The 40623-nt window shown below is 39.9% G+C and carries 26 protein-coding genes, 21 tRNA genes, 1 rRNA gene and 7 pseudogenes; 6 read left to right on the plus strand and 49 right to left on the minus strand.

Features of this window, described 5'->3' with window-relative positions:
• Positions 1 to 30: 30 nt before the first annotated feature.
• The 13 genes from RGF10_RS23340 to RGF10_RS23400 all read right to left on the minus strand — a co-directional run bounded on the left by RGF10_RS23340 (position 31) and on the right by RGF10_RS23400 (position 3430).
• A 16S ribosomal RNA gene (locus tag RGF10_RS23340) occupies positions 31 to 1581 on the minus strand.
• Positions 1582 to 1695: 114 nt separating this feature from the next.
• Positions 1696 to 1769 (minus strand) — tRNA-Gly (locus RGF10_RS23345).
• A 17-nt stretch (positions 1770 to 1786) separates the two neighbouring features.
• Positions 1787 to 1863: transfer RNA gene (locus RGF10_RS23350), tRNA-Pro, on the minus strand.
• 6 nt (positions 1864 to 1869) lie between these two features.
• Positions 1870 to 1946 (minus strand) — tRNA-Arg (locus RGF10_RS23355).
• 74 nt (positions 1947 to 2020) lie between these two features.
• A tRNA-Leu gene (locus RGF10_RS23360) sits at positions 2021 to 2106 on the minus strand.
• A gap of 64 nt (positions 2107 to 2170) precedes the next feature.
• A tRNA-Leu gene (locus tag RGF10_RS23365) sits at positions 2171 to 2255 on the minus strand.
• Positions 2256 to 2270: 15 nt separating this feature from the next.
• Positions 2271 to 2346 (minus strand) — tRNA-Lys (locus tag RGF10_RS23370).
• Between the two features lie 8 nt (positions 2347 to 2354).
• A tRNA-Gln gene (locus tag RGF10_RS23375) sits at positions 2355 to 2429 on the minus strand.
• Between the two features lie 19 nt (positions 2430 to 2448).
• Positions 2449 to 2526, minus strand: a tRNA-Asp gene (locus RGF10_RS23380).
• 12 nt (positions 2527 to 2538) lie between these two features.
• Positions 2539 to 2610: transfer RNA gene (locus RGF10_RS23385), tRNA-Glu, on the minus strand.
• 12 nt (positions 2611 to 2622) lie between these two features.
• Positions 2623 to 2713: transfer RNA gene (locus RGF10_RS23390), tRNA-Ser, on the minus strand.
• 7 nt (positions 2714 to 2720) lie between these two features.
• Positions 2721 to 2795: transfer RNA gene (locus RGF10_RS23395), tRNA-Asn, on the minus strand.
• Positions 2796 to 2956: 161 nt separating this feature from the next.
• Complete coding sequence (locus tag RGF10_RS23400) at positions 2957 to 3430, minus strand: SprT family protein (protein ID WP_318506167.1); 474 nt, start codon at positions 3428 to 3430, stop codon at positions 2957 to 2959.
• Positions 3431 to 3516: 86 nt separating this feature from the next.
• Here RGF10_RS23400 and cmpA point away from each other — a divergent pair, with 86 nt between their 5' ends.
• The gene (cmpA, locus tag RGF10_RS23405; RefSeq protein WP_318506169.1) at positions 3517 to 3630 is read left to right on the plus strand and encodes a cortex morphogenetic protein CmpA; all 114 of its coding nucleotides are present in this window, start codon (positions 3517 to 3519) and stop codon (positions 3628 to 3630) included.
• Positions 3631 to 3653: 23 nt separating this feature from the next.
• On the opposite strand, the gene RGF10_RS23410 is transcribed toward cmpA, so the two are convergent.
• The 6 genes from RGF10_RS23410 to acpS all read right to left on the minus strand — a co-directional run bounded on the left by RGF10_RS23410 (position 3654) and on the right by acpS (position 9822).
• Positions 3654 to 5831 carry a Tex family protein gene (locus RGF10_RS23410; protein WP_318506171.1) on the minus strand — a complete coding sequence of 726 codons (2178 nt, stop codon included), beginning with the start codon at positions 5829 to 5831 and terminating at the stop codon, positions 3654 to 3656.
• Between the two features lie 258 nt (positions 5832 to 6089).
• Positions 6090 to 6440, minus strand: coding sequence for a type II toxin-antitoxin system endoribonuclease NdoA (ndoA, locus tag RGF10_RS23415; protein WP_147535908.1), 351 nt, complete (start codon positions 6438 to 6440; stop codon positions 6090 to 6092).
• A 4-nt stretch (positions 6441 to 6444) separates the two neighbouring features.
• Complete coding sequence (locus tag RGF10_RS23420; RefSeq protein ID WP_066060032.1) at positions 6445 to 6726, minus strand: CopG family ribbon-helix-helix protein; 282 nt, start codon at positions 6724 to 6726, stop codon at positions 6445 to 6447.
• Positions 6727 to 6893: 167 nt separating this feature from the next.
• Positions 6894 to 8063, minus strand: coding sequence for an alanine racemase (gene alr / locus RGF10_RS23425; protein WP_318506176.1), 1170 nt, complete (start codon positions 8061 to 8063; stop codon positions 6894 to 6896).
• Positions 8064 to 8268: 205 nt separating this feature from the next.
• The gene (locus RGF10_RS23430) at positions 8269 to 9282 is read right to left on the minus strand and encodes a LolA family protein (protein ID WP_318506178.1); all 1014 of its coding nucleotides are present in this window, start codon (positions 9280 to 9282) and stop codon (positions 8269 to 8271) included.
• A gap of 174 nt (positions 9283 to 9456) precedes the next feature.
• The gene (acpS, locus tag RGF10_RS23435) at positions 9457 to 9822 is read right to left on the minus strand and encodes a holo-ACP synthase (RefSeq protein WP_318506180.1); all 366 of its coding nucleotides are present in this window, start codon (positions 9820 to 9822) and stop codon (positions 9457 to 9459) included.
• 175 nt (positions 9823 to 9997) lie between these two features.
• Between acpS and RGF10_RS23440 the strand changes: the two genes are divergently transcribed.
• Positions 9998 to 10732: a rhomboid family intramembrane serine protease gene (locus RGF10_RS23440; RefSeq protein ID WP_318506182.1), complete on the plus strand. Its 735-nt coding sequence runs from the start codon at positions 9998 to 10000 to the stop codon at positions 10730 to 10732.
• Between the two features lie 60 nt (positions 10733 to 10792).
• Here the strand turns inward: RGF10_RS23440 and RGF10_RS23445 are convergent.
• From RGF10_RS23445 to RGF10_RS23470, 6 genes and pseudogenes are all read right to left on the minus strand, one after another.
• Positions 10793 to 12257, minus strand: a pseudogene (locus RGF10_RS23445) (DEAD/DEAH box helicase).
• A gap of 334 nt (positions 12258 to 12591) precedes the next feature.
• Positions 12592 to 13279: pseudogene (locus tag RGF10_RS23450) on the minus strand (alpha/beta hydrolase).
• Between the two features lie 164 nt (positions 13280 to 13443).
• Entirely contained in the window at positions 13444 to 14856 is a 1413-nt protein-coding gene (gene hemY / locus RGF10_RS23455; RefSeq protein ID WP_318506184.1) for a protoporphyrinogen oxidase, read from the minus strand.
• Between the two features lie 152 nt (positions 14857 to 15008).
• Positions 15009 to 16378, minus strand: a pseudogene (locus tag RGF10_RS23460) (UDP-N-acetylmuramoyl-tripeptide--D-alanyl-D-alanine ligase).
• Between the two features lie 62 nt (positions 16379 to 16440).
• Entirely contained in the window at positions 16441 to 17523 is a 1083-nt protein-coding gene (locus RGF10_RS23465; protein WP_318506186.1) for a D-alanine--D-alanine ligase, read from the minus strand.
• 361 nt (positions 17524 to 17884) lie between these two features.
• Positions 17885 to 18661, minus strand: a complete 777-nt coding sequence (locus tag RGF10_RS23470) for a hypothetical protein (RefSeq protein ID WP_318506188.1) — start codon at positions 18659 to 18661, stop codon at positions 17885 to 17887.
• A 222-nt stretch (positions 18662 to 18883) separates the two neighbouring features.
• On the opposite strand from RGF10_RS23470, the gene mgtE reads away from it, so the two are divergent.
• Positions 18884 to 20242, plus strand: a complete 1359-nt coding sequence (gene mgtE, locus RGF10_RS23475; RefSeq protein ID WP_318506190.1) for a magnesium transporter — start codon at positions 18884 to 18886, stop codon at positions 20240 to 20242.
• An 80-nt stretch (positions 20243 to 20322) separates the two neighbouring features.
• On the opposite strand, the gene RGF10_RS23480 is transcribed toward mgtE, so the two are convergent.
• A complete protein-coding gene (locus RGF10_RS23480) occupies positions 20323 to 21654 on the minus strand; it encodes a hemolysin family protein (RefSeq protein ID WP_318506192.1) in 1332 nt (443 codons plus the stop codon).
• A gap of 289 nt (positions 21655 to 21943) precedes the next feature.
• Between RGF10_RS23480 and RGF10_RS23485 the strand changes: the two genes are divergently transcribed.
• From RGF10_RS23485 to RGF10_RS23495, 3 genes are all read left to right on the plus strand, one after another.
• A complete protein-coding gene (locus RGF10_RS23485; RefSeq protein ID WP_318506194.1) occupies positions 21944 to 22810 on the plus strand; it encodes an SPFH domain-containing protein in 867 nt (288 codons plus the stop codon).
• A gap of 12 nt (positions 22811 to 22822) precedes the next feature.
• Positions 22823 to 22981: a type II toxin-antitoxin system antitoxin gene (locus RGF10_RS23490; protein WP_318506196.1), complete on the plus strand. Its 159-nt coding sequence runs from the start codon at positions 22823 to 22825 to the stop codon at positions 22979 to 22981.
• Positions 22982 to 23177: 196 nt separating this feature from the next.
• Complete coding sequence (locus RGF10_RS23495) at positions 23178 to 24029, plus strand: undecaprenyl-diphosphate phosphatase (protein ID WP_318506198.1); 852 nt, start codon at positions 23178 to 23180, stop codon at positions 24027 to 24029.
• A 48-nt stretch (positions 24030 to 24077) separates the two neighbouring features.
• Here the strand turns inward: RGF10_RS23495 and RGF10_RS23500 are convergent, their stop codons facing one another.
• The 23 genes and pseudogenes from RGF10_RS23500 to RGF10_RS23610 all read right to left on the minus strand — a co-directional run bounded on the left by RGF10_RS23500 (position 24078) and on the right by RGF10_RS23610 (position 40596).
• Positions 24078 to 25229: a mannitol-1-phosphate 5-dehydrogenase gene (locus tag RGF10_RS23500; protein WP_318506200.1), complete on the minus strand. Its 1152-nt coding sequence runs from the start codon at positions 25227 to 25229 to the stop codon at positions 24078 to 24080.
• A 1-nt stretch (position 25230) separates the two neighbouring features.
• Complete coding sequence (locus RGF10_RS23505) at positions 25231 to 25668, minus strand: PTS mannitol transporter subunit IIA (RefSeq protein ID WP_318509678.1); 438 nt, start codon at positions 25666 to 25668, stop codon at positions 25231 to 25233.
• Between the two features lie 2 nt (positions 25669 to 25670).
• A complete protein-coding gene (locus RGF10_RS23510; protein ID WP_318506202.1) occupies positions 25671 to 27794 on the minus strand; it encodes a BglG family transcription antiterminator in 2124 nt (707 codons plus the stop codon).
• 240 nt (positions 27795 to 28034) lie between these two features.
• Positions 28035 to 29454 (minus strand): annotated as a pseudogene (locus RGF10_RS23515) (PTS mannitol transporter subunit IICB).
• Positions 29455 to 29723: 269 nt separating this feature from the next.
• Positions 29724 to 30582 (minus strand): annotated as a pseudogene (locus RGF10_RS23520) (MBL fold metallo-hydrolase).
• A 529-nt stretch (positions 30583 to 31111) separates the two neighbouring features.
• On the minus strand, positions 31112 to 32914 hold the full coding sequence (gene glmS / locus RGF10_RS23525) for a glutamine--fructose-6-phosphate transaminase (isomerizing) (protein ID WP_318506204.1): 1803 nt from the start codon (positions 32912 to 32914) through the stop codon (positions 31112 to 31114).
• Positions 32915 to 33379: 465 nt separating this feature from the next.
• Positions 33380 to 34733, minus strand: a pseudogene (gene glmM, locus RGF10_RS23530) (phosphoglucosamine mutase).
• Between the two features lie 33 nt (positions 34734 to 34766).
• Positions 34767 to 35102 carry a YbbR-like domain-containing protein gene (locus RGF10_RS23535; RefSeq protein WP_318506206.1) on the minus strand — a complete coding sequence of 112 codons (336 nt, stop codon included), beginning with the start codon at positions 35100 to 35102 and terminating at the stop codon, positions 34767 to 34769.
• Positions 35068 to 36003, minus strand: a complete 936-nt coding sequence (locus RGF10_RS23540) for a CdaR family protein (protein WP_318506208.1) — start codon at positions 36001 to 36003, stop codon at positions 35068 to 35070. Before RGF10_RS23540 ends, RGF10_RS23535 begins: the two co-directional genes overlap by 35 nt.
• Positions 35996 to 36823, minus strand: coding sequence for a diadenylate cyclase CdaA (cdaA, locus tag RGF10_RS23545; protein WP_318506210.1), 828 nt, complete (start codon positions 36821 to 36823; stop codon positions 35996 to 35998). The genes RGF10_RS23540 and cdaA overlap by 8 nt, the downstream gene beginning before the upstream one ends.
• Positions 36824 to 37057: 234 nt before the next feature.
• Positions 37058 to 37681, minus strand: a complete 624-nt coding sequence (locus tag RGF10_RS23550; RefSeq protein ID WP_412176764.1) for a zf-HC2 domain-containing protein — start codon at positions 37679 to 37681, stop codon at positions 37058 to 37060.
• Positions 37682 to 37694: 13 nt separating this feature from the next.
• Positions 37695 to 38262, minus strand: a pseudogene (gene sigW, locus RGF10_RS23555) (RNA polymerase sigma factor SigW).
• A 222-nt stretch (positions 38263 to 38484) separates the two neighbouring features.
• Positions 38485 to 39381, minus strand: a complete 897-nt coding sequence (rocF, locus tag RGF10_RS23560) for an arginase (RefSeq protein ID WP_318506215.1) — start codon at positions 39379 to 39381, stop codon at positions 38485 to 38487.
• Positions 39382 to 39646: 265 nt separating this feature from the next.
• Positions 39647 to 39722, minus strand: a tRNA-Ala gene (locus RGF10_RS23565).
• A gap of 10 nt (positions 39723 to 39732) precedes the next feature.
• A tRNA-Glu gene (locus RGF10_RS23570) sits at positions 39733 to 39796 on the minus strand.
• A 15-nt stretch (positions 39797 to 39811) separates the two neighbouring features.
• Positions 39812 to 39884, minus strand: a tRNA-Lys gene (locus RGF10_RS23575).
• Between the two features lie 9 nt (positions 39885 to 39893).
• Positions 39894 to 39968: transfer RNA gene (locus RGF10_RS23580), tRNA-Gln, on the minus strand.
• A 93-nt stretch (positions 39969 to 40061) separates the two neighbouring features.
• Positions 40062 to 40146: transfer RNA gene (locus RGF10_RS23585), tRNA-Tyr, on the minus strand.
• Positions 40147 to 40154: 8 nt separating this feature from the next.
• Positions 40155 to 40230, minus strand: a tRNA-Thr gene (locus tag RGF10_RS23590).
• Between the two features lie 5 nt (positions 40231 to 40235).
• Positions 40236 to 40311, minus strand: a tRNA-Val gene (locus RGF10_RS23595).
• Positions 40312 to 40315: 4 nt separating this feature from the next.
• Positions 40316 to 40390 (minus strand) — tRNA-Glu (locus RGF10_RS23600).
• Between the two features lie 18 nt (positions 40391 to 40408).
• Positions 40409 to 40481: transfer RNA gene (locus RGF10_RS23605), tRNA-Thr, on the minus strand.
• A 40-nt stretch (positions 40482 to 40521) separates the two neighbouring features.
• Positions 40522 to 40596 (minus strand) — tRNA-Asn (locus tag RGF10_RS23610).
• Positions 40597 to 40623: the final 27 nt, after the last annotated feature.

Genomic DNA, 40623 nt, shown 5'->3' on the forward strand with positions numbered 1-40623 from the left:
TTCCGATTGTCTTTACGACAATATCCTTAGAAAGGAGGTGATCCAGCCGCACCTTCCGATACGGCTACCTTGTTACGACTTCACCCCAATCATCTGTCCCACCTTAGGCGGCTGGCTCCTTACGGTTACCCCACCGACTTCGGGTGTTACAAACTCTCGTGGTGTGACGGGCGGTGTGTACAAGGCCCGGGAACGTATTCACCGCGGCATGCTGATCCGCGATTACTAGCGATTCCAGCTTCATGTAGGCGAGTTGCAGCCTACAATCCGAACTGAGAATGGTTTTATGGGATTGGCTCGACCTCGCGGTTTCGCGACCCTTTGTACCATCCATTGTAGCACGTGTGTAGCCCAGGTCATAAGGGGCATGATGATTTGACGTCATCCCCACCTTCCTCCGGTTTGTCACCGGCAGTCACCTTAGAGTGCCCAACTAAATGCTGGCAACTAAGATCAAGGGTTGCGCTCGTTGCGGGACTTAACCCAACATCTCACGACACGAGCTGACGACAACCATGCACCACCTGTCACTCTGTCCCCCGAAGGGGAACGTCCTATCTCTAGGAGTGTCAGAGGATGTCAAGACCTGGTAAGGTTCTTCGCGTTGCTTCGAATTAAACCACATGCTCCACCGCTTGTGCGGGCCCCCGTCAATTCCTTTGAGTTTCAGCCTTGCGGCCGTACTCCCCAGGCGGAGTGCTTAATGCGTTTGCTGCAGCACTAAAGGGCGGAAACCCTCTAACACTTAGCACTCATCGTTTACGGCGTGGACTACCAGGGTATCTAATCCTGTTCGCTCCCCACGCTTTCGCGCCTCAGCGTCAGTTACAGACCAAAGAGCCGCCTTCGCCACTGGTGTTCCTCCACATCTCTACGCATTTCACCGCTACACGTGGAATTCCGCTCTTCTCTTCTGCACTCAAGTTCCCCAGTTTCCAATGACCCTCCCAGGTCGAGCCTGGGGCTTTCACATCAGACTTAAGGAACCGCCTGCGCGCGCTTTACGCCCAATAATTCCGGACAACGCTTGCCACCTACGTATTACCGCGGCTGCTGGCACGTAGTTAGCCGTGGCTTTCTGGTTAGGTACCGTCAAGGTACCGGCAGTTACTCCGATACTTGTTCTTCCCTAACAACAGAGCTTTACGACCCGAAGGCCTTCTTCGCTCACGCGGCGTTGCTCCGTCAGACTTTCGTCCATTGCGGAAGATTCCCTACTGCTGCCTCCCGTAGGAGTCTGGGCCGTGTCTCAGTCCCAGTGTGGCCGATCACCCTCTCAGGTCGGCTACGCATCGTCGCCTTGGTGAGCCGTTACCTCACCAACTAGCTAATGCGCCGCGGGCCCATCTGTAAGTGACAGCCGAAACCGTCTTTCAGCTTTCCCTCATGAGAGGGAAAGGATTATCCGGGTATTAGCTCCGGCTTCCCGAAGTTATCCCAGTCTTACAGGCAGGTTGCCCACGTGTTACTCACCCGTCCGCCGCTGATATCAGGGAGCAAGCTCCCATCAATCCGCTCGACTTGCATGTATTAGGCACGCCGCCAGCGTTCGTCCTGAGCCAGGATCAAACTCTCCAAGAAAGTTGATTTAGCTCAAAAATGTTACGTTGGCTAGTGTGTTATAACCGAAGTTATAAGCACTAAAATTTATTATTGTTGACGTTTGTTTGTTTAGTTTTCAAAGAACAATAAAATTGGAGCGGGTGATGGGAATCGAACCCACAACAACAGCTTGGAAGGCTGTGGTTTTACCACTAAACTACACCCGCATATTAAAATGAATAAATGGTCGGGAAGACAGGATTCGAACCTGCGACCCCTTGGTCCCAAACCAAGTGCTCTACCAAGCTGAGCTACTTCCCGATATAATGGCGCGCCCGAAAGGAGTCGAACCCATAACCTTCTGATCCGTAGTCAGACGCTCTATCCAATTGAGCTACGGGCGCATTTTATTAATTTTGACAGCTTATTAAGTTTATCAAAACACTTAATTGTTGTCAATAGTTTTTTGAAATTCTTTTGGTGCGGCCGAGAGGACTTGAACCTCCACGGGGTTGCCCCCACTAGGCCCTCAACCTAGCGCGTCTGCCATTCCGCCACGACCGCGTTTTTTAAAAACGCGACATATAACATCATACCATTATGACAAATTAATGCAATAGGTAATTAATGGTGCGGGTGAAGGGAGTCGAACCCCCACGCCTTGCGGCGCTAGATCCTAAGTCTAGTGCGTCTGCCAATTCCGCCACACCCGCATATATCCATATAAATGGTGAGCCATGAAGGACTCGAACCTTCGACCCTCTGATTAAAAGTCAGATGCTCTACCAACTGAGCTAATGGCTCGAAAAAAATGGCTGGGCTAGCAGGGATCGAACCTACGAATGACGGAGTCAAAGTCCGTTGCCTTACCGCTTGGCTATAGCCCAATATCTTTTATAATAAAAATGGCGGTCCTGGACGGGACTCGAACCCGCGACCTCCTGCGTGACAGGCAGGCATTCTAACCAACTGAACTACCGGACCATTATTTAAAAGTGACCCCTACGGGATTCGAACCCGTGTTACCGCCGTGAAAGGGCGGTGTCTTAACCGCTTGACCAAGGGGCCGATATATTAAACTGGCGGAGAAGGAGGGATTTGAACCCTCGCGCCGGTTACCCGACCTACACCCTTAGCAGGGGCGCCTCTTCAGCCTCTTGAGTACTTCCCCAAACAAATGGCTCCGCAGGTAGGACTCGAACCTACGACCGATCGGTTAACAGCCGATTGCTCTACCACTGAGCTACTGCGGAACAGTATAACTAGGAATTTAACAATGTGCTTACTAGTCATTAAGAAGACATATCATCTTATCGACTTTTTTTATTATAAGAACTCTTCAATCATTTGTCAACACTTTTTCAAGAACCAAATTCTCAATATCGTGGTGACAGGAAATTAATATATCACTTATCTATCCCTCTGTCAACACTTTCACCCTTTTTAATTTCCCTTTACATACCCCACAAACATATTTATCAGTGTTAATCGCTCTTTTCCGCTTATAAACTTGCGAACAGTTATGACAAGCGTACACAATAATTTTTTTGATTGTTTTCTTTTTCTTTTGATTAGGTAAAGGAGTGCAGAAGCGCGGAGCATCTACTTTTTTTAACAACTGTTTAAAGTCTGAATCCCGATGCAGATACCCTTTACCTTCTATATGAAGATGATAGTGGCAAAGTTCATGCTTGATGATCCCGATTATTTCTTTCTCACCAAATAACTCATAGTATTTTTTATTGACTTCAATATTATGACTGCCCAGAAGATATCGTCCTCCAGTTGAACGTAATCTTGGATTGAACATGGCTTGATGCTTGAAAGGTTTCTGAAAGAATGTTATCGATATGGTTTCCACTAATTCTTGCAGCTTGATATTATCCAAACATACACCCTCCTTCACCCTTGAACATGACAAACTATTATAACATATATTATCTAGAAGAAATATGATTCGGGAGGGTGTTATACATGCCGACCTGGTTTCAAAAACAAATGCAAAGAGCATTTTACGAAAAGAATAGTTACCAAATAAAATTATTAAACCAATGTTGGTTTTTATACAGAAAAAAACACCGCTCATAACAAGCAGTGTTTTTCTTTTACATTTATTTATTAGGTGGAAGCATCGACAATGACACTCTTCCTTTTTTGGCATCGACTCCATCCACCCAGACTGTAACGACGTCACCGACAGAGACGATATCGAGCGGATGCTTAACAAAACGATTGCTTAATTTTGATATATGGACTAACCCGTCTTGTTTAACCCCTATGTCAACAAATGCTCCAAAATCTACTACATTTCGAACTGTTCCTTGAAGTTCCATTCCTGTTTGCAAATCCTCTAGCTGAAGGACATCTTTTTTCAACAGTGGTTTTGGTAATTCATCACGAGGGTCCCGCTCAGGTCGCATAATTGCATCAACAATATCACGTAAAGTGAATTCACCGATTTGAAGTTCCTCTGCTGTTCTTTTAATATCTAGCCCTGATATTGCTGCTTTTAAACTTTCATTACCAAGATCAGATGTTTTAAAACCTAATTTTTGTAACAACTGCTTTACCTCTTTATAGCTTTCCGGATGAATCCCTGTACGATCTAGCGGTTCGTTGCCATCGATGACTCTAAGGAATCCGATCGCTTGCTCGTACGTTTTTGCTCCTAGGCGTGGAATTTTCTTCAACTGAGTACGATTTGTAAATTTCCCTTCTTCTTCTCGCTTCTTAATTATATTGTTCGCCACCGTCTTTGAAAGCCCAGCAACATACTGGAGGAGTGAGGATGATGCCGTATTTACATTGACTCCCACTTGGTTTACTGCGGTTTCAACAACGAATGTTAACGAGTCCGATAATTTTTTCTGAGATACGTCATGCTGATACTGACCAACACCTACAGATTTAGGGTCTATTTTTACTAATTCTGCAAGTGGATCCTGTAAGCGACGGGCAATGGAGACGGCACTTCTTTCTTCAACCTTGAAATCCGGAAATTCTTCTCGGGCCAAGTCTGATGCAGAATAGACACTTGCGCCTGCCTCATTCACAATCAAATAAAAGATTTCTTCCTTAGCTTCCTTTAGAATATCAACTACAAATTGCTCAGTTTCACGAGAGGCTGTACCATTTCCGATCGCGACCATCTCGATATTATAAGTTTCTAAAATTCCTTGGAATTTTGCTTTTGCCTCTTTTTGCTTTGATACTGGTGGATGTGGGTAGATGACGTCTATCGTTAAGACTTTTCCCGTTTCATCGACAACGGCAAGCTTACAGCCTGTGCGGTAGGCAGGGTCTACTCCGAGCACAACCTTCCCTTTTAATGGTGGCTGCAGCAAAAGCTTACGTAAGTTTTCTGAGAAAATATGAATGGCTTGCTCCTCTGCTTTTTCTGTGAGCTCACTTCGAATTTCTCGTTCAATTGATGGCTGGATTAATCGCTTGTAACCATCCTCAACAGCCTCCGTTACAATCTTGGCCGTGATTGCACGCGGGTTTTCTATCCATTTCTTATTTAAATAATCAAGCACAGCCTCATTATTTGGTTTGATTGAAACACGGAGAATATCCTCTTTTTCACCACGATTTAGCGCTAATACACGATGTGGAACGATTTTATTAATAGGTTCTTCATATTGATAGTACATTTCGTATATGTTTTTTTCGTCTTTTTCCTTGTCTTTAACAGTGGCATCAATGATTCCAACTTTAAAGGTTTGATGGCGAATCCATTTTCGTCCTTCAGGATCATCAGAGACCCATTCTGCTATTATATCTTTCGCTCCAGCAACAGCATCTTCAACTGCAATTACTTCCTTTTCATCAGACAGGAATTCTTTCGCCTTCTCTTCAATGTCTCCGGTGGTTGGAAAAGTCATCATCCACTCTGCAAATGGCTCAAGTCCCTTATCTTTTGCTATCGTAGCTTTTGTGCGGCGTTTTTGTTTATACGGACGGTATAAGTCTTCAACCTCTTGAAGCTTCGTCGCCTTTTCTATTTGTACCTGGAGCTCTGGAGTCAGCTTTCCTTGTTCGTCGATTAAACGAACCACTTCGCCTTTTCGCTGCTCTAGATTTTGAATATACTGCCATCTTTCAATTATGTCGCGAATTTGGACCTCATCTAACGATCCGGTCATTTCCTTTCGATATCGAGCCATGAACGGAACGGTATTGCCTTCACTAAATAAGTTAATGACACTTCGAACCTGATTTAGCTTTAATGACTGCTCTGTCGCAATCATCTTTATGTATTGTTCTTGTCTATCAATCGTTTGTACCAATCGTTCGTCCTCCAACTCTATAAATTTCCATATAGTTATTGTAACAAATTAACCACTCTATTACACTTTCCACTCTTGGTAAAGTAAGAACCCCGTTTGTTCCACTACAGAATAATAAAAGGCAAGCCCTTAATGAGGCTTGCCTTAATAATTGGAATTAAAATATGTAAAAGAAACAGACAAACTAGGTTGCCGTTCCTTGTAAAAAACGATAAAAATAAAGATTATGACAGTAAATCTGTTATGCAGTGAAATGGGCTAAAATTCAATGAGCCCCAAACTTACCTGTAAAGCATCATCCACTTTATCCATCATTTCATCATCGAGATGGGTAATTTTATCGGTTAAACGTTGTTTATCAATTGTACGAATCTGTTCCAATAATATGACCGAGTCTCGTTCAAAACCGTAACGCTTCGCGTCAATCTCAACATGGGTAGGCAGCTTTGCTTTTTGTATTTGAGCGGTGATTGCTGCAACAATGACTGTGGGACTAAACCGATTCCCGATGTCGTTTTGAATGACAAGCACAGGACGTACGCCGCCTTGTTCTGAACCAACAACTGGGGAAAGGTCTGCAAAATAAACGTCACCACGTTTGACAATCAAAGGATTACCCTCCGCTTACTAGGCGTTCTACTGTGTGTTCTGCCTCATATTCTGCTTGAAACGCTTCCGAAGCAATCGTTAGATTAATCTTGGCCATTTCCATATAGCCGCGTCTCATCGACTCACGAATCTGCCTTTTTTTCCGTTCGCGAAGGTACATTTTCGTTGCTTGATAAATAAATTCACTACGATTTACGTTTTCCTGTTTGACAAAACCATCCAACTCGGTTAAAAGATGTTGCGGTAATTTTACCATTATCTCAGTTGTTGCGCTGGATTCAGACACAAACATACACCTCCACCATCACTACACACCATTTTATCTCTATCCTTTTTTATATTACCACTATTTATCAAGAAAGCAAAGGCAATTTGCGTTTCTGTCTTAATACACGAACCAAAAATTAGCTTTTCTTTCACTACGCATATCATTATTACCTAATTAAATGCATTTTAGTCTTTTGTAATTTTATTATTTACTTCGATAACTTTACCATTTTGCTTATAAAGGCGTGGAACACGAATGCTAATGATACACGGGATCTCATAATTGATTGTTTCGGCCCGCTTGGCGATTTCATTAATCGAAATGACATCGTCCCCTTGTTCTCCAATTAAAGTAACATGCGTTCCAATTGGTAATTCCTCTGACAGTTTAATCATGCATTGATCCATGCAAATTCGACCCACAAGGGGCATTCTGACGCCATTTATCAGTACCTCTTGACCATGAAGCTTGCGAATCCAGCCGTCAGCATAGCCAATTGGAATGGTCCCGATCCATTCTTCTTCTTTCGCTTCATAGGTAGCACCATAGCTTACTTTATCGCCCTTTTGCAGTTTTTTTACATGTACTAGTTTAGAGTGTAATGAAAAGGCTTCTTTTAATGGATATGGCAGTAACGACTCCATCTCTAGTGATGGGGTTAACCCATACATGGAGATCCCCATACGTACAGCATTAAAATTTGCTTCTTTAAATCTAAAGGATGCCGCACTATTACTTGTGTGGACATATTTTGGTCGTTCTTTTAGCAATGATAACATCTCTTGAAATCTTGCTAACTGCTGATAAAAATAGCTTGTATCCAATTCGTCTGCTGTTGAAAAGTGTGTAAATACCCCTTCTAAAATAAACCTTGGATCATTGTTAATCATTTTTTCTAGCGTGATAAGTTCATGATCTTCACGAAGGCCAATTCTTCCCATACCAGTATCAAACTTCATATGGACCTTTAAGGTCTGATTTTTACTTAAATACCCTTGAGCTTCTTTAAACCAATCTAATTGAAAGATCGTTAACGTTAGATTATGGTCTGAAGCTACAGCCACATCTTGCGGTCTGCTTGCACCTAGCACCAGAATCGGAGCTGTAATCCCTTTTTTCCTTAAGGAAAGTGCTTCATCTATAAAGGCAACAGCCAAATAACTAGCACCCGCCTTTAATGCCGTATTGGCTATTTGCACATCACCATGACCATAGGCATTTGCCTTTACGACAGCAATGATTTCTACTTCACCTGGCAAATGATCTTTTAACCCACTTACATTGTAAGAAACTCGGTCCAGGTCGATCTCAACCCAAGTATCCCGGTAAAAAGTTCCTTGCTCTTCCACTTCCATCCACTTCCTCTTTCTTCTACACGGGACTTTGCCCCTTTAAAGCACTGGGGGACAGTCCCCCGTCGCTTTAGCGCGTTAAATATTCTATTGTAGATTAGAACTCCTTAATTTTATTGTCAAATCTTTTTTTGCTTTTTTGATGATTTTCATTTTGCGGATAAAAAAACAGGCCCGAAAATGCGAGCCTGTTCATAAGATCGTTTTATTATTTTACTGCTTCACCTTGGACGGAACGGGCAATACTTGCCATTTCAACATCTGTTAGGTCTTTAGAGGAAATGGAATAATCTACCCCTTCATATGTCCAGCTTATTCGATTATCTGACAGGGCTCCGATTGTAAATCCTAAATCCACCGGCTCGCCCATCATCGAGGAAGAGGATGATGTTGCTGGCATGATTTCTGCCTTTTCCTGTACCAATGTATAGGACTTCTCACCATCATAGGTTAAGACAATTCTTTTTCCGTTCTCTGTTTTTATTTCCTTCTCACTCACTAAACTAACTCCAGGAAGTTCTGTTTCTGGATATTTTACCGCGAATCCCTTTTCTTTCACATCGCCCATAACCGGAACCTCTAATTGAGCTCCTGTCATATTCTTTTCCATATCAAAATCTTTCTTTTCAAGGTTCGGATCAAATTTTACAGAAGTGAATTTAACCGTCACTAGTGCATTCCGATCCGAGTCCATGACCTTGACACTAACTGGGGACAAGTCTTTTTTATTAAGAGTAATTTCTTGAAGTGGCAGCATTTTGTTATTCTGATATCGAGTTTTCGTTTCGAAAACATAATTGTTTTTTGTTGTTGAGAACTTCGATTGTTTATCCTCGAGTATATCTTTAATCAAAGATTCATATAAATAGGCCTGGCTACTGTTTTGCGGCCAGTCACTTTGGAATTTAAAGCTTTTATTTAGAGCCAGTGTCAAGACGAATACCCCTTCATCATTGCGCAGAATCATTTGACTTTGGTCTTTTTTAGCATTTTTTAAATTCACTCTGTAAAAAGAAGGGTCTTTGTGCCAAATCTCTACTTCATAGGTTTGTGGCTCGGTACCCATTTGCAGTGTCATTTCCGCATCTGCTTTATAGGCAGCTAGTTTTCCCAGTTTTCCATCTAAATCCTTGACCACATCTTCCTTTGTTTTTTGACCACAAGCAGACAATACCAAAACCATTAAAAGCCCAGCGAGAAGCACCAACCAGCTTTTCCTCATCTCTTCAACCCCTTCAGTCTCATTTCTTCATAGAAATAGAGAGCAAGCTCGGAATTAAACCATGACGTATGCATCTAGAGCTAACACCATCGTTCCCGCCGCAAGCCTTGTCTCCCCTATCGCACTATGAATATATGAGACAACCTAAAGGAATATGCAGCGCATGTGACAGGCTTAATAATTTTCCTTCCTTTTTTCGATAACAACCTGTGCCACCGCATAATGCTCACTATGGGAAATGGAAAGATGAACCCCTTCTGAAAAAGGTTTGATGATTACTGGTTTCCCTAGCCCATCTGAATGGATTTCAATATCAAGAAAGGAAAGATTCTTTCCGATCCCTGTACCACAGGCTTTTGAAAAGGCTTCTTTTGCCGCAAAACGGCCAGCTAAATATTCGATTTTTCGTTTTTCTGACAGAGTAACAAATTTATCCTTTTCAGCCGGAGTCAACACACGATCAATAATTTTCTTTTGCCGTTCAATCAGTTCTCCGATCCGATCTAGTTCCACAATATCAATTCCAATACCTTCGATCATTGTTTCTCTTCCTTCTATAATATTTTGTTCTAGCATAAATTAGAGTACAAGTATGCGTCTTTCTATAGAAAACAGGTTATAAATGATATGATGTACAATAAACACCCACTTGAAATTATTAGCCTTCTACTAGAAAAAACTAAGCTAATTTATCATTTCATAAAGGAGGAACTTTATGTTCTCGCGAACGGAAAGCTTTCAACAATTTATCCGTTATTACCCTATTGTCTCTGCTATTATACTCATACATGTTTTATTATATCTAGTTACCCTCATCCCATTTTTTCCATCCCGTTCCATTTTCGAAACGTTAGCAGGCGTCAATTTATTTGTTGCCGAAGGAGAAATATGGCGATTGGTTACACCCATTTTTTTGCATAGCGGCTTTGCTCATATGCTTTTTAATAGTTTTTCGCTTGTATTATTTGGACCAGCATTAGAGAGATTGCTCGGTAAAACAAAGTTTATTCTGCTATATCTTAGTGGTGGAACCTTAGCAAATGTTGCTACATTCTTATTCTATCCATTGACCTACTCACATGTTGGCTCGAGTGGTGCGATTTTTTCATTATTTGGCTTCTATATTGCCATTATCATCTTTAAAAGGCAGCTTTTATCCCAACAAAATTCGCAAATCATTTTATCGATTACAGCGATTAGTTTGATCATGACTTTCCTTCAACCAAACATCAATATTGTCGCCCATCTATTTGGATTATTATCGGGTTTCGTAATCGGAGGCATTGTTTATTATGATCGTAGTGTCTCCATTAAGCGGGGAAGAATCGGGAATTACACGATTCCAAAATCTTATCTTTCCCGTTTCAACCTTCGCTCTGTTTCACCATTGAAGCTCATCATATGGGGCATCATTGCTGCGCTTGCATTCCTAGGTCTGTTAACAAGATAATAACGAAAAAGGCTGTTGAGCATCTCAACAGCCTTTTTCATTCGAGTATTTGTTTATAGATTAGCGAAACGTCTTTGATGGCTTTGAATCTCTGTGGTGGCTGCGCTTAGCACCTGTTCGATGATTCGTCGCCCCTTTTTTACGGTTGTAATCATTTCCACCACGACGCTGGTCGCGATCAAACTGTTTTCTCTCGCGCTTTTGTGGAAGCGGAGATTCTTCGGTCAATCTAACTGGAGTCGTATCCGGCTCTTTTGTTAACATTTTTAACACAGCCGCAACAACAGTACTAGCATCCTGTTGATCTAATAGCTCATCAGCTGCTTGCTTGTAATATTGTAAATTATTCGCTTCAATGGTTTGCAGGATTTTTTCAACCACTGCTTTTTGTTGACCTTCAAGCGCTTGGTCCAAGGTTGGTGGAACCAATTTTTCCATTTTCCGCTTGGTCGTTCTTTCAACAACACCCAGATAGGATTTTTCACGATGAGTTACGAAGGTCAATGCCATCCCCGTCTTTCCAGCACGTCCAGGTACGACCGATGCGGTGGACATAGCTTTCTGGATCTTGAGGAATATCAAAGTTATACACATGAGTTACACCTGAAATATCAAGACCACGAGCTGCAACGTCTGTCGCAACAAGCACGTCAATGTTGCCTTCTTTAAATTTCTTTAATACGGAAAGGCGTTTGGCCTGACTTAAATCACCGTGTATCCCTTCAGCCATGTATCCTCTTAGATTAAGGGCTTCCGACAATTCATCAACGCGACGCTTTGTTCTGCCAAATACGATGGCAAGCTCTGGTGATTGAATATCTAGTAATCTTGTCAGTACATCAAACTTATTGCGCTCTTGTACCTCGACATAAAATTGTTCAATAGACGAAACGGTTACTTCCTTTGTCTTTACCCGAACTATTTGTGGGTCTTTCATGAATGTTTCTGCAATCTTTTGGATAGGTGCTGGCATGGTTGCCGAGAATAACAGCGTTTGACGCTCTGTTGGAATTTGCGCTAAAATGGCTTCAATATCTTCGATAAAGCCCATATTAAGCATTTCATCCGCTTCATCTAGGATTGCTGTATGTACGTTGTCAAGGCGCAGTGTTTTCCGATTAATATGGTCTATTAGACGACCTGGTGTTCCCACAATAATATGAGGATTTTTTTTCAATGCACGAATCTGGCGATTAATATCCTGACCACCATAAATAGGAAGAACTCGTACTCTTTTTCCATAGCCAATCTTATATAATTCTTCCGATACCTGAATAGCAAGCTCACGTGTTGGTGCAACTACGATTCCTTGAATCGCGTCCATATCCTTATCTACCTTTTCGATAAGGGGAATACCAAATGCAGCTGTTTTCCCTGTACCTGTTTGCGCTTGACCGATTAAGTCTTTGTTTTCCAAACTCAATGGAATTGTTTGTGCTTGAATCGGTGTCGCTTCCTCAAAACCCATTTTCTTTATCGATTTCATCATTGCCGGGCTAAGGCCCAAATCTTGAAACATCGTCAATTTTTTCAATCTCCTTTTATTACATTAAACAAGTATAGTTTTTATCTTTTTTACGTTATGTAAAAAGCTAATTTATGAAGGGTTGTGTTTTTCTCAAAAAAGACATTCTCCGATTGGATCATGTCTGGTTGTTAGCACTGTTTGCCCTTGTACTTTGATGTAATCTTATCACTTTAACGTACTAAATGCAATTAATTGGATTGGCAACCAAATGGGTTTTTTCATGATTATTACAGAAGAAACGCGACTGATTTCGCAATAAATGACGTTCAGACAGCCGTTCTTGCCAATATTTATCTTAATCATCGGAAAATTTTTAATTTTTCCATAAAACCTATTTCTGCAAAAAATGAAAGACTTCATTAAATAATTTTTCTCGTTCTACACTATGACAAATTAGATGTTTTGAATTTTGGTAGTATATCAGCTTTTTTTGTTTGGCACCGATCTGTTGATATAGGTAACGTGCGCTTTTTGGTGGGACGATTCCGTCACATTCACCTTGAGCAATAAAGGTAGGCGTAGTAATTTCACCTAGTAATGGTCTTACCTGTGTGACTAAGGTCCGGAATTGCAGTGTAGCCGTTAATGGAGTTTCTTTTATTTTCCGCTTGTACCCGGATAAACAGTTCATTGCTCGTGAGCTTCCCTTTTACCGAGTCCTTCATCATTTCGACTATATCTACTGCAAGCTGTTTTGGATTGACATAGAAAGCAGCAGCACTCAATAACACAAGCTTATCAACATGATAGTGTGCCGCCAAGTAGCTTGCTATTAAACCACCCATGGAAAATCCAATCACATAAATCGTATCACACATCTTCATTAAATTTAGAAAAGCTTGTTCAGCATGGTTAATCCAATCAAGATAACGGACGCCTTTTAGGGCTAAAGATTCTCCATGCCCAGGAAGGGTTGGTACAACAAAATGCCAATCCGTCTTCGCTTGTAAATATTGTACAAGTGGGGCCACTTCAAATGGAGCACCTGTAAATCCATGAATACATAAGCATCCGATCATCTGACCACCACCTTTCCATCCGTTTTTCAAAGTGAATACATTCTATGCTAAAGTAATTTTATCACAACCCAACTCTTTTGGGATTTATTAGGCATTGTATAAAATGAAAAAGGATGAGCATAAAGGGACACTGGTCCCTTATGCACGATCCTCATCATTCTTACCTATTTTGTGATGTACTCTAGCGATTTTTTCATTGCGTTAATGCCTTGAGTAATGCAATCTGGAATCCCTACCCCTTCAAATGATCCTCCAGCTAAATATACTCCTGGGAGCTCCTCGTTCAGCGCAGCTTTCACCTGTTCCATTCTCTCTTTATGACCCACCGTATATTGCGGCATGGCTTTTTTCCATCTTGTAACCACATGGAACAATGGTTTTTCGGTAATATTCATGGTTTTATTAAGATCGTTAAGGACGATTTCAATGATTTCATCATCAGAAAGGTTAACCGCTTCTTGGTCATTTGGTTTCCCAACATAACAGCGCAAGAGAGCCATTCCTTCCGGCGTAGAGCCTGGCCATTTTTTATGTGTCCACGTACATGCCGTAATACGAAAATCACTGTTGCGCGAAACAACAAAACCGGAGCCATCGATGTCTTGCTTAATTGCTGATTTTGGGAATGCCATCGCGACATTCGCAACAGATGTAGATGGCATGTCTTTAAAGCAATCCATAAACGAAAACTCTGCAAGCATTTTCTGGGCATGAAAATGGTCGGTCGCAATAATGACGCTATCAGCCTTTTCACTCGTACCATTGGCAAGGGTTACTTCGTAGCCATCAGATTGTCGTGTCACTTTTGTAACAGCGGTTCCTTTTAATACGGATTCACCAAGTCTTTTTTCAAGTTGGATAACGATTTCCTCAAGCCCCGTTGTAAGTGAAATAAACATCCCTTTTCTGGCTGGCTGTTTTTTGGAGGCTGGCTGTTTTGGTGGTTCTGGCATCGTCTTCTTTAAACCAAGGACAAGGCTTCGATGCTCTTGTTCCATTTGATAAAAAGTCGGAAACAGTGACATTAAACTAAGCTTGTCGATATCTCCTGCATAAATACCGGCTAAAAGCGGCTCAATTAAATTCTCGACAACTTCATTTCCTAAACGTCTTCTAAAAAATTTCCCTAATGATTGGTCTTTTTGCGGCTTCCCCTTTGGCAGCACAAAATCTGCCGCAGCTCGCAGCTTCCCAACTGGAGAAAATAAACCAGATACCGCAAACGGCGTTACCCTTGTCGGAATCCCCATGAATGAGCCCTCTGGCATTGTATGTAATTTACCTTTAACAAGGATATAAGATTTTCCTGCTGTATTAGAGATGACTTTATCTTTAAGTCCAAGTTCTTCAATTAGATTGATTCCACTTGTCTTTCTGGCGATGATGGAATCTGGGCCTTTTTCAATGACGAAGCCATCCTTCTTAACCGTTTGAATGACACCACCAAGACGAGTGCTTGCTTCAATTAATTTAATTTCAATCGGTAACGATTTTTGTTGAGCTTCTTTTTGTAGGTAATAAGCAGCAGCTAAACCCGTTATGCCGCCTCCAACAATGATTACTTTCTTTTTATCCACCGTTTTTGTCTCCTACCATTCGTTTTTCTATATTTTAACCTATGTTTGAATGAAAAATATCCTAATAGGCCATTTGTTGAAAAATTGTTTAGTTTTTTACAAATACCATCCTAAATTTGTACAAAAAAACACTGGGGTCAGTCCCCAGTGCTTTAACGAAGTGCGGTAACGATTTCTTCCATTCTCATTCCCCGAGATGCTTTGACGAGGATAAGTGTTTCGGAATTTGTATGTCTTTTCAATTCTGTGATCAGGGTACTTTTATCACTAAATGAATATACTCGATCTGCTGGAAGAACAGCCCTTGCTCCCTTAGCAATAAATTGACCTAATTGTCCATAAGTAAAGACGAAATCTATTTTTTCAGGTTGAACGGACTCTCCAATTTTTTGGTGAAAAGCTTCTTCCTCGGGCCCTAGTTCTAGCATATCTCCAAGGACAAGAATTTTTTGCTTATATCCCTCTAGATTCGTGATTAACTCTATCGCCGCATTCATGGAAGTTGGACTTGCATTATAGGCATCATTGATGATTTTTTCACCCTTTGCTCCTGGGACAAGTTCCATTCTCATATTCGTTAATTTTAAGCTGGCAAAACCTGCATTCATTTTTTCGTATGGTACTCCAAAATGATGGGCAACCAACATGGAAGCCAGCGCATTTAAGACATTATGCGTTCCTAATACCGGTAACATAAATGATTCACTATGGCTATTAATCGAAAAAATGCTTCCAGGTTTCTGTGCCTGTGATATGAACTGGATAAAGGTCATTGTTTTCACCGCGACCAAAGGTTTGAACGTTCCCATCATAGTTCACTAAGCGCTCACGTAGTAGTGGCTCATCTCCGAGATAGACGAGTAAGCCGTTTTCTTGTAAACCTGCAATAATTTCAAGCTTAGCCTCAGCAATTCCTTCCCTAGAGCCAAGATCCAGAAGGTGAGATTCGCCAATATTGGTGATGATCACAGCATTCGGTCTAGCTAATTCCGTTAAAAATTGAATTTCGCCTCGCGCACTCATCCCCATTTCTAGAATCGCGATATCAGTGTCCTCATCTAGGCCTAGCACTGTCAACGGCAATCCAATATGATTGTTATAATTCCCCTCTGTCTTTTGCACTTTATATACTTGACCTAATAAATTAGCGGTCATATCCTTCGTCGTCGTTTTGCCATTACTCCCAGGTAATTCCAATTACATTAAGATCCAATTGATTTCGGTAGTTTCTCGCTAATTCCTGAAGTGCGACTAACGTATCCTCAACAATCAAAATGGGTAAATCCAAAGGAGGATTCGGCACATCTTTTTGCCACAGAGCAGCTGCTGCACCTTGCTTAAGGGCCTCCTCTACAAACTTGTGGCCATCAGCTTTTTCTCCTTTAAATGGAATAAATAAATTACCTGAGATAATCTTGCGAGTATCAATACAAACTCCTTTAATTTCAAGATCACGAAAAGCAGGAAGATCATTTTCGATCGTAATCATATCCTGTAATTGTGCCAATGTTCTATGAATCATCCGCTACGCTACCTCCTACAATAAATGATAGACACGGCCAATCAGCCGTGCCATCAATGATGTTACATTGTAAATTTAATTCGTTGCTTTTCTGTGTGTCTCTCTTGAGCCAATTCGACTAATTTTTCAATAAGGTGTGGGTAGTCTACACCTGTTTCATTCCATAAAAGCGGGAACATACTTACAGGGGTAAAGCCTGGCATTGTGTTGACTTCATTAATTAACCAGGTTCCATCTTGAGTCAGGAAAAAGTCAGCACGGACAAGCCCTGAGCAATCAAGTGATTTAAATGATCTTATTGCTAGTTCCTTCATTTCTGTATATTGTGCTTCTGAGATGTCAGCCGGAATAATTAAGCCAGTACTGTTATCCTCATATTTTGCTTCATAGTCATAAAAGGACGCCTTAGGAACAATTTCCCCAGCAACAGAACAAGCAGGCTCATCATTTCCAAGTACAGCAATTTCAATTTCACGTGCTGTTACTCCCTGTTCTACAATAATTTTTCGGTCAAATTGGAACGCATCCTGGAATGCTGTTTCAAGCTCTTCGCGATTCGTACACTTGCTAATTCCAACACTGGAACCAAGATTCGCCGGCTTAACAAAACATGGATAGCCCAGAGTTTTCTCCACTTTTTTATAAGCCATTTCCTTACTTTCTTCCCATTCCTTGCGAATAAACCAAACATAATCAACTTGCGCTAAACCAGCTTGTGCAAAGATATTTTTCATAACTACTTTATCCATTCCAGCTGAAGATGCCAGAACCCCATTTCCAACATAAGGTAAGTTGAGTAGTTCAAGTAATCCTTGTACTGTTCCATCCTCACCGTTTGGTCCGTGCAATAACGGGAAGATTACATCAAGTTGAGCTTTATCACCGTCGATTTCTGCAGTAAATAGATCAGGAGATAATACTCCTGCACCGTTTTCTACAGTTTGTGAAAATGCCAATTCATCAACGCTTTCAACTGGTGCCAATAGCTGTTGCCCCTTTATCCATTGACCCTGCTCTGTTATGTATATAGGAAAAATATCAAATTTTGATAAGTCCAAGGCTTTGATTACGGCCATGGCTGTTCGCATTGATACTTTATGCTCTGCAGATTTACCACCGTATAATAATCCCAGTTTTGTTTTCATCACTAAACCTCCATTTTTTCAATCACTCCATTTATTTTACCACTTTATAAATAAAGGTGTTTATAGTTTTTCCATTTCTATAATAGTATGAATCCATTGGCTTGGTTCAAACCTCCCATAAAAAAATAAAAGGCTGATTGTCGTTCTCTCTATGTTGATTTCCGCTCCAGGCACTTCGCTTTCCGCGGGGCTAGTTGGAAGCCTCCTCGGCGCTTTCGCGCCTGTGGGGTCTCCCATACCAGCTACTCCCGCAGGAGTCTTCGTGCCTTCCACTCCAATCAACTTGCGAAAAATCAACAATAACCTTTAACATAGCCTTTAATAAAGTTATATATTAAAAAAGCAGCTGCCATGCAACTGCTTATTGGGCAACAAGCGACCATTCTCGCGTTCTTTTTTCAAACACAAGCTTCGCATCACATTTATCCTGTTTCATCTGGGCAAATTCTTCAAACATATCATCCATATTGTCAAAATCACCAATGACCCAAATCGGAATTTCAATCCTAGTTCTGTTCTGATAAGCGTTCCTTAATGAAAAAACAGTCCCTTCCCGCATGAATTTAGTAAGCGATAATATGATATCTAAATGCACAGGTGGATAAGATTTTTTCTTGCGAAGCCCCATCAATGTTTTTTCAAGTTTTAATTCACCCATCTTAAGGGCAATGACCTCACCGAGCATCCGATAAAAATCATTCATATGACGAAAATAGGTTTTCGTAAACCAGCCATCATCACGAGACAAGTACACATAACGATTTCCCAGTTTATTATAGAAAGGCATCTTTAAATGCTGTTTTAAATGTCCTAAATATAGTAATTCGGCAATTTCGACCCCTGACAATTCATCTAGTCCATCTTTTTCTTCAAAATCAATCCAACAAAAATCCCCATACCCATAAATGTTTTCCTGAGCAAGTTTTTGAACCTTTTCTTTTGTTACAAAATCAAACGAAGTATGACGATTATAATCCCCATCATCATACCGATGCTTTAATAACAAAAGATGATTAAGCGAACGCGGCAAAGAATGGGCAAACTCAGCAAATTCAACTCCATAGGAAATGACATATTGACCATTTTCATTCAAATGAACATAAACTAAATCGAGCATTTCTTGATGATTTCTCTTCAATGTTCTCCCCCTAACCGTAGCTCGTTCACTTTTAAAAGAAAAGACAGTCCGTAATGTAACTGTCTAAATCCCTCGAACAATATTATCTTTATATATTTTAGCAAAAACAGTGAAAAATATCTTATATTGATGATAAAATCTTCATTTAAATTTGTTCCTTTCTTATTATTATTTTTTTATAATAAGCACAGCAAGCACCAACGCGGAAGGAGTGGGCACAACATGATTATGATGATGACAGATGATCAAATCACTTTGCAATTAATCAACTCATTAACAGAAGGAAATAAACAGGTCTTTGAGGCGATTGTTGATGAACTCCAACCGTATGATATTGCGCAGGTCTATGAGGAATTGCCAGACGAGCACAAAACCCGCTTTCTTCTCTTTTTAAATATCGAGATTTTGGCCGATATCATTCAAGAGCTAGATAAAGAACAGCAAATCGAGATTTTAAATAAATTAGGACTCGAAAAAAAGGGTAAAGTCCTTGATGAAATGGACAATGATGACTTAGCTTCCCTTCTTGAAGGACTCTCACCAGAAAAAATGAGCTCCCTTCTTTCGGGAATGAAAATTGAGGAGTCCAAGGCCGTCCAAAATATCATGAACTATCCGGCCGAAACCGCAGGCCGACTCATGACAAACCGCTTTGTGTGGATTCGTAATTATTTTTCAGTCCGTGAAGCTGTCGATAAGTTGAAATCATTTGCCGAGTTTGCAGAAACATTAAACTACCTTTATGTGATTGATCAGGAACGAAAGCTTGTTGGTGTCGTTTCTTATCGTGATTTATTAATTGCTGAACCAAATGAATTAATCCGTGATATCATGTTCGAGCGTGTCATCTCGGTATTGGTGACAATAGACCAAGAAGAAGTCGCAACGATGATTGAACGTTATGACTTTCTGGCAATCCCTGTCGTTGATGGAGAAAATACTCTGCTCGGAATTGTAACCGTGGATGATATTATTGATGTCGTGATTAAAGAGGCCAATGAAGATATTGAAAAACTATCGGCTTCAGGTAAATCGATTGATTTTGATACGAAGGCTGTTACCGCTGCTTCACGGCGATTACCATGGCTGATATTGCTACTATTTATTGGCGTTGTATCAGGAAAAATCATAAGCGGCTATGAGGAAACTCTGCAAAAAGTGGTCGCATTATCCTTTTTTATGCCGATGATAACCGGCATGACTGGAAATACTGGAACCCAATCCCTGGCCGTAGTGGTCCGTGGACTTGTTTCAAAGGATATCGATAAAAATGTCGTCATAAAGTTAATTCTTCGTGAGTTGATGGTCGGGATTATGATCGGAATCATTTGTGGGATCCTGATTACGCTTATTGCTTACTTTTGGCAAGGGAATCCGATTTTGGGGGTCGTCGTTGGTTCTTCCCTGTTGTTGGCGCTCATTATTGGGACACTGGCAGGAACAATTATTCCTTTAATCCTTTACAGATTTAATATTGACCCAGCAGTTGCTTCTGGTCCTCTTATTACCACATTAAATGACATCTTTTCACTGATCACATACTTCGGAATTGCCACAATGTTCATCAATCATTTGATGTAAAGAACAAAAGCGGAAGGCGGCCTCTAATTGGCTTGTGACCTCGAGCCGATGGCACCTGGAGCTGAAAAAAGCCGGCAAGATTATTCCTCACCGGTTTTTACAGGTTCTAACTCAATTGCAGGCTTTATTTTTTGCACTTCAACATAAAGAATATGATGGCCATCCAATTCTTTCACGTTAAACATAAAGCCTTCAAATTCAACTGTATCCTGGAGTTTAACATCATATTTTTGTGTTAAAATCCAGCCCCCTAACGTATCGACATCATCGTCAGGGATATGTGTTGCGAGCAAGTCGTTTACATCTTCAATTAAGATTTTTGCATCAAATATATAATGGTTGGCATTCACTTTTCTAATTAACGGAATCTCATCCTGATCGAATTCATCACGGATTTCACCAACAATTTCCTCCAATATATCCTCAACCGTTACTAAACCAGCCGTTCCTCCATACTCATCAAGCAAAACCGCCATATGATTACGCTCTTTTTGCATTTTAACAAGCAGGTCATGAATCGGTATTGTTTCAATTACGCGGATGACAGGATTGATAAATTGTTCAATTGTGAAATCTTCTGAATTGACATTTAAGCTCGCGGTTAAAAGTTCTTTAATGTTTATCATACCGATAATGTTATCCTTGTCACCATCGACAACGGGATAGCGTGTGAATTTTTCCTCACTAATAACAACGAACATTTCTTCGAGTGAAGAGCTTTTATCAAGAGCGATAATTTCCGTTCGTGGAACCATAATTTCTTTTGCAATCCGATTATCAAATTCAAATATATTATTCACATAGCTATATTCCGATTGATTTATTTCCCCTTGCTCATAGCTCTCAGACAAAATAATCCGTAGTTCTTCTTCACTGTGAGCCAGTTCATGCTCGGATGCAGGCTTGAGGCCAAATAGGCCGGTAAAAAGCCGCGCCGAGGTATTCAAAGTCCAGATAAACGGAAATAAAATTTTATAAAACAAAATTAACGGTTTTGAAAAGGCCAATGCAATTTCTTCTGCTTTTTGAATTGCAAAGGTTTTCGGCGATAATTCGCCAATGACGACATGCAAAAAGGTCACGATAGCAAAGGCGAATCCAAAGGACAACACATGAACGATGGAATCATTAAATGCTATTTTTTCAAAAATCGGTCGCAAAATGACTTCAAAGGTAGGTTCTCCAAGCCAACCAAGACCTAGCGCTGTTATCGTAATCCCTAATTGACAGGCCGATAAATATTCATCTAAATGAGTAATAACCTTCTTTGCGGATAAGGCACTTTTATTTCCTTCTGCAACCAACTGGTCAATTCTGCTTGAACGAACTTTTACAATGGCAAACTCTGATGCCACAAAGAATGCGGTTAGTGCAATTAACAATGCAATAAGGGTAAGGTTTATAAGTTCCAATGATGAGTCCTACTTCCAAAAGTAAGACACTCACCTCCTATAATGAAGAAGCTTTTCGTAATTCCATTATACTCTAATCCAATCGATTTTGATGAAATTACACCATCTTATCTTCATTATTTCCATAAAAGCAAAAAAAATAGGAGATAAGCTTTCCCCACTTAATGAATATGATAACTAACTTCGCGAAACTTCCACCATTAATTGGTAATATTGATTCCATTTCCAATATCAATGTGATATCATATTAGTATCAAAACAATTCATTTTGAAATGGAGTGTGATTCATATGCAAGAAAAAGATATCTTCAAGTTGAATGGATTTGTTGGAGTTACTATTTTTTTATTGTTTGCCGCTTGTAGTGTCTACTTGTTTAGTCAAGTTATCCTTTCTGAATCTCCAGCCTCTTTTGTTGGTTTTATCATTTTGGCGGTAATTACCGTTACCCTCTTAACTGGATTTACTGTCATTCAGCCTAATCAAGCTAAGGTGTTTACTCTATTTGGATCTTATTTGGGCGTTATTAAAAAAGAAGGCTTCTGGTTTTCAATTCCGCTAACATTACGAAAAAATGTATCCTTAAGAGTACTAAATTTTAATAGCGATAAACTAAAGGTAAATGACCTTGAGGGAAATCCAATTGAAATTGCGGCTGTCGTGGTCTACAAGGTTGTCGACTCCGCTAAAGCTGTGTTTGATGTCGAGGATTACCGAGGCTTTGTTCATACCCAGTCCGAAACAGGCTTACGTCATATCGCTAGCCAATATCCATACGATAATTTCAATAACGATTATGAAATCTCTTTACGTCAGCATTCAGATGAGGTTGGCGATGAATTGACACGGGATCTGCAAAAACGTTTAAAGGTCGCAGGCGTGGAAATTATTGAAGCGCGCATTATGCATCTTGCCTATTCAAGTGAAATTGCCTCCTCGATGCTACAGCGCCAGCAAGCAAAGGCTGTTCTTGCTGCAAGAAAGGTAATTGTCGATGGTGCCGTTTCAATGGTAAAATCAGCAATAGAGCAATTGAGCAGCGAGGGAGTCGTCGATTTAGATGAAGAAAAGAAAGCACAAATGGTGAATAATTTAATGGTTGCACTTGTTTCCGATAAAGGGAATCAGCCGATTGTCAATACAGGTAGTATTTATTAAGGTTGTGATGAAGTGGCTGAAAAAAAGAAGTTTTTGCTTCGTATTGACCAGAAGACTTATGATGCCCTTGAAAAATGGGCCAGTGATGAGCTGCGCAGTGTTAATGCCCAAATCGAGATTTTGCTAAAGAAAGCCATCAAAGAGTCTGGCAGAACTAAAAATAATGACTAATACTTTTATTAATGAGGTGACTGTGCGGATACAGTCATCTTTTTTGTTTTTTGTCTTATCAATTTTCTAACAAAGGGTTCTTCTCACTATACAAATTAAGGTATAATCATTACTAGTTGAAAAAAATAAACCATATCCTAATCAAACGTTTGATTGAAATTAGTTTGAATAAAGGTAAAGGAGAAAAAATACAAACATGGATTTCTTTATAATATTGAAAGCTATTATTCTTGGATTAGTAGAAGGACTCACTGAGTTTGCCCCTGTTTCCTCAACCGGACATATGATCATTGTCGATGATATGTGGTTAAAGTCAGTTGAATTTTTAGAATCAAAATATGTGGCCAACACATTTAAAGTTGTCGTCCAGCTTGGTTCCATCATGGCCAGTGTAATCTACTTTAAAGACCGCTTCATCGAAATGCTTGGCTTAGAGCGATGGCTCAATAAAAAAGCTTATCAGCAACATAAAGCTCAAGGCAGTCGCTTAAAGCTGACTCAAGTAATTGTTGGGCTAATTCCTGCTGGTGTTCTTGGGGTATTATTTGAGGACTATATTGATGAACATTTATTCTCTACTGAGACAGTATTAATTGGGCTTGTCCTTGGTGCGGTCTTGATGATTATTGCCGATAAATTTGGCGGAAAACGCCCTACCGTCAACACAGTTGATCAAATTACGTATAAACAAGCCTTTTCAGTCGGCTTAGTTCAATGCTTCTCCTTGTGGCCAGGGTTTTCGCGCTCCGGAGCGACCATTTCAGGCGGTGTATTATTAGGACTTAGTCACCGTGCTGCGGCAGACTTCACGTTTATCATGGCGGTCCCAATTATGGCGGGCGCTAGTTTTATTTCACTACTGAATAACTGGGAATACATTACCTTAGATGCACTTCCATTTTTCTTAGCTGGCTTTATTAGTGCCTTTGTGTTTGCCTATATCTCAATTAAATTCTTCTTAAAGCTCATTAACAAAGTAAAGCTTGTCCCGTTTGCGATTTACCGCATCGTGTTGGCAGCCATCATTTACTTTTTCTTTTTAACGTAACAGAAAAGACTGAGATGCACGCATCTCAGTCTTTTTTTATTGGTACCATTATTTTTTTAACGCCTGGTATTGCTCTACAATTCCTTTAAACAATGGCGAAGTAGCATCAAGCTTTGTATACTCTGTGATTGCCGCTTCAAGCCCTTGATTCTTAATCGTAGTTTGAACCTGAATCGCCTCTTCATCCCCTTGAAAATTATACATAAGGGCGGCTGCAATTCCTTTTAACAAATAGGTTGGCTCGGCGCCAACTACTTCATTATATTGTCTTGCTGGACTTACTAGGCGGTCATTTGGTCCAAGCTTGCGAATAGGTGAACGCCCAACTCGTGTTACCTCATCCGTAATATAAGAGTTAGCAAAACGGCCGATTATTTTATTAATATACTTATAATGAGCTTCAGCATCAAAATCATATTTCTTAATTAGAAAGTCTCCGCTTTCCTTTAATGCGCCTTCGACTAACTGACGAACTTCACCATTCTCCATCGCTTCGTTAATCGTTTCAATTCCATAATAATGACCAAAATAAGCAGCAAGGGCATGTCCAGTATTAACCGTAAACAATTTTCTTTCGATATACGGCACTAATTCCTCTACGTAAGTAATTCCGGCTATTTCTGGCTTCACTCCGACAAGCTTCGTCTCTTCTACCACCCACTCATAGAAAGGTTCAACCTTTACCATTAGCTTGTCTTCGTTCGTTTGATTTGGAACGATTCGGTCAACAGCAGAATCAGGGAATCCAAAGCGCTCATCAAAAATAGCTTGTTCCTCAACGGTGATTTTCTCATAAACCTTTTCTTTTAATAAGCTGCTGCCGCCAATCATATTTTCACAAGCAATTATATTTAATGGCTGATTATTTTGTTCAACCCGTTTTCGTAAGCCCTCAGCCACCAAGCCAGCAATCAACGGAAGGATGTTTGGACCAATCGCAGTTGTCACTAAATCTGCTTTGGCAATTGCCTCAATGACTAGTTCCGGATTTGACGCACTGTTCAAAGCTTTAACATTTTTGACGACGATTTCTTCCTGTGAAGGGTCAGCTAGGACGACACGATATTCCTGTTTCTCATTGAGCAAATTGACAATTTCACTATTAACATCAACAAAACATGTTTCATAACCAGAATGATATAAAAGATTCCCAATAAATCCTCGGCCGATATTTCCTGCTCCAAAATGTACAGCTAGCAAATTAATTCACTCCTTCGAAGATCTCTAAAATTTCTTCTGCTGTTTTCGCATTCACAAGCTTTTCAATATTTTCTTCTTCAGAGCAAACAATGGCAATATTAGATAAGATGTCTAGATGTTCATTATTTTTACCGGCAATACCAATCAATAATTTCACAATATTTCCCGCTCCAAAATCAACTCCATCTGGAACTTGGATAAAGGAAATACCTGATTCTTTTACAAAATCCTTTGAATCCTCCGTACCGTGCGGAATGGCAACAAAATTACCCATGTAAGTAGAAGTCAATTCTTCTCGCTCAAGCATTTTTTCAATATAATCAGCTTCAACATAGCCTTTTTCAACTAAGATGTTGCCTGTCATACGAATGGCTTCTTCCTTAGAACCTACTGACATATTTAAACGAATATTTTCTTTAGTTAAGATTGAGTTAGACATCATTATACGCTCCTTAAATGTTGTAATTTTTCCGTAAAAAATTGATCAAATCTGGCTGTTAATAAATCTGAAATCGTAGCTTGCTGTTTGCTTTCAAAAATCGCAATGCTTTCAGCGCTTTCAATCAGTAATGAACTTAAATAACTTAAAAGCTCTAAGGTCCATTCTGATGATTCTAATGGAGTGAGAAGTAACAAGAGCTGCTTCATCTCCATTGGATCATCATCCATTCCCTTTATAACAAGCGGATGCTTGAGGGAATAGATCAAAAAAGATGGAGCTACTACAAATTCTGATCTTGTATGATAAAGAGCCAGTTTCGTATCGGGAATTCCCAAACCACCGAGCTTTTCTCGTTCGCGAATCGCGTCAACCACCTTGGTGCTATCTTTAATGCTCCCCCTCTCCTGTAATTCTTTACATGCTGCCTGCAAGATTTCTTCGATTGTTTGCGGGTCGAATACTTCCTTCAATTCAAAGCTTTGCAAGATTACGGATATGGTTCGAGCATATTCTTCAATGATCATCATTTCTTTTATAAATGTTTTAACATTTTTCTTACTGCGTTTTATTGGTAAAGATGAATCTAGCTTCTTCTCCGTTCTCTCCATATGAGAACGTTCATGGATATAAGCTTTCACCTTCACCATTTCATCCTTTGTTAAGATTGGACTGACTAAAATATAATCATGCTGAAAATCCGGAAGTGGAATCGTCGAGATAATCACTTGATAATCCATACTGCTCAACTTGTTAAGCTCTAATGCAGAGGCACTGCGAATTTCCTGTAATTCTGGAAATTCCTTTTGCAATCGGGTGACAAGCATCTTTGAAGTTCCAATTCCACTCGAACAGATGACTAACGTTTTTAAGTTCCTTATCTCTCTGTTTACGAGGACAGCTGAACCGAAATGCATGGCGAGGTAACCGGTTTCCTCTTCGGGGACATTAAATTCATGAAAAACCTCATCCACTGCCGCTTTAACAATCGCAAACAGCTCAGGATAATCTCGCTTAATTCTGTCCAGCAACGGATTGCTGATACCCATATTTTGCTTTAGGCGGAAAAGCGCCGGTTTTAAATGCATGGCCAAGCCTTCAAAAAGCGAAACATTATGGGTTAGATCTCTCCCTAAACGACTGCCGACATTTTTTATTAACTGATTGGTTTTCATCGCTACTTGTAAACTGGAATCCTCAATCACATATTCTTTATCATGGCGCATTTTTGCACCCTTTAAATGCATCGTAATATAACCAATCTCCGCTTCAGGAATGTTAATCCGAAACACCTTTTCTAGCTCATTAACTAATTTTTCGGCAAATTTATATTCTTTTGTCGGTTTTTGGTTTTCAAGATAGGTTGCATCAATCGAAATGCCTTCACCTTTTTGGATCCGCTCGACTGCCAGTGCCAAATGCACAATCAATCCTATATAAGCACTATCCGCCATCGTATAAGGTAACTCTTCACTGATTGATTCAAATACTTTTTCAACAATCATTAGCTTGTTCTTTTCGACCAAACCGAGTAATCGTTCTGATATCGTATTAATTTGCTGAGTCGACTTTTTTTGAATATTCTCTCTCGCAAGTGAAAGTATTTCTGATTCGTCGAGATGTTCAGAAATAATATTCCGCATCGCTCTTCGTTTTGAGCTCTCAGTTCCTTCTATTTCAACGCCATAACCTCTTCTGCGAATGAGCGCTAAATCAAAGGTCCTCAATCGTTCCTCTAATCTCGTTAAGTCACTACTGACCGTTGCAATCGTCACATTTAAGTCGTTGGCAAGTGCCACCAATTTAACTGGACCGTTTGATTCAAGCAAAGCACACAAAATAATGGTTTGCCGTTCGTCCGGTGTGAACTCTGTATGATTTAAATTAAACAGAAATAATTCAAGTTCACGGATCCTATTCTTTTCACCCACAATTTGAACGCCTACACCGGATTTCTTTTGTAGCGAAAGATCGTATTCTAATAAAATATCCTCTACATTTTTTAAATCTCGATGGATTGTACGGCCGCTCACGCCAATTTGATCAGCGAGATCCTTAACCGTCAGTTCATTTGTTTCCGAAAGTAAAATTTCGAGAATTTGTCTTTCTCTTGCGGAAATATACATCGCGCTCACTCCGTGAAAGAAGTATTTCGAATTCTTTTCTCTACCTATTATGATGTTGCCAAAATTTAAGTTTCATACTTATATCTTTATCTTAAATGGAATAAACCTTAGAAACAACAAGTTCAAAATTGGAATTAGTCAAAGAAGTTGTTGCCAAAATTAAATTTTATCCTTCAATCACTCGCTATAAGAAAAAAGAGCCTAGCATCTATTTCCTGCTAGGCCCTTGTTTGCACATTATTATTTTAAACTATTAATTAATTCATCGTATTTAGGACTATTTAAGAAGTTTTCAACTGAAATATGGACTGCATTAGGAAGTTTTGCCTTTGCTCGATCCGTTAAATCCTTGTGCGTTACAACAACATCAGCATCTGCCAGGTAAGTTATTGATAGCAGTATTAATGACTTCGATGTCAAGCTCTGCTTTTTTCACTTTATTGCGTAAGATCGAAGCACCCATAGCACTTGAACCCATTCCGGCATCACAAGCAAACACAATTTTGTTTACTTTATCTGCAGAGATTGCTGTTACTGTATCATTAGTTAATACTGAAGAAACGGAGCTTTTCTTTCCTTTCATTTCTTCCATTTTAGCTGTTGCTTCTGACAAATCTTCTTCTGTTTCTTTACTTGTTTTTAAAATTAATGCTGCTACTGCAAATGAAACGGCTGTTGCCACTAATACACCTGCAATGACACCAACATAATTACCTTTTGGAGTCATAGCCAGTAATGCGAAAATACTACCTGGTGATGGCGCTGCTACTAAACCTGCACCGAAAATGTTGAATGTGAATACTCCACTTACACCACCTGCAATCGCTGCAAGCAATAACATAGGCTTCATAAGGATATATGGGAAGTAAATTTCGTGAATCCCACCTAAGAAGTGGATAATCGCTGCACCTGGAGCTGTTTGTTTTGCTGTTCCTTTACCAAATAACATGAAAGCAAGTAGAATACCAAATCCTGGTCCTGGGTTTGTTTCTAACAAGAACATAATTGATTTTCCAGCACTTGCAGCTTGATCTATTCCGATTGGGCTTAAAATCCCGTGGTTGATTGCATTGTTAAGGAATAAAATTTTTGCAGGTTCAATAATAATATTTGCTAACGGTAAAAGGTTGGCATCAACAATCGCTTCAACCCCAGAAGCTAATATTTTACTTAACCCTTGTACAACCGGTCCAATTCCTTTATAAGCAATTAGTGTTAAAGCACCACCAATAATACCTGCTGAGAAGTTATTAACGAGCATTTCGAAGCCTGATTTAACTTTTCCGTGAATCGCTTGGTCAAACTTCTTGATTAGATATCCACCGAGTGGCCCCATAATCATGGCACCCAAGAACATTGGAATTTCTGATCCAACGATAACACCCATTGTTGCAGTCGCACCCACAACTCCTCCACGGACGTCATGAATCATCTTACCGCCGGTATAACCGATTAATAATGGCAATAAATAAGTAATCATTGGGCCAACTAGCTTAGCAAGATCTTCATTTGGCCACCAGCCTGTTGGAATGAAAAATGCAGTAATAAGTCCCCATGCAATAATTGCACCAATGTTTGGCATAACCATGCCACTTAAATAACTACCAAACTTTTGGATTTTTACTTTTACATCTGATTTATTTTGACCCGTTTGGTTCATTTTGTGTAAATCCCCCTTCAAAGATTATATATTATCTTTCTACCCTTATACTAAAGCGTTTACATCCTTATATCCATCTATTCAAAATGGCATTTTGTCATTGTCATTGTTGCCAACATTAAAGATTTCGACATAAACTGAGTGTTTTCGCGGTGTTGCGCGCGATAGATCCGTACCCACTAAAGAAAAAAACCGAAGAATTATTAGGCTTGCGCCTAACTATTCTTCAGTTCTTTCAATTGATTTCAGTGAAATATTAGTTAATCAATTTAATGAAATCTACCATCAACGTATTTCCCATGCTCCAGGTAACGCAATATAATCAAAATCACGAACCAACTGTTCTAGGCCGCTCGTTAATAACTCCCCAGCCATATACACCCCATGTCCCGTTACCGCAACCTCTGGCTTCAAAGCAGCAAGTTTAACAACTGAATCCCTTGCAGAACTCCAATCCGGTGTAAAATATCTAGGCGGACCGCTTATTTCTTGTTCTTGTGTATAAACCTTATAAAGGTATTCCTGCTTTACCGTAACAAAGGCATCTCCAACAATTAAGGCTCGATCTCGCTCTCTAAATAATGAAATATGGCCAGGTGTATGTCCTGGTGAATGAATCCAACGAAACTCAGGCATATATGGAACACTTCCATCTTGAGGGAGGATTTGAACATGATCGCCAAGATCAATTGGCTCATTCGGGAAAAAGGGCGACAACTTTGCCACCAAACCACCTTCAACGGAATTATCAGCCTCTGGGTACCTTTTTTTCCCTGTTAAGTAAGGAAGCTCTAGTTCATGGGCATATACCGGCACGTTCCAATGCTTTATTAACTCAATAATCGCTCCGACATGATCAAAATGCCCGTGAGTTAAAATAATGGCCTTTGGACGGCACCCTACACCAAATCGTTCCTCTGTAACTGAAATGATTTCTTCCGCAGAATTAGGCATTCCTGCATCCACTAAAACAAAATGGTCACTGTCTGGATTTCCGACAAAAATAATATTGACAATTTGAATCGTATAACAAAAGATATCTCGTACTACTTCAACCCCAACCCCATTCGCAATCGAAGTGGCCGGTATGAATTTATAATCACTTCCATAATGCATTTCTTGATCCATAACCATCCTCCTTTAACACTAAACACCTACTTCTATTGTTCCTCTTAAAAAACAAACTATGATGGTTTGTTGAGATTCAAGACTTGTGTTTATCAGGGCTTAATTAAGAAACTGAATTGATCGATCAAGAATGGTGAAGAATAATTATCCTTTACGGATTTATACTAATCCTAGTGTTATGTTAGTAACACTAGACTTCAATGCGGAGGGATAACAATGGATATTCTTTTCAGCTTATTATCCAATTTTTATATTTGGTTAATTAAAGTTTCATTCTTCATGAATAAGCTAACATATCAATTAAGCTCTAAACTAAGAATGGCAACTTTATCGTAAGCAACAAGAATTCCCATTCATCTCACGGTCCCATTGTGGTAAAAAAGAGGCGAGCACCAGGGCTATGGCTGCTAGCCTCTTTTTGTTACAAAGAAATGAAATTCCATCGTTAGAAAACAAAAAAACAGTTTGTGATGGAATCATCAGCAAACTGTTTTTGTTAGTTTTCTATAAATAAACCCTTCAGTAACCCTTACTCAACTGTTACGCTCTTTGCCAAGTTTCTTGGCTTATCGACGTCACAATCGCGGTGTAGGGCTGCATAATAAGCAAGCAATTGTAAAGGTACTACAGAGACAAGAGGTGTTAATAATTCATTTACTTCTGGAAGTACGAAACGGTCGCCTTCCGCTTCTAAGCCCTTCATCGAAATAATGCAAGTATGGGCGCCACGTGCAGCAACCTCTTTCACATTACCACGAATATTTAAGCTAACAAGTTCTTGTGTTACTAATGCTATTACAGGTGTGCCTTCTTCAATCAATGCAATCGTACCGTGTTTTAATTCACCGCCAGCAAAGCCTTCAGCTTGAATATAAGAAATTTCCTTTAGCTTTAAAGAGCCTTCTAGGCAGACATAGTAATCGGCGCCACGACCGATGAAGAATGCATTACGAGTGGTTGTCATGTATTCCCAAGCCATTGCTTCAAATACATCTTTTGAGTCCACTAGCCCTTCCATGACATTGGCAATAATTCCAAGCTCTTTTACTAAATTAAAGTCAGTTTCATAACCACGATTACGTCCAACTACCTCTGAAAGAATCGCTAAAACAGCAATTTGCGCAGTGTAAGCTTTTGTAGATGCAACTGCAATTTCAGGACCAGCATGAAGGAGCAAAGTGTAGTCTGCTTCCCTTGATAGAGTAGATCCAGGTACGTTCGTAACCGTCAATGCTTTGTGTCCTAATTCCTTAATTTGAACTAGTACTGCACGACTATCTGCTGTTTCTCCACTTTGGGAAATGAAAATAAACAACGGCTTTTCAGAAAGAAGCGGGATGTTATAGCCAAATTCACTAGCAATATGAACCTCAACAGGTATTTTCGCTAACTTTTCGATTAATTGTTTGCCAACTAAGCCAGCATTATAGGATGTACCCGCTGCAATGATATAAATTCGATCAGATTCAGTAACCGCATCAACGATTTCCTTATCGATTATTAATTCGCCCTGATCGTTTTGATAGGTTTGGATGATTTTGCGCATTACAGTCGGCTGTTCATCAATTTCTTTTAGCATATAGTGAGGATAAGTACCCTTCTCAATGTCACTAGCATCAAGCTCAGCAGTATATGGATTACGGCTCATCACTTCACCGTTCAAGTTTTTAATCGTTACATTATCTTTTGTCACGATTACCATTTCTTTATCCATTAGCTCAACATACTGATTTGTTACTTGGAGCATTGCCATCGCATCGCTCGCTACGACATTGAAATCTTCACCAAGCCCGACTAATAATGGACTCTTATTTTTGGCAACAAAAATCGTTTCTTTATTTTGTTTGTCTAAAAGTGCAAGTGCATAAGATCCCTTTAAAAGTGTTAACGTTTTGCGGAACGCATCCTCAACCGATAACCCTTCACGAACAAACAGTTCAATCAGTTGCACAATAACTTCTGTATCGGTATCACTTTTTAAAGTAACATCTTGCAAATACTCGCGCTTTAAGATGTCATAGTTTTCAATAACCCCATTATGAACTAGAGTGAAGCGCTCGGTTGTGCTTTGATGAGGATGGGCATTTACCTGGCTTGGAGCTCCATGTGTTGCCCAGCGTGTGTGACCAATTCCTGTATTAGCTGAAACTTTTAAATCTACTACATCACGAAGATCAGCAATACGTCCTTTTTCCTTGAAAACATGGACACCGTCATCATTTATAACAGCAATACCAGCTGAATCATACCCTCGATACTCTAGCTTTTCTAAGCCCTTTAATAGGATTTCTTTTGAATCTTGAATTCCAATATATCCAACAATACCGCACATTTGAATAGTTCCTCCTTGGTAACAAGGGGGCAAGCTGCCAAGGGGGCAAGCTTGCCCCCTTATCTCTGTGATTTATTTTATTAGGTCGGAGTATTCCAACCATTCCTGCGCATTTTCCTTCCTTTTGTCCATTCGGTTACCCCAATGTTTTAGAGAAGAGAATTTTCGGTTGTGCGTCAGCAACCGGGAGGCATCCGCCGAAACTTCGATAAACCTCCTCCTCGTCAACTAACCAAGCCTAGGCTAGTTCAGGCGCTTAAAAATATACTCAAAACGCCCCTCCTTTTCCTAATATTTTTTAAAGCAAAAAATCAGGTTAATCATATAACAGTTTCCCCTATTAGTCAATTGTTGAACAAGCACAAATATCGGCAAGTATATCCAACATCTAGAGCTTTTAATTATTAGTCTATAATAAAAAATATGCATAAGAGACACGAAAGGTGCTCTTATGCATATCAAATCCTATTCCTCTTTTAAGCCCATTTCTGCCTGTACTACTTCTGCTATGCTGTTAACATAAGCCTGGCAGCTCTCTGCCGTTGGAGCTTCCACCATTACCCGAACTAATGGCTCTGTTCCAGAAGGTCGAACAAGCACTCGCCCGTTTCCATTCATTTCAGCCTCAACAGCTTCAATGACCTGCTTAACCTTTTCATTTTCCGTTACATGATATTTATCTGATACTCTAATATTGACTAATACTTGTGGGAATTTTTTCATTTCCGCCGCAAGTTCTGAAAGCGGCTTTTCCGTTACCTTCATGATGTTTACAAGCTGCAAGCCTGTAAGTAGTCCATCACCAGTAGTATTGTAATCAAGAAAAATAATGTGACCTGACTGTTCTCCACCGAGGTTATATCCGCTTTTCTTCATTTCCTCTACTACATAACGATCTCCTACAGCTGTTTGAACACTTTGAATGCCTTGAGCTTCTAAAGCTTTATAATAACCTAAATTACTCATCACAGTAGAAACGACCGTTCCATGCTTTAGGCGCCCTTGCTCTTTTAGGTATTTTCCACAAATATACATAATTTGATCGCCGTCAACGATTTGGCCGTTTTCATCAATCGCAATTAAACGATCCCCATCTCCATCAAAAGCAAGGCCAATATCAGCACCCTTTTCCTTCAAAAATTGTGCTAACGCTTCTGGATGGGTTGAACCTACACCGTCATTGATATTTAATCCATTTGGTGATGCTCCCATCGTCGAGATATTTGCATCTAAATCAGCAAATAAATAGGTAGCCAATGATGATGTAGCACCATGTGCACAATCTAGAGCAACATGTATACCTGAAAAATCTTCATCCACCGTTTGCTTCAAGTATTGAAGATATTTTTGACCACCTTCAAAGTAGTCATTAACTTGTCCAAGATTTGCACCTACCAGGTCTAGGTAATTGGTCTTCTTCCAAATCTAATAGTTGTTCGATTTCAGCTTCTTGGTCATCTGAGAGCTTAAAACCATCAGGTCCAAAAAATTTAATTCCATTATCAGCCACAGGGTTATGAGAGGCTGAGATCATGACCCCTGCTTGTGCTCCTAATGCCTTTGTTAAATAGGATACCCCAGGGGTGGAGATGACACCTAATCGCATAACTTCCGCACCAATCGATAGTAACCCCGCTACAAGTGCACCTTCTAACATATGACCAGAAATACGTGTATCTCTACCTATTAATACCTTTGGACGGTCTTTATCCTTTGTTAAGACATATCCTCCAAATCGCCCTAATTTAAACGCTAATTCCGGTGTCAATTCGCTGTTTGCAACTCCGCGAACACCATCGGTACCGAAATATTTTCCCATTATAAAAATCGCTCCTTCATCTAATTCCTTTTGTTATACTTCGTCTTTTTTTGTGATCGAAACTAATACTCGATCCTGCTCCAACTTCATCTTGACATTACTGGGCCCACTGGAAATAATTTGCACCTCATGGTCCCCTTCATTTAAATCGGTCAGGTTCACAGAAAGATTAAAATCAGCTGCGGTTAATGGACTTATTTCTTCAGCTGTACCTTGGACAGATATAGAAATCTTTCCATTAGATGGATTCTTAAAAACGAGATCATATAGGTCAGCTAATCCTTCTGTTTTTATCGAGACATTCGATATGGTTTTCTGTTCCTGCTTACTAACCTTAACCGTTGCCTTTACCACATTCCGGCGTGACACTCGTAATCCCATCCGGAATGATGACAGGAAGCGTTAATTCAGTTTCTTCCGTAATATTGGAGATATCCACCTCAACTCGTACACTTTCTGTAGCTTTCACAACATCTTCTTTTCCGTTAATTTTTGCCTCTTTCGTATCCAAACTAATACTATCTATTACAATTCCAGCTTGTGCAGTTCCTTTTTGTACTACATTAATTGGAACAGTTTTACTTGTGTTTTTAATCGGAATGGTCACTTTCACAGTTTCAGGAGCAATTGTTACATCCAATTTATTCATTTGCTGATCAAATGCCACCACCTTGGCATTTTTCGTAAATGTTTCCTCGATTGGACCTTCCACATCCACTGTAGCTTTTACAAAGCTTATTTTCTCAATCTCACTTTTTGCTCCAGTAATTTTGACCTTTTTTGGTTCCACAACAGGGTCGCCACTGATATAACCATCTTCAAGCAGGTTCTGATTAAATTCTGCATCAACTTTGAATTCTTTCGTTATTTTCTCTTGGACTGTCACTTTGGCAGTCGATGGTTTAATCGTCACTTTTAATTTATCCGATATGTCTTTAACCTCAATTTTTACGGTTTGAGTACCGATTTTAGCATCAGTCAAATCCATATACACTTCAAAGTTTTTTAATGAAACAGTTGATTGGACGATACTTTTTGGCCCCTCAATCGTTACATCAACTGATTCAGGTACTCCAGACACTACAAAGTTTTCTGTATCAAAATAGGAATTCACTGGTATGTTCTTGATTGTTTCCACTTGTTGATTGGCAGGAACATATTCCTCCTTTGACTGGTTTCCATCACTATTTGAAACAGTTGAAAAGAGGAGAATGGCTAGAATGAGCGCCACACCCTTTAAAAACCATGGATTATCCATAAATTTATCCATTTCTTTTTCCCCTCCAATTCCAACGAGCGGAGGAAGTTGGCTTTACTTTATTTCTTGTGACCAATTCATTCTCCAACAAACTCTTAAATGCATCTAGTGTTAATCCGCGATGTAGTTCTCCATTTTTTGTTAACGATATATTTCCTGTTTCTTCAGATACTATGACTGTAATACTGTCTGTTACTTCACTTATACCTAGTGCTGCACGATGTCTAGTCCCCAACTCTTTCGAAATAAACGGACTTTCAGATAGCGGTAAATAACAGGCTGCAGCTGCAACTAGATTCTTTTGGATAATGACAGCCCCATCATGCAACGGAGTATTAGGTATAAAAATATTAATAAGTAACTCTGATGATATCTTTGAATCTAAGGCAATTCCGGTTTCAATGTAATCACTCATCCCCGTTTCTCTTTCGATAGAGATAAGTGCTCCAATCCGGCGTTTCGCCATATAATCCGTTGCCTTTACAATTGCCTCAATAAATTTTTCTGATTCATCTTCCTCTTGAGTCCCACTTCTTGAAAAGAACTTTCCTCTTCCCAATTGTTCAAGTGCACGTCGAAGCTCAGGCTGAAAGATGATAATGATAGCTAAAAATCCCCAAGTGATTACATTACCCATGATCCAGCTCAACGTGTTGAAGCCAAGATAATCACTTATAATTTTTACTAGCAATATCACAAAAATCCCTTTTAACAATTGAACTGCTTTCGTCCCTTTAATCAAATTGATGATCTTGTATATGACGTACCAAACAAGGAGAATGTCTACGATATCAGCTAGAGAACCCCATAAATTAAAATTTGCAATCGACATGGTATTTCCCCCAACGGTTTAGTGAAAAGAAAAAAACAACCTCGTATAGCATAACTTTTTTGTACAATCTCCCTTATGCCCCTTTAAAAAAGAAAACTTATGTAACTTTTATATTATACCATGAGTCTCTCTATAGCTAAAGCCACGGTAAAGAAACGACTGTACATTTACACTTCCTTTTATTAATTATTGTACTTCCTAAGAAAAGCAGCTACTCATTATGAGTAACTGCTTTTACTGTTCGTCACTACTAAAAACAGTTGTGATTTTTTTCGCAGTATCTTTCATTTCGTACCAGAGCCAATCAAATACCTTGTTTACCTCTTCAATCTCACCAGTAACGTGTCCTGCTGAGGCAACATAATGATCACCATTGATGACGGTGACATCCCCCTGCACTTCGCCTTCAATTCTTAATTCACCATTCCTTACAATCACATCGCCCTTTACTACTTCTCCCTTTGGTACAATCACATTGTTATTTTGAACGACTAAATTAGATTGATTTGTAACAGAAAATTCCTGATCATTTTGCCAGGTGGAAAATAAACTTCCTGTCATTAACACAACAAACAAAGATGCTGCGGTTAGAAACGGATGATATTTTACCCATCTTTTAAAGCCCTTCTTTGTTTCAAGTTTGGGCAACTGAGCCATCACGTTAGCTGTAAAATTTTCTGGTGCTTTCATTTGAGAAGTATTTTGGATAAGTGCTACAGTATGTTTTAATTGCTGAAAATAAGCATCGCAATTCCTACAAGAAGTTAGATGTTCACGTAAAACGCCCTCATTTCTGGGTGAGATTTCTTCATCTAAATACTCATGCATAAATTGGATAAATTCCTCTGAACATTTCAACATTATCACCCTCTCAATAAACATAACGTAACTGGTTCCGCAAAGCCTCGCGCCCACGGTGAATTCTCGTTTTTACCGTCCCAAGCGGCATTTCTAATATCTCACTTATCTCATTCAAGGAGAGCTCCTCGATGTATTTCAATATGATAACAGCCCGATATTTTTCGGGTAATTTAGAAATTTCGTGTTCAATTTGTTCCTTCACTTCCATTGATTCCAGTTCTTTTTCTGGCATAATGGTGTCTGCCAGGTAGCTGTGAATACAAATTTAAACCTTCAGTTCCTGCAATTTCGGCATCCAAATAATAATCTGGCTTCTTTTTTCTTAAGCGATCAATGCAAAGGTTCGTGGCAATTCTGTATAGCCAGGTCGAAAACTTCATTTTAAGATTGAAGCTATGCAGATTTAAATAGGATCGTATGAACGCCTCCTGAGCTGCATCCTCAGCCTCATGCCTATTTCCCAGCATCCGATAGCACAATTGGAACACCTTGTCTTTGTATATCTCAACAATCTCTTCAAACGCATTTTGGTCGCCTTTTAATACTTGTTTTATCCTTTTCTTTACTATTTCTTCCATTCATTTACCTCCGCTCCATGCGGCTATACGATATTACGAATGTATACCGGGAAAGGTTTCACTTTTTCTCATTTTTACTTCTTCTATCTTAGCAAATTCCTTCACATAAGTTTAGAAGAAGATTTAATAAATACAATTATTCCCACTAACATTCAAAAAGCTGCCCTTTTATTTGGCAGCTTTAGTACAAGAATATTGTTTAAGGCGATAATTTGTCCGTTATTATAATAATTTCTCTCCAAATAGAGATCCCATTAACGCAACAGCAACAGTAGCTGTTTTATTTCTTTCATCTAAAATCGGGTTCACCTCAACAAATTCAGCCGAAGTAATGAAATCTGCTTCAGCAAGCATTTCCATAGCAAGATTACTTTCACGGTAACTAATGCCACCAATCACTGGTGTTCCCACTCCAGGAGCATCATTTGGATCCAGTCCGTCTAAATCTAAAGAAAGATGAACCCCATCTGTTCGGTCTTTAAGATAGGAGATGGTTTCCTCCATTACCTTCGTCATTCCTAATCGATCAATCTCATGCATCGTAAATACTTTCATTCCCTTTTCACGAATCAATGCTTTTTCACCATCATCCAATGCACGTGCACCAACAATGACCACATTTTCCGGCTTTATTTTTGGAGTGTAGCCTTCAATCTCAGTGAGCAAGGAATGACCCCAGCCTAAACTTACTGCCAGCGGCATACCATGTATATTCCCAGAGGGTGAGGTCTCAGCTGTATTTAAATCGCCATGGGCATCATACCAAATGACACCTAGATTATGGTAGTGTTTAGCTACCCCAGCAAGAGTACCTATCGCAATACTATGGTCACCTCCGAGGACAAGCGGAAATGCACCAGATTCTACGACTTCATCTACCTTTTTTGCAAGCAGCTCGCTTTTCTCCGCTACAAGCTCTAAATTCCGCAAATGGGTGTCCTTGCATATGACCATTTCTGGCCTCCCGATAGGAATATCCCCCAAATCATCTACTTGATATTTTAATTTTTTTAATCTCTCTATCATACCTGCATATCTCATTGCACTTGGACCCATATCCACGCCTCTCCGTAATTGCCCCAGGTCCATCGGCATTCCTATAATCGATATCTTTTTCATCACTCTTCCCCCAGCATTCTTTATATTTTAACTGTTCAGAATTTAGTGTACCTTTCTATTGTAACCTCTCACATTTGTCTGACTCAACTCGACATCAACATGAATATATATACTAAATTATCAAAGTTCGTTTAAGACAAAAAACTTTGTCAAACACAAGTTTTTCCTATAAAAATCAACATTTTACTTAGTAGGCTATTCATAAAAATGCATAAAAAAACCTTAATCCGATTGGATTAAGGTTTAGATTTAGTATGTAGTGATATGGTGGAGTCTAGGGGGATCGAACCCCTGACCTCCTGCGTGCAAGGCAGGCGCTCTCCCAGCTGAGCTAAGACCCCATATATAAGTTGAAGACGGGATTGGAACCCGCGACCCTTGAAAAGGTGGTATTCTACCACTGAACTTCTTCATAAAAGAGTAACTTTTATGAGCCATGAAGGACTCGAACCTTCGACCCTCTGATTAAAAGTCAGATGCTCTACCAACTGAGCTAATGGCTCGAACTAAAATGGCTGGGCTAGCAGGGATCGAACCTACGAATGACGGAGTCAAAGTCCGTTGCCTTACCGCTTGGCTATAGCCCATTAATAATATGTACAATAAATGCCTATCAAATTAATAATCAAAAGAAAAAGGACACTAATTATCTTGTCCATTTGGTTGAAAAATTATTAAAGTGGTGGAGGGGGACGGGTTCGAACCGCCGAACCACAAGGGAGCGGATTTACAGTCCGCCGCGTTTAGCCACTTCGCTACCCCTCCGAAAAAAATGGTGCCGGCTAGAGGACTTGAACCCCCAACCTACTGATTACAAGTCAGTTGCTCTACCAATTGAGCTAAACCGGCATAAATGGTGGAGGATGACGGGCTCGAACCGCCGACCCTCTGCTTGTAAGGCAGATGCTCTCCCAGCTGAGCTAATCCTCCACTATGGTGACCCCTACGGGATTCGAACCCGTGTTACCGCCGTGAAAGGGCGGTGTCTTAACCGCTTGACCAAGGGGCCATTGTTAAATTTTTAGAGAGCTTCCAACCGGGCTCGAACCGGTGACCTCTTCCTTACCATGGAAGTGCTCTACCTGCTGAGCTATGGAAGCATAATACCAAGCCCATATGACTTAATGTCGATATGAAATTTGGCTCCGCAGGTAGGACTCGAACCTACGACCGATCGGTTAACAGCCGATTGCTCTACCACTGAGCTACTGCGGAATAATAAAATTTTGTAACAGCCCGGCG

Origin of the sequence: Bacillus sp. T3, assembly GCF_033449965.1 — a bacterium.
Classification (GTDB): domain Bacteria; phylum Bacillota; class Bacilli; order Bacillales; family Cytobacillaceae; genus Bacillus_BU.

Excerpts from the sequence above, each read along its gene's own strand:
- RGF10_RS23465 (WP_318506186.1), bottom strand. The coding sequence starts at position 17,523 with ATGAAAACAAAACTGGGATTATTATACGGTGGTAAATCTGCAGAGCAT.
- RGF10_RS23440 (WP_318506182.1), top strand. The coding sequence starts at position 9,998 with ATGTTCTCGCGAACGGAAAGCTTTCAACAATTTATCCGTTATTACCCT.
- cmpA (WP_318506169.1), top strand. The coding sequence starts at position 3,517 with ATGCCGACCTGGTTTCAAAAACAAATGCAAAGAGCATTTTACGAAAAG.
- rocF (WP_318506215.1), bottom strand. The coding sequence starts at position 39,381 with ATGAAAAAGATATCGATTATAGGAATGCCGATGGACCTGGGGCAATTA.
- RGF10_RS23505 (WP_318509678.1), bottom strand. The coding sequence starts at position 25,668 with ATGTCTAACTCAATCTTAACTAAAGAAAATATTCGTTTAAATATGTCA.
- RGF10_RS23495 (WP_318506198.1), top strand. The coding sequence starts at position 23,178 with ATGGATTTCTTTATAATATTGAAAGCTATTATTCTTGGATTAGTAGAA.
- RGF10_RS23485 (WP_318506194.1), top strand. The coding sequence starts at position 21,944 with ATGCAAGAAAAAGATATCTTCAAGTTGAATGGATTTGTTGGAGTTACT.
- cdaA (WP_318506210.1), bottom strand. The coding sequence starts at position 36,823 with ATGTCGATTGCAAATTTTAATTTATGGGGTTCTCTAGCTGATATCGTA.
- RGF10_RS23430 (WP_318506178.1), bottom strand. The coding sequence starts at position 9,282 with ATGAGGAAAAGCTGGTTGGTGCTTCTCGCTGGGCTTTTAATGGTTTTG.
- RGF10_RS23540 (WP_318506208.1), bottom strand. The coding sequence starts at position 36,003 with ATGGATAAATTTATGGATAATCCATGGTTTTTAAAGGGTGTGGCGCTC.
- mgtE (WP_318506190.1), top strand. The coding sequence starts at position 18,884 with ATGATTATGATGATGACAGATGATCAAATCACTTTGCAATTAATCAAC.
- RGF10_RS23510 (WP_318506202.1), bottom strand. The coding sequence starts at position 27,794 with ATGTATATTTCCGCAAGAGAAAGACAAATTCTCGAAATTTTACTTTCG.
- acpS (WP_318506180.1), bottom strand. The coding sequence starts at position 9,822 with ATGATCGAAGGTATTGGAATTGATATTGTGGAACTAGATCGGATCGGA.
- glmS (WP_318506204.1), bottom strand. The coding sequence starts at position 32,914 with ATGTGCGGTATTGTTGGATATATTGGAATTCAAGATTCAAAAGAAATC.
- alr (WP_318506176.1), bottom strand. The coding sequence starts at position 8,063 with ATGGAAGTGGAAGAGCAAGGAACTTTTTACCGGGATACTTGGGTTGAG.